This window comes from Cyanobium sp. HWJ4-Hawea (assembly GCF_024345815.1).
Lineage (GTDB): Bacteria > Cyanobacteriota > Cyanobacteriia > PCC-6307 > Cyanobiaceae > Cyanobium_A.
Map to the genome: position 1 here is coordinate 1 of NZ_JAGQBV010000005.1, position 55,726 is coordinate 55,726.

At 62.7% G+C, this 55,726-nt stretch carries 55 protein-coding genes and 1 tRNA gene (1 of these 56 cut by a window edge); 30 read left to right on the forward strand and 26 right to left on the reverse strand.

The features are described 5' to 3' along the window. Positions 1-543 (forward strand): C39 family peptidase (locus KBY58_RS01970; protein WP_255002605.1); only part of this gene is annotated, 543 nt, incomplete at its 5' end. A gap of 28 nt (positions 544-571) precedes the next feature. Here the strand turns inward: KBY58_RS01970 and KBY58_RS01975 are convergent. Further along, entirely contained in the window at positions 572-1,540 is a 969-nt protein-coding gene (locus KBY58_RS01975; RefSeq protein WP_254933035.1) for a magnesium and cobalt transport protein CorA, read from the reverse strand. Between the two features lie 285 nt (positions 1,541-1,825). Between KBY58_RS01975 and KBY58_RS01980 the strand changes: the two genes are divergently transcribed. Together KBY58_RS01980 and KBY58_RS01985 are read left to right on the forward strand one after the other, a co-directional pair. Continuing rightward, positions 1,826-2,359, forward strand: a complete 534-nt coding sequence (locus tag KBY58_RS01980) for a hypothetical protein (RefSeq protein ID WP_255002606.1) — start codon at positions 1,826-1,828, stop codon at positions 2,357-2,359. Between the two features lie 35 nt (positions 2,360-2,394). Next, positions 2,395-3,090: a phosphatase PAP2 family protein gene (locus tag KBY58_RS01985; RefSeq protein ID WP_255002607.1), complete on the forward strand. Its 696-nt coding sequence runs from the start codon at positions 2,395-2,397 to the stop codon at positions 3,088-3,090. A gap of 2 nt (positions 3,091-3,092) precedes the next feature. Here KBY58_RS01985 and KBY58_RS01990 read toward each other — a convergent pair whose 3' ends face one another. The 3 genes from KBY58_RS01990 to KBY58_RS02000 all read right to left on the reverse strand — a co-directional run bounded on the left by KBY58_RS01990 (position 3,093) and on the right by KBY58_RS02000 (position 5,481). After that, the gene (locus tag KBY58_RS01990; protein ID WP_255002608.1) at positions 3,093-4,517 is read right to left on the reverse strand and encodes an MFS transporter; all 1,425 of its coding nucleotides are present in this window, start codon (positions 4,515-4,517) and stop codon (positions 3,093-3,095) included. 100 nt (positions 4,518-4,617) lie between these two features. Beyond that, complete coding sequence (locus tag KBY58_RS01995; protein ID WP_255002609.1) at positions 4,618-5,346, reverse strand: RodZ domain-containing protein; 729 nt, start codon at positions 5,344-5,346, stop codon at positions 4,618-4,620. 63 nt (positions 5,347-5,409) lie between these two features. Then, positions 5,410-5,481 (reverse strand) — tRNA-Lys (locus KBY58_RS02000). A gap of 110 nt (positions 5,482-5,591) precedes the next feature. Between KBY58_RS02000 and KBY58_RS02005 the strand changes: the two genes are divergently transcribed. From KBY58_RS02005 to crtH, 4 genes are all read left to right on the forward strand, one after another. Next, positions 5,592-6,092 carry a gamma carbonic anhydrase family protein gene (locus KBY58_RS02005; protein WP_254933030.1) on the forward strand — a complete coding sequence of 167 codons (501 nt, stop codon included), beginning with the start codon at positions 5,592-5,594 and terminating at the stop codon, positions 6,090-6,092. Positions 6,093-6,177: 85 nt separating this feature from the next. Then, a complete protein-coding gene (locus KBY58_RS02010) occupies positions 6,178-6,300 on the forward strand; it encodes a photosystem II protein Y (protein ID WP_255002610.1) in 123 nt (40 codons plus the stop codon). A 53-nt stretch (positions 6,301-6,353) separates the two neighbouring features. Continuing rightward, complete coding sequence (trmFO, locus tag KBY58_RS02015; RefSeq protein WP_255002664.1) at positions 6,354-7,739, forward strand: FADH(2)-oxidizing methylenetetrahydrofolate--tRNA-(uracil(54)-C(5))-methyltransferase TrmFO; 1,386 nt, start codon at positions 6,354-6,356, stop codon at positions 7,737-7,739. 40 nt (positions 7,740-7,779) lie between these two features. Beyond that, positions 7,780-9,363, forward strand: coding sequence for a carotenoid isomerase (gene crtH, locus KBY58_RS02020; RefSeq protein WP_255002611.1), 1,584 nt, complete (start codon positions 7,780-7,782; stop codon positions 9,361-9,363). 48 nt (positions 9,364-9,411) lie between these two features. Here the strand turns inward: crtH and KBY58_RS02025 are convergent, their stop codons facing one another. Continuing rightward, positions 9,412-10,059: a MarC family protein gene (locus tag KBY58_RS02025; RefSeq protein ID WP_255002612.1), complete on the reverse strand. Its 648-nt coding sequence runs from the start codon at positions 10,057-10,059 to the stop codon at positions 9,412-9,414. A gap of 122 nt (positions 10,060-10,181) precedes the next feature. Further along, on the reverse strand, positions 10,182-11,579 hold the full coding sequence (locus tag KBY58_RS02030) for a glutamate decarboxylase (RefSeq protein ID WP_255002613.1): 1,398 nt from the start codon (positions 11,577-11,579) through the stop codon (positions 10,182-10,184). Between the two features lie 101 nt (positions 11,580-11,680). Between KBY58_RS02030 and KBY58_RS02035 the strand changes: the two genes are divergently transcribed. From KBY58_RS02035 to KBY58_RS02045, 3 genes are all read left to right on the forward strand, one after another. Beyond that, positions 11,681-12,640, forward strand: a complete 960-nt coding sequence (locus KBY58_RS02035) for a carbon-nitrogen hydrolase family protein (RefSeq protein ID WP_255002614.1) — start codon at positions 11,681-11,683, stop codon at positions 12,638-12,640. Between the two features lie 104 nt (positions 12,641-12,744). Continuing rightward, a complete protein-coding gene (locus KBY58_RS02040; RefSeq protein ID WP_255002615.1) occupies positions 12,745-13,029 on the forward strand; it encodes a hypothetical protein in 285 nt (94 codons plus the stop codon). After that, positions 13,026-13,562: a hypothetical protein gene (locus KBY58_RS02045; RefSeq protein WP_255002616.1), complete on the forward strand. Its 537-nt coding sequence runs from the start codon at positions 13,026-13,028 to the stop codon at positions 13,560-13,562. The genes KBY58_RS02040 and KBY58_RS02045 overlap by 4 nt, the downstream gene beginning before the upstream one ends. Here KBY58_RS02045 and KBY58_RS02050 read toward each other — a convergent pair. Then, positions 13,546-14,334 (reverse strand): response regulator transcription factor, encoded by a 789-nt coding sequence (locus tag KBY58_RS02050; protein ID WP_255002618.1) that lies wholly within the window; start codon positions 14,332-14,334, stop codon positions 13,546-13,548. The genes KBY58_RS02045 and KBY58_RS02050 overlap by 17 nt on opposite strands. Before the next feature lie 145 nt (positions 14,335-14,479). Here KBY58_RS02050 and KBY58_RS02055 point away from each other — a divergent pair, with 145 nt between their 5' ends. After that, a complete protein-coding gene (locus KBY58_RS02055; RefSeq protein ID WP_255002619.1) occupies positions 14,480-14,743 on the forward strand; it encodes a DUF6761 family protein in 264 nt (87 codons plus the stop codon). A 12-nt stretch (positions 14,744-14,755) separates the two neighbouring features. Here the strand turns inward: KBY58_RS02055 and grxD are convergent, their stop codons facing one another. From grxD to KBY58_RS02075, 4 genes are all read right to left on the reverse strand, one after another. Then, positions 14,756-15,079 (reverse strand): Grx4 family monothiol glutaredoxin, encoded by a 324-nt coding sequence (gene grxD, locus KBY58_RS02060; protein WP_254933020.1) that lies wholly within the window; start codon positions 15,077-15,079, stop codon positions 14,756-14,758. A 3-nt stretch (positions 15,080-15,082) separates the two neighbouring features. Beyond that, positions 15,083-15,316 (reverse strand): BolA/IbaG family iron-sulfur metabolism protein, encoded by a 234-nt coding sequence (locus KBY58_RS02065; protein ID WP_254933019.1) that lies wholly within the window; start codon positions 15,314-15,316, stop codon positions 15,083-15,085. 3 nt (positions 15,317-15,319) lie between these two features. Continuing rightward, a complete protein-coding gene (locus KBY58_RS02070) occupies positions 15,320-15,796 on the reverse strand; it encodes a hypothetical protein (RefSeq protein ID WP_255002665.1) in 477 nt (158 codons plus the stop codon). Between the two features lie 137 nt (positions 15,797-15,933). Further along, complete coding sequence (locus tag KBY58_RS02075) at positions 15,934-16,662, reverse strand: lysophospholipid acyltransferase family protein (protein ID WP_254933018.1); 729 nt, start codon at positions 16,660-16,662, stop codon at positions 15,934-15,936. A 106-nt stretch (positions 16,663-16,768) separates the two neighbouring features. Between KBY58_RS02075 and KBY58_RS02080 the strand changes: the two genes are divergently transcribed. Further along, positions 16,769-17,518 carry a pyridoxine 5'-phosphate synthase gene (locus KBY58_RS02080; RefSeq protein ID WP_255002620.1) on the forward strand — a complete coding sequence of 250 codons (750 nt, stop codon included), beginning with the start codon at positions 16,769-16,771 and terminating at the stop codon, positions 17,516-17,518. Further along, positions 17,515-17,844 (forward strand): MgPME-cyclase complex family protein, encoded by a 330-nt coding sequence (locus KBY58_RS02085; RefSeq protein ID WP_254933016.1) that lies wholly within the window; start codon positions 17,515-17,517, stop codon positions 17,842-17,844. Before KBY58_RS02080 ends, KBY58_RS02085 begins: the two co-directional genes overlap by 4 nt. Here the strand turns inward: KBY58_RS02085 and KBY58_RS02090 are convergent. Further along, entirely contained in the window at positions 17,830-18,114 is a 285-nt protein-coding gene (locus KBY58_RS02090; protein ID WP_254933015.1) for a hypothetical protein, read from the reverse strand. The two genes, KBY58_RS02085 and KBY58_RS02090, sit on opposite strands and share 15 nt — an antisense overlap. Positions 18,115-18,258: 144 nt before the next feature. Here KBY58_RS02090 and KBY58_RS02095 point away from each other — a divergent pair, with 144 nt between their 5' ends. The 6 genes from KBY58_RS02095 to KBY58_RS02120 all read left to right on the forward strand — a co-directional run bounded on the left by KBY58_RS02095 (position 18,259) and on the right by KBY58_RS02120 (position 30,096). Continuing rightward, positions 18,259-18,912 (forward strand): metallophosphoesterase, encoded by a 654-nt coding sequence (locus KBY58_RS02095; RefSeq protein ID WP_254933014.1) that lies wholly within the window; start codon positions 18,259-18,261, stop codon positions 18,910-18,912. Positions 18,913-18,924: 12 nt separating this feature from the next. Continuing rightward, positions 18,925-22,224, forward strand: a complete 3,300-nt coding sequence (locus tag KBY58_RS02100) for an exodeoxyribonuclease V subunit gamma (RefSeq protein ID WP_255002621.1) — start codon at positions 18,925-18,927, stop codon at positions 22,222-22,224. Continuing rightward, positions 22,221-26,126 (forward strand): UvrD-helicase domain-containing protein, encoded by a 3,906-nt coding sequence (locus tag KBY58_RS02105; protein WP_255002622.1) that lies wholly within the window; start codon positions 22,221-22,223, stop codon positions 26,124-26,126. The genes KBY58_RS02100 and KBY58_RS02105 overlap by 4 nt, the downstream gene beginning before the upstream one ends. Further along, positions 26,123-27,709, forward strand: coding sequence for an ATP-dependent RecD-like DNA helicase (locus KBY58_RS02110; RefSeq protein ID WP_255002623.1), 1,587 nt, complete (start codon positions 26,123-26,125; stop codon positions 27,707-27,709). Before KBY58_RS02105 ends, KBY58_RS02110 begins: the two co-directional genes overlap by 4 nt. A 6-nt stretch (positions 27,710-27,715) precedes the next feature. After that, complete coding sequence (locus KBY58_RS02115) at positions 27,716-28,099, forward strand: phosphomannose isomerase type II C-terminal cupin domain (protein WP_254933010.1); 384 nt, start codon at positions 27,716-27,718, stop codon at positions 28,097-28,099. Positions 28,100-28,251: 152 nt separating this feature from the next. Next, positions 28,252-30,096, forward strand: coding sequence for a DEAD/DEAH box helicase (locus KBY58_RS02120; RefSeq protein WP_255002624.1), 1,845 nt, complete (start codon positions 28,252-28,254; stop codon positions 30,094-30,096). 25 nt (positions 30,097-30,121) lie between these two features. Here KBY58_RS02120 and KBY58_RS02125 read toward each other — a convergent pair whose 3' ends face one another. Beyond that, on the reverse strand, positions 30,122-30,355 hold the full coding sequence (locus KBY58_RS02125; RefSeq protein ID WP_255002625.1) for a hypothetical protein: 234 nt from the start codon (positions 30,353-30,355) through the stop codon (positions 30,122-30,124). A gap of 148 nt (positions 30,356-30,503) precedes the next feature. Between KBY58_RS02125 and KBY58_RS02130 the strand changes: the two genes are divergently transcribed. Continuing rightward, positions 30,504-32,312 carry an ABC transporter ATP-binding protein gene (locus tag KBY58_RS02130; protein ID WP_255002626.1) on the forward strand — a complete coding sequence of 603 codons (1,809 nt, stop codon included), beginning with the start codon at positions 30,504-30,506 and terminating at the stop codon, positions 32,310-32,312. Between the two features lie 10 nt (positions 32,313-32,322). Then, positions 32,323-33,237 (forward strand): LCP family protein, encoded by a 915-nt coding sequence (locus KBY58_RS02135; protein WP_254933006.1) that lies wholly within the window; start codon positions 32,323-32,325, stop codon positions 33,235-33,237. Positions 33,238-33,246: 9 nt separating this feature from the next. Here the strand turns inward: KBY58_RS02135 and KBY58_RS02140 are convergent, their stop codons facing one another. Together KBY58_RS02140 and KBY58_RS02145 are read right to left on the reverse strand one after the other, a co-directional pair. Then, on the reverse strand, positions 33,247-34,314 hold the full coding sequence (locus KBY58_RS02140; RefSeq protein WP_255002627.1) for an FUSC family protein: 1,068 nt from the start codon (positions 34,312-34,314) through the stop codon (positions 33,247-33,249). A gap of 56 nt (positions 34,315-34,370) precedes the next feature. Continuing rightward, the gene (locus KBY58_RS02145) at positions 34,371-35,360 is read right to left on the reverse strand and encodes an FUSC family protein (RefSeq protein WP_255002629.1); all 990 of its coding nucleotides are present in this window, start codon (positions 35,358-35,360) and stop codon (positions 34,371-34,373) included. 58 nt (positions 35,361-35,418) lie between these two features. Between KBY58_RS02145 and KBY58_RS02150 the strand changes: the two genes are divergently transcribed. From KBY58_RS02150 to KBY58_RS02165, 4 genes are read left to right on the forward strand one after another with little or no spacing between them, the layout of a single operon-like run. Beyond that, a complete protein-coding gene (locus KBY58_RS02150; RefSeq protein ID WP_255002631.1) occupies positions 35,419-36,249 on the forward strand; it encodes a hypothetical protein in 831 nt (276 codons plus the stop codon). A gap of 11 nt (positions 36,250-36,260) precedes the next feature. Continuing rightward, positions 36,261-38,036: a TolC family protein gene (locus KBY58_RS02155; RefSeq protein WP_255002633.1), complete on the forward strand. Its 1,776-nt coding sequence runs from the start codon at positions 36,261-36,263 to the stop codon at positions 38,034-38,036. 13 nt (positions 38,037-38,049) lie between these two features. Beyond that, positions 38,050-39,075, forward strand: coding sequence for a hypothetical protein (locus tag KBY58_RS02160; protein ID WP_255002636.1), 1,026 nt, complete (start codon positions 38,050-38,052; stop codon positions 39,073-39,075). Further along, on the forward strand, positions 39,072-40,130 hold the full coding sequence (locus KBY58_RS02165; RefSeq protein ID WP_255002637.1) for an FUSC family protein: 1,059 nt from the start codon (positions 39,072-39,074) through the stop codon (positions 40,128-40,130). Before KBY58_RS02160 ends, KBY58_RS02165 begins: the two co-directional genes overlap by 4 nt. A gap of 4 nt (positions 40,131-40,134) precedes the next feature. On the opposite strand, the gene KBY58_RS02170 is transcribed toward KBY58_RS02165, so the two are convergent. The 4 genes from KBY58_RS02170 to psbP are packed head-to-tail and all read right to left on the reverse strand — an operon-like array spanning position 40,135 to position 43,262. Further along, positions 40,135-40,341, reverse strand: a complete 207-nt coding sequence (locus KBY58_RS02170) for a hypothetical protein (RefSeq protein WP_255002638.1) — start codon at positions 40,339-40,341, stop codon at positions 40,135-40,137. Further along, the gene (locus tag KBY58_RS02175) at positions 40,338-41,678 is read right to left on the reverse strand and encodes an NHLP bacteriocin system secretion protein (RefSeq protein WP_255002639.1); all 1,341 of its coding nucleotides are present in this window, start codon (positions 41,676-41,678) and stop codon (positions 40,338-40,340) included. Before KBY58_RS02175 ends, KBY58_RS02170 begins: the two co-directional genes overlap by 4 nt. Positions 41,679-41,680: 2 nt before the next feature. Then, positions 41,681-42,736 (reverse strand): FAD-dependent oxidoreductase, encoded by a 1,056-nt coding sequence (locus tag KBY58_RS02180; RefSeq protein ID WP_255002640.1) that lies wholly within the window; start codon positions 42,734-42,736, stop codon positions 41,681-41,683. Further along, positions 42,711-43,262, reverse strand: a complete 552-nt coding sequence (gene psbP / locus KBY58_RS02185) for a photosystem II reaction center PsbP (protein WP_254932996.1) — start codon at positions 43,260-43,262, stop codon at positions 42,711-42,713. The genes KBY58_RS02180 and psbP overlap by 26 nt, the downstream gene beginning before the upstream one ends. Positions 43,263-43,375: 113 nt before the next feature. On the opposite strand from psbP, the gene recR reads away from it, so the two are divergent. Genes recR through KBY58_RS02200 form a run of 3 tightly spaced genes read left to right on the forward strand, consistent with a single transcriptional unit; the run spans position 43,376 to position 46,165 of the window. After that, positions 43,376-43,945: a recombination mediator RecR gene (recR, locus tag KBY58_RS02190; RefSeq protein ID WP_255002666.1), complete on the forward strand. Its 570-nt coding sequence runs from the start codon at positions 43,376-43,378 to the stop codon at positions 43,943-43,945. 5 nt (positions 43,946-43,950) lie between these two features. Continuing rightward, entirely contained in the window at positions 43,951-44,853 is a 903-nt protein-coding gene (lipA, locus tag KBY58_RS02195) for a lipoyl synthase (protein ID WP_255002641.1), read from the forward strand. Positions 44,854-44,857: 4 nt separating this feature from the next. Continuing rightward, a complete protein-coding gene (locus KBY58_RS02200) occupies positions 44,858-46,165 on the forward strand; it encodes a carbohydrate porin (RefSeq protein WP_255002642.1) in 1,308 nt (435 codons plus the stop codon). Here the strand turns inward: KBY58_RS02200 and KBY58_RS02205 are convergent. From KBY58_RS02205 to lysA, 7 genes are read right to left on the reverse strand one after another with little or no spacing between them, the layout of a single operon-like run. Further along, positions 46,150-46,683 carry a hypothetical protein gene (locus tag KBY58_RS02205; protein ID WP_255002643.1) on the reverse strand — a complete coding sequence of 178 codons (534 nt, stop codon included), beginning with the start codon at positions 46,681-46,683 and terminating at the stop codon, positions 46,150-46,152. The two genes, KBY58_RS02200 and KBY58_RS02205, sit on opposite strands and share 16 nt — an antisense overlap. Continuing rightward, positions 46,680-47,432, reverse strand: coding sequence for a glutathione S-transferase (locus KBY58_RS02210; RefSeq protein WP_315858015.1), 753 nt, complete (start codon positions 47,430-47,432; stop codon positions 46,680-46,682). The genes KBY58_RS02205 and KBY58_RS02210 overlap by 4 nt, the downstream gene beginning before the upstream one ends. Before the next feature lie 13 nt (positions 47,433-47,445). After that, positions 47,446-48,402, reverse strand: coding sequence for a rhodanese-related sulfurtransferase (locus KBY58_RS02215; protein WP_255002644.1), 957 nt, complete (start codon positions 48,400-48,402; stop codon positions 47,446-47,448). A 14-nt stretch (positions 48,403-48,416) separates the two neighbouring features. Further along, complete coding sequence (gene bioB, locus KBY58_RS02220; protein WP_255002645.1) at positions 48,417-49,376, reverse strand: biotin synthase BioB; 960 nt, start codon at positions 49,374-49,376, stop codon at positions 48,417-48,419. After that, a complete protein-coding gene (locus KBY58_RS02225) occupies positions 49,369-50,145 on the reverse strand; it encodes an isoprenyl transferase (RefSeq protein WP_255002646.1) in 777 nt (258 codons plus the stop codon). The genes bioB and KBY58_RS02225 overlap by 8 nt, the downstream gene beginning before the upstream one ends. Then, positions 50,142-50,954 (reverse strand): diadenylate cyclase CdaA, encoded by an 813-nt coding sequence (gene cdaA / locus KBY58_RS02230; protein WP_409995704.1) that lies wholly within the window; start codon positions 50,952-50,954, stop codon positions 50,142-50,144. Before cdaA ends, KBY58_RS02225 begins: the two co-directional genes overlap by 4 nt. Positions 50,955-50,974: 20 nt before the next feature. After that, the gene (lysA, locus tag KBY58_RS02235) at positions 50,975-52,366 is read right to left on the reverse strand and encodes a diaminopimelate decarboxylase (RefSeq protein WP_255002649.1); all 1,392 of its coding nucleotides are present in this window, start codon (positions 52,364-52,366) and stop codon (positions 50,975-50,977) included. On the opposite strand from lysA, the gene KBY58_RS02240 reads away from it, so the two are divergent. Both KBY58_RS02240 and KBY58_RS02245 read left to right on the forward strand, forming a co-directional pair. After that, on the forward strand, positions 52,365-52,937 hold the full coding sequence (locus KBY58_RS02240) for a GNAT family N-acetyltransferase (RefSeq protein WP_255002650.1): 573 nt from the start codon (positions 52,365-52,367) through the stop codon (positions 52,935-52,937). The two genes, lysA and KBY58_RS02240, sit on opposite strands and share 2 nt — an antisense overlap. Positions 52,938-53,161: 224 nt before the next feature. Then, positions 53,162-55,726, forward strand: the 5' portion of a protein-coding gene (locus tag KBY58_RS02245; protein WP_255002652.1) for an ATP-dependent Clp protease ATP-binding subunit. 3 nt of this gene lie beyond the right edge of the window; the window shows 2,565 of its 2,568 coding nt (coding positions 1-2,565); its start codon is at positions 53,162-53,164; its stop codon lies off the right edge, out of view.

Here is a 55,726-nt window from a genome sequence, read left to right on the forward strand (position 1 = left end):
CAGTTGCCAGTTCCCTACTTGTCCCAACGCGATAGCGCCACCTCCCAGGGCGAGCGCATGTGCTTTTCATCCAGCTGCGCGATGGCCGCAGCCTTCCTCAAACCAACAACCCTGGCAGGTTCAGCACAACTAGACGACCAGTATCTCCAAATCGTGCAGCGCTATGGCGACAGCACTAGCGCCCCGGCCCAACTACAGGCCCTTAGAAGGCTGGGCATTGCGGCCCGCTTCCGCAGCGATGGCTCAATCCAACTGTTAATTAGCCGATTGATGCGGGGCATCCCCTGCCCGGTGGGGTGGTTGCACCATGGCCCAGTCAGCGCCCCCAGAGGTGCCGGCCACTGGAGCCTGGTGGTGGGTTTTGATCCGGCCAGCTCCCAATTGCTGATGCACGATCCCTACGGAGAAGCGGATCTGGTGGCCGGGGGCTTCTGCAAGCGCTCGGTCGGCAGCGGCCGGTCCGTGCGTTATTCGTCTAAAAACTGGGGGAGCCGCTGGATGGTGGAGGGCCCCAGCAGCGGATGGTGGCTAGATCTCAGCTGAATCACCTGCAAAAAATATATTCGCGCCGCTAACGCCGGCGGCTGGTCCAATCCTCAAACCAGCCCCGGCGCCAAAGCATGGTGGTCATGATAGTGGCTATGGCACCCATCAACACGAGGGCGATTTGATAGCCGTGGGGCCAGTGCAACTCAGGCATGTTGTCGAAGTTCATGCCATAAATACCGGCTATAAAGGTGAGCGGCGCAAAAATTGAAGAAACGATCGTGAGGGTTTTCATGATCTGGTTCATGCGGTTACCACTGCTGGCCATGTGGGCCTCGGTAACGGCATCACATTGGTGACGCAGAATTTCGCAGCTATCAAAAATCTGCTCCACGTTCTGGGCCATCTCCTGAAACCCCAGCAGTGCCTCGGGCCCCATGACCGGTTGGTTTTGGCGCAGGAATAGCAGGATCTGATGGCGCAGGGGCCAGAGCTGCTGGCGAATGCGCCGCAGATTGATACGCAATTGGTAGGCACGGTTCAAAACACCCGGCCGCGGATCCCTAAGGGCAGATTCCTCCAGGTCATCAAGGCGGCTAGCCATCTGCTCCAGCATCGGGAAGATGCCATCCAACAAATTGTCGACCAAATAATGGAGCAGATCATCTAGATCATCGGCCGTAGCTGCTGGAGATTTATGGAGCAGCCATTCGGTCAAGGCAGGGAAGGGCTCCTTACTCGGAGCCTCTTCTATGGAGATCAGCATCTTGTGGGTGAGCACCATCCCCACCTGATCACTCACCAAATTGAGGGGATCATGGCCAAAGCGCAGGCGATGCACCACCACCGTGATCACCTCGGCAAAGGAGTCAACCCGTGGAATCTGGGGCACCTCCAGCAGTAGGGGCCTAAATACCTCGGGAATTCCGCAGCAACTCAACACGCTGGAGATTAATTGGGGCTGCCCAAGGCCACCAATGCGAAGCCAAAAGGGATCACCACTTTCAACAAGCTCCTTCAGCTCTTCGATTCTTAAGTTGTTACGAAGGAACACCTGATTCGGCTTTAGCACCACTACAGATAAACTGCAATCAGCCCGACCATCAGCGAGAAATAGGCTATTGGGCATATCGCCCAGCCGATCCGAAAGCCTGCGGGAATCAAGGGAGCCTGGAGTCGGACGCAGCTGGGGCAGAATTGACATGCTGCTAAAATTGGTACTTGATCATAATCAAAGGCCCTAAAAATTATCAAGGCTGTGACGCGAATCCGAAGCTTGTATCCGGGAACACATTTAGGATTTTTATTTTTCTTGGGGCTGACAATCTGCGCGGCCCCAGTGCTCGCCCAGCCCGCACAAATTCTGTTGATGCGCCACGGCCACAAAGGCGAAGACCATGCCAATTACAATCTCTCCCCCACAGGCTTCCAAAGGGCCATGGATCTGGCGGCAGTGCTGCCAGCTTGTTTCGGAAAAGTTGACCATATTCTGACATATTTTCTAAATCAAGACACTGGTAAAAATGCCCGTAGCTATCAAACAGCTGTGCCACTGGCTATTAAAAGTGGGGTCAACATTCGCATTTTCAAGGAGGCGGAGGTCCTAATGAAGCAGGCTGGTGAAAAGATCCTGGCTGATCCCAATTATGGTGGTGCCAATTTAATTTTCATTTGGGAGCACCGCCACCTACCAGAACTAGCCGCCGGCCTGGGCTGGCCTACGATGCCCCCAATTGCCGACAACGACTTTAACCGCCTATATCAACTCCGCTACAGTAAAGGCTCAACCAAACCAACGGTGAGAGCATTCGATCAGAGCCTTCTTCTTGAGGGCTCAGAATCCTGTGCAGATCCTAAGATCCTTCAGCGCTAAACACTGTGGCTCGCCCTGCAATTGCCCTTCTACCGATGTTATCGCTGTTGGCCATGGCCAGCGGGGAACCGCCAGCGGCTTGGGCCCAAGCCGAAGGCCTCCAACTTGATCGCCAGCCCCTCGGCCAGGCCATCGGAAAGCCGCCAGCCCAAGGCAGCCCAGCCGCCAACAACGACCTGGCAATTCTGCTCTGGCTCCAGAAAACCCGCACGCCCGAAATGGAGGCCAATACCTGGCTCACCCTGGAGCGAAATCCATCTGTCTTTAGCCGCACCCTGGGGGTCGACATGGCGCGAAACACCCCCAGGCTCAATGCTGGCTTGATTTCCTTTCTTGTACCTATCGATGCCGTCAAGGACAGCTTTAAGAAGGAACTGGCGCGCCGTCGGCCCTTCGTGCAATTCCCCCAGATAAAACCCTGCCTACCCCTGGAAGGGACCAACTCATACCCCTCGGGCCATGCCACCTGGTTCCGCGCCACCGCAGAACTATTGGCCGATCTATTTCCAAAACGTCAAAGTGAAATCGTGGCCTTGGGGGCACTTGGCGGCTCGAATCGCGTTCTCTGTGGGGTGCATTTCCCGTCAGACGTGGAAGCAGGCCAAAGGTTTGGGGTGGCAGCAGCTCGCCAGATAATCAATTCAGCCCAGTGGCGCAGCTTCAAGGCTAATCCTGAAATCCAGGCCGAATTACAAAAAATCAGCCCGATAAGCGGCCAAACTAGACGCTAAAGCTAGATGGTTTCTAAATCCACTCCGGTGGTCTCGATCCGGTAGATCCAGGTAATTAAGGCACCCACCAAGGAGGTAACTGCCAACAGGGGTAATAGTCTTTCCGTGCCCCAATTGGCCAGCAGGGTGGGAAACAAAAATGCCGTAAGCACCGCCCCAACTTTGCCGATAGCTGCCGCCAGACCCGCCCCCTGGCCCCGCAGCCGAGTGGGGAAAACCTCCCCCGCCAGCAGGTAGGTCTGGGCGTTGGGGCCAAGGTTGGTCATGAACTGGAACAGCATGAAGCCAATCACGATCACCACCAGGTTGCTATGGCCTCCAATATTTCCTAGGGCGGCAATAATCAAGCCGGCTGCGCAGCCCACAAAACCAATTATCTGCAGTCGGATTCGGCCCCAACGGTCAGCCAAGACAATGGCGCAGGCGATGCCCACTAGAAAGCCCACATCCACAAGGGCCGTGCCCCGAGCTCCCAGAAGGTCGTTATGAATTATGGCGGCCACGTTGTTTTCATTTGCCTTAGCACCGAAGGCGGCGGCAATAATCACTGGCGTAAAGATTCCGATCCCATAGGTAGAGATGTCCTGGAGAAACCAGGGCACCGAGGCCAAAATCGTGGCTCGCTGCAGCTTGCCCTGAAATAGCTGGCCCCAATGGCTACTCCGTTTGATATTGCCTTCCTTAATTATCAGCACATCCAGCAACTCCACATCGTTGCGGCCCAGCAACTTACGCAGCTGCTTCTCGGCTTTTTTGACGTTGCCCTTGCTAACCAACCAGTGGCTGCTTTCGGGCAGAAATAGGCGGCCCCAGACCACCAACAGCACGGGCACCACCGGGAGCAGATAGAAGAGCCGCCAGGTGCTCAATTCAGGCTTATTGGCCAGGAGCACCGCGGCAATCGCCGTGCCGACAATTGCCCCAAGGGCCTGGAAACTAAAGGCACCGAGCACCAGCCGACCACGCACCGCGGCGGGGATGCTTTCGGAGATCACCAAGTGGGCTGTGGGGTAATCGGCCCCTAGGGCCAAACCCATCACAAACAAGGCAGCCACCAAACTATTGGTGTCGGGGCTACAGGCCGCAGCGATCAGGGCTACCGCCAGCAACACCATTTCGCCAATAAAAACGGGCTTTCTGCCAAAGCGGTCGGCGAGGCCCCCCAGGGCTAGGGCCCCCACCAGGATCCCGGCCAAGGTGGCCGCCGTAACAAATCCCTTATCGGTAGTAGTCATCCCAAATTGATCGGCGATCAACGGCAGGGCGATGCCGCCCATGAACACGATCAACCCCTCAAAAAACTTGCCCGCAGTGGCCAGCGACCACACAAGCCACTGCATACCGGAAAGTGGCGGTCCGGCCAGTTGGGCCCCTCCCTCCCAGCTGGGGATTTCCTCTATGTAGGCCTGAACGCTGCGCTTAGCCATCAACCGCGGCCCCCCGGCGAGTTAGCCCGGTTAGTTAGCCAGACAAGCCTGCTCGCTTGTTGATCCATTCTCACGATGCCGGCGATACCTACCTGGCCGATCACCTAGCGCTGCCTGCGTCACGGCCATCTCCAGGCTTGAAAGTCACCCAATCGATTTGGTCAATTCGCCCCAGGGCCCTGGCAGGTTGGTTCCCCACCGCCGCAGTTACCAGGTCGGGGCGACCCGCCAACACCTCAAGACCCTCGCCAAGGCGCCAGCTTTTTTTGCCCTGGAAAATGGCCCCATAGATCGGGCGCCCCTCCAGGCTCCTTACCTCGACCCAGCTTGGTTGGGCGGCATGCAACACAAGCGAAACCACTTGGGGCCTGCTGGCAATGGTTGCCTCGCTCGAGCTGGGCGTCCGGCCGCGACCAAGAAGCACGGTGCCTCCCCAACCCAGGCCAGCGCCAATGCCGATAAGCAGCACCCAGCTCGCCAGGGTTGAGGACGCCAGGGTTGAGCGGCGACGGCTGCCTGGTTGGCTAAGGCTGACTAGTCGGCGTGGCCGCGGTAAGGAGGGCCCACCAGCTTCCCGATCCCGTTCCCAACTGGCACCTATGCGCCCCTTACCGGACTGCCTGAGCAGATCATCCATCCACTCAGGCATCAGTACAAACAGCACGGCAAACAGGCCGTAGAGCCTCACAAAAGCCATCGGCACCGGATGGTGATGATCCCGAGGGCTAGTCGGCTCGGGCTTGCCTACTTCTGGCTCCATCGGGTGCAGGGCCTCGGCTTTGCCGAATTCTCCTGGCCTTTGGATGGGCCGCGGGCTTTCCGCGACCATCCTTCACCAACCTTTCCCCTGACTGACTGGCTACAGCCAGTCATCGCAAAACAAATAAGCCCATGGGTCGCCTGAGATTCGAACTCAGGACCAATCGGTTAAAAGCCGAGTGCTCTACCGCTGAGCTAGCGACCCGCGCCTTTTAGGCACCAAAGGAAGGTATCACCCAGGGGGGGTGTCCTCCAAGGGGCCAATGCGGGTTAGCTGAAATGGGGAAAGAATGGAGCCAGTAGGACTCTTTGTAGATGGCTGCTTTCCCCTGGCCAGATCCCCAGATAGATAGCGCTGCCTGGGTGGCCGCCACGGCGGTTGTGGTTGGTGATGTGCGCCTGGCGGCCGGGGCCAGCCTCTGGCCCACCGCAGTGGCCCGCGGCGATGTCTGCCCGATCACCGTGGGCGAAGGCTCAAACGTGCAAGACGGCGCAGTGCTGCATGGGGATCCAGACCAACCGGTGCTGATCGGCGCGGATGTGACCATCGGCCATCGGGCCGTAATCCATGGCGCAACCCTCGAGGACGGCTGCCTAATTGGCATCGGCGCCATAGTGCTGAACGGCGTCACCGTGGGGGCGGGCGCGCTGGTGGCTGCGGGGTCGGTGGTCACGAAAGATGTGCCGGCCGGCGCCCTGGTGATGGGTGCCCCCGCCCAGGTGAAGAGACAACTCAGCCCAGAAGCGATTGAGGAGCAGCGTCTGCACGCCCGCAAGTATCGCCAGCTGGCGATGGCCCACGCCAGGGCCAGCTGAATCACCAAACACTGCAGGAAATCGGCAGATAAAGCGAAAACAGCAGCCCAGTCATTAGGATCGCACAATCTTGTTTTTGCCTTCCATGGACGCACGGCTGGTGCTGGTTGCAGCTCCGATCCTTCTTGCCGCCAGCTGGGCCGTGTTCCACATCGGCCGGGCAGCCGTAGGCCAACTGCAGCTGTTGCTTAAGCGCGCCCGCGCCTGAGCCTGAAACCATTGGCCTGGAAAGGATCTAAGCGGGCCCTCCTGCGCCGTTGCCTGCCTACCTTCCTTCGCCCTGAGCCGCCGGAGCTCCTGGTGATAGGCGCCGGCCTGGCAGGCACTGAGGCCGCCTGGCAAATTGCCCAGGCCGGCCTGAGGGTGCGGCTGGTGGAGATGCGTCCGGTGCGGCGATCCCCGGCCCACCACAGCGAAAATTTTGCTGAACTTGTTTGTAGCAACAGCTTTGGGGCCCTCTCCAGTGACCGGGCAGCCGGTTTGCTGCAGGAGGAACTGCGCCGACTTGGCTCCCTGGTAATCGGCACCGCCGACGAACATTCCGTGCCGGCCGGTGGGGCCCTGGCGGTGGATAGGGGTCGCTACAGCGCAGCCCTCACCGCAGCCCTTGAACACCATCCCCTGGTGAGCATCGAACGCCGGGAACAGCTGGGCCTACCGCCTGCCCACCAGATCACCGTGCTCGCCACCGGCCCCCTCACCTCGGAGCCCCTGGCCGAGGATTTAAAGGCCTTCACCGGCCGCGGCGAGTGCCACTTTTTCGATGCCGCCAGCCCCATCGTGGAAGGCGAGAGCATCGACCTGGATCGGGCCTTTCGGGCCAGTCGCTACGACAAGGGAGATGCCGACTACATCAACTGCCCGATGGATAAGGAGCAGTTCCTGGCCTTTCGCGCGGAATTGCTGAATGCCGAGCAGGCCGAACTAAAGGATTTTGAGAAGGGCAACGCCTGCTTTTTTGAGGGCTGCCTTCCCATCGAAGAACTGGCCCGCCGGGGTGAGGACACGATGCGCTACGGGCCCCTCAAACCAATTGGTCTCTGGGATCCCCGCTGGGGGGATGTGAACGACCGGGATGTGCGGCGCGCCAAGCGGGCCTATGCGGTGGTGCAGCTGCGCCAGGAGGACAAGGACGGCCAGCTCTGGAACCTGGTGGGTTTCCAGACCAACCTCAAATGGGGTGAACAGAAACGGGTGCTGCGGCTGATCCCGGGCCTGGAAAAGGCCGAATTTGTGCGCTTCGGCGTGATGCACCGCAACACCTTTCTGGAATCCCCCCAACTGCTGGATGCCACCCTGCAATTTCGCCGTCGCAAAAGGCTGTTTGCCGCAGGCCAGATCACCGGCACCGAGGGCTATGCCGCCGCCGTAGCCGGGGGCTGGCTGGCGGGCACCAATGCCGCCCGCCTGGCCCTGGGCCAAAGCCCGATCGAGCTGCCCGCCACCACGATGATCGGCGCCCTTACCCACTTCATCTGCGAGGCCCCCGGCGCCGGCAAGGCCAAGCGGGGCGGCTTCCAGCCAATGCCGCCTAATTTCGGCCTGATGCCTGCTTTGGCGGAGCGGATTCGCGATAAACGGCGCCGCTATGGGGCCTACCGCGACCGGTCCCTGGCCGACCTAGAGCCCTTCCTCCAGAAGGCCTAAACGGGCACCTAGGGTCAGCCCAGCAGGTCCAGATGGTTCCTTGAGCACCGCCAAAAATCTCACCCCCAGCCAAGAATGGGATGTAATCGTGATTGGTGCGGGCGTCGGCGGCCTGGTGACCGCCTCCCAGCTGGCCGCCAAGGGGGCAAAGACATTGGTGCTGGAGCGCTACCTGATCCCCGGGGGCAGTGGCGGCAGTTTTAAGCGCGAGGGCTACACCTTTGATGTGGGCGCCTCGATGATTTTTGGCTTTGGCGAAAAGGGCCACACCAACCTGCTCACCCGGGCCCTGGCGGATGTGGGCCAACACTGCGAAACCATCCCCGATCCGGCCCAGCTCGAATACCACCTGCCCGGTGGCCTGAATGTGGCGGTCGACCGCGACTACCAGAGCTTTGTGGCCAGGCTGTCAGCCCTATTCCCCCACGAGGCCTCGGGCATTCGCGCCTTCTACGACACCTGCTGGCAGGTGTTCAACTGTCTCGATGCGATGCCCCTGCTATCGCTGGAGGATCCGGCCTATCTGGCCAAGGTGTTCTTCCAGGCACCCCTGGCCTGCCTGGGGTTAGCCCGCTGGTTACCGGTGAATGTGGGCGATGTGGCCCGCAGGCACATCAAGGATGAACAGCTCCTGAAGTTCATCGACATGGAGTGCTTCTGCTGGTCGGTGATGCCGGCCGATCTGACGCCAATGATCAATGCGGGGATGGTGTTCTCCGATCGCCATGCCGGTGGCATCAACTACCCCAAGGGGGGGGTCGGGGTAATTGCCGAGAAGCTGGTGGCGGGCCTGGAGAGCCATGGCGGCTCGATTCGCTACAGGGCAAGGGTCACCAAGGTGTTGATCGAAAACGGTGAAGCCGTGGGGGTGCAGTTGGCCGATGGCGAAGAGATTCGCGCCCGCCGCGTGGTGAGCAATGCCACCCGCTGGGACACGTTTGAAACCGAGCAGGAAAGCGCCGACGTGCAGCGCCCCAGAACCTCCGCCCTCGTGGATGCGGCGCACACCCCCAGAGCCGAAACCACCTGGCGCAGGCGCTACAGGCCCTCACCCTCCTTCCTATCGCTACACCTGGGCGTCGATGCGGCGCTGATTCCCGATGGTTGCCACTGCCACCACCTAATCCTCGAGGACTGGGGCCAGATGGAGGCGGAACAGGGGGTGATCTTCGTGTCGATCCCCACCCTGCTCGATCCCGCCCTGGCACCGGAGGGTCGCCACATCGTGCACACCTTCACCCCCAGCGACAACTGCCACTGGCGCAACCTCAGCCCCTCTGCCTACCGGGCCAAGAAAAATGCCGATGCCGCCCGCCTGGTGCAGCGCCTCGAGGCGATCCTGCCCGGACTGGCCGGCGCCATCCGCCACCAGGAGATCGGCACCCCCCGCACCCACCGCCGCTTCCTGGGCCGCATGGGCGGCACCTATGGCCCGATCCCCGCCCTGCGGTTGCCGGGGCTGCTGCCGATGCCCTTCAACAAAACCGGCCTGGCCAATCTCTACAACGTTGGCGACTCCTGCTTCCCGGGCCAGGGCCTCAATGCCGTGGCCTTTAGCGGTTTTGCCTGCGCCCACCGCATCGGCGCCGACCTGGGCCTAAATCCTTGGAAGCTGCCGCAGTGATCATCTATTCAGACCGTCTAAGACAGCCATAAAGTAGAGATTTTTTAATCAGGAGTGCATCAATCCCCTATAGATTGTCGATACTCCATTCACCACAAAATCGACACCAATTGACAAGGTGAAGAGCCCCATGACCTTGGTGAAGATCGTGAGAACTAAAGGGCCAAGTCGACGCATGATGGTGTTGGAAAAACGGAACACCACCGCGTTGATCAGAACCAAAGCCACAATCGCAGCCAACAAGCTCCAGCCACTGCCATTGCGTTGAGCTGTATCGGCGAACAGCACTACAGCGGAGGCCGTGCCAGCCCCCACTGTCAGGGGAATTCCTATGGGAACCACCGCATTAGACAGGGCGGCAGGGAACGTGTCTTGCTCGGTTATGTCTACCGATTTATGGGCAGCTGGACCGTGGGTGGAGGCACCCATCATTTCCATCCCCACACCGCCGAGCAGCAACCCACCCGCAATCTGAAAGTTGCTGATCGAGATGCCAAAAAAGCTCAGCATGGCCGTGCCAAAAAGCATGAAGGCGGCCAGGAAAAGAAAGCAAGCCAGGCTAGTGATCAGTATCACCTTCAAAATGCGTTGCCTGGGCATCGACTGGGTCTGGGCGAGATAGGCGCCCAGGGATGACACGTTGTTGCCAATGGCTAGCAGGCCAATGAGATAGTGCTGAAAGGTGGCATTATCCATGACTACGAAAAGCTAGGGAATTGAATAATGTTTTTGATCTTAGAAATAGCCCAAATTGGTAAGAACTTAGCCGCCAATCTGGTTCAATAACTACGGCGGGCTGGCATGGGATAGCGCTGCCCTCAGTGATGGAATGATGACTCCACCCCAATGGGCGAGGGCATTGGTCCATCGAGAAGCTGAAACCATTCCACGGCCCGCTCAATGTCTTCCAACAGCTCATCCGACATATCTCGGCTGAAACCGGCGCGGATCACAAAGCGCAGCACGGCGATCGATTCGCAGTCGGCTGGCAGGGTGTAGGCAGGAATCAGCCAGCCGCGCTCGCGAAGTTTGTCGGCCAATTGGAACACGGTCCAATTGTGAATCGCCGGATCGAGGCTGACGGCAAACACGGGCAACTGGCCCAGGGGATGGCTCACCAACTTCAGGGGTGCCAGGGCAGCCAGACCATCGGCCAGATGACAGGCGATCGCCTCGAGGCTGGCCATGCGCCTGGCATAACCCTCCCAGCCCAGGTTTAGAAAATTAAAGTATTGGCCCACAACCTGGGCACCAGGCCGCGAAAAATTCATGCCAATCGTGGGCATTTCACCGCCCAAATAATTGACGTTGAAGCGCAGCTCTTCGGGCAACGCCGAGCCATCACGCCACAGCACCCAACCCACTCCAGGCAAAACTCCGCCGTATTTATGGCCGCTGGAGTTAATCGATTGCACCCTCGGTAGCTGGAAATCCCATCGCAGTTCGGGGGAATTAAAGGGCGCCACAAACCCCCCAGAGGCGGCATCAATGTGCATGGGAATGTCGAGCCACCGACTGGCCTGGAGATCGTCGAGGGCCCGGTGGATCGCCTCGATCGGTTCATAGCTGCCATCAAAGGTGCTGCCGAGAATGCCCACCACGCCAATGGTGTTCTCGTCGCAGGCAGCCACCGCCTCAGCGGCCCCCAGCTGCAGTCGCTGGGGCGTAATTGGCACCTCCCGCGCTTCCACATCGAAATAGGTGCAGAACTTGTGCCAACAGACCTGGGTATTGCTACCCATCACTAAGTTCGGTCGCTCGGTGCTGAGGCCGGCGGCCTGGCGGCGCTGACGCCAGCGCCACTTGAGCACCAGGCCACCAAGCATGCAGCCCTCACTCGAGCCGGTGGTGGAGGTACCTACTGAGTCCGCCGGATTGGGGGCATGCCAAAGATCCGCAAGGATGCGCAGACAACGCTCCTCCAGCTCGGCGGTTTCCGGATATTCGTCCTTGTCGATGATGTTTTTATCGGCGCACTCTTCCATCAGCTGCCGCGCCTGGGGTTCCATCCAGGTACCCACAAAGGTCGCCAGATTCAGCCGGGCATTGCCATCAAGCATCAGGTAGTCGTGGATCACCTCGTAGGCCATGTCGGGGCCCAGACCCTTGCTCCCCAGCCGGTCACGGGGGATTTCAGCAGGGAGCTGGTCGGCCGTCAGGCGGGTGCTGAGGCCGGCGTTTAGCCCCAGAACATCAGAGCGGCGACGCGGGGGCATGGACTGAAGACGAATCCACCATTCAAGGCCAGATCCCTCAACCTGTCTGTGTTGGCATTAACCCAGGTCTTAAACGACACTGGGACCCCGTGGCTCCAGCCGTGACGATCTCTTCAGATGGGCGGCCCCTAGGGCCCTACCGACTGCACACCCTTATCCATCAGGAGCCCCCGGGCCCAGGCGAGGGCCTGCGCCTGGGTATCTGGCAGGGGGAGGGCACGGCGGGCACCGCCCAGGCGGTGGAAGAAAACTTGGTGCGGCTTGAGCAGGTGGCAGCCATTGCGGCCAAACACGGGGTACAGCTGCTGGCCTTTCCGGAGTTGTATCTCAGTGGCTACATAGTTACGCCGGAAATTGCCCGGGCCCTGGCCGAACCAAGCGATGGCCCAAGCCTGCAGCGGGTGGCGGCGGCGGCCCGGCGCCATGGCCTGGCGATGGCAGTTCCCTATCCGGAGCGGGCCCAGGTGGCAGGCGAGGAGCGCTTCTACGACGCCATAGCCCTGTTTGATTCAGCGGGCAACCTGCTGCGCAGTTACCGCAAGACCCATCTCTGGGGGCCCGATGAAAAGCTCTGCTGGAGCTCCGGTTACCTCCATGCCGAGGAGGGCCCAGCCTTCACGGTGCAGCGGGTGAATGACTTCCCCCTGGGCCTACTCAATTGCTACGAGGCCGAATTCCCCGAGCTGAGCCGCAGCCTGGCGATGGAGGGGGCCAAGTTGGTGCTAATTCCCACCGCCGCCGACAGCTTTGCAACCCTCTGCAATGGCGAACACACAGACCGCTCCTACCCGGATGTGTCCAGGAATCTGATCCCGGCCAACGCCTTCCACAACAACTGCTTCGTGGCCTACGCCAACCGCTGCGGCGAGGAGAGCGTTAACGGGAAAGTGATGGCGGGCTACCTCGGCAACAGCGTGGTAGCTGGCCCCCACGGCGATGCGCTGGTGGCGGCCAGGCCTGAAGCCACCCTGCTGATCGCCGATTGTTGTCCCGGCGATTACGGCCCCACTCACCCGACGGGCACTAGCTACCTGGCCGACCGCCGCCCCGATCTCTACTGAGCCTTGCGATGGGGGGGGCGCGCCGTTCGGCTTTCCGAGCCTGGACCAGCCACGCCCTTAGTGCAGCTTCCATAGGGTTAATTCAGATTTCTCTGGGCCAGCGGATGGGAGATTCCCAAACCCCAAATTCAGCCGATCTGGCCCGCTACCTGGAGCAGCGGGGCGAATTGGGCAAGCCCTGGATGCTGCAGCTGCTGCGGCTCACCAAAATCAAGGAGGCCAAGGACACGATGGAACCTGGTCAATACATGGCCCTGCTCCAGGAGGCCCACGCCGACCTAATGCGTCTGGGGGAGTTCTGGAGGGGGCGGGAGGCGGAGCTGTTCGGGGGTAAATACCAGCCGACCGCCCTGATTGAACCGCTGCCCGGCTCCCCCGAAGACCGATGACCCAGGCCATCGGCCCAAGCCGCTATTCGATGGCGGCGGTGATTCGCTTCACCCTCCTGGGCCTCTACCTGGCCCTGGTGGCTCCCCTGCCCCTATTGGCCCCAGCCCCCTGGCGCCTGGCCTTGGTTGGCGCCCTGGTGCTGGGCCTGGCCCTGGTTGTGGCCGCCACCAGCGAGGAGGTGGCGATAGACGCAGAGGGGATTGCCGTGGGCTACCCAAGCTGGTGCAACTGGCTGATTCGGCGCAGCTGGAGCCAAAGCTGGAGCGCCATTACCGGGCTTACGGCCGTGGCCACCAGCCAGGGGGGGCGCGTCTTTTATCTGCGCTGCCTGGATGGATCGGCCTACCTGCTGCCCCAACGCATTGCCAGGTTTGACGAATTCCTAGAGCTGTTCAGCCAGGCCTCGGGCCTGGACAGCAGCGGCATTGGCCGCATCAGCCCACCTTGGACATACCAGCTCCTGGCCTTGCTCAGTGGCTCGATGTTGGTGGGGGAGGCGACCCTGGCCCTAGCCTTTAAAACAGGGAATTGAGCGGCTGCCGCTGGTTACCGCTGGGCCCATCCTCCACACCTGCCGGATCCGCACCGCCCTCGGGCAGGGTTTCGAGGCTAAAGCGATAACCCTGCTGGCGCATCGTTTCGATGCCACCGCCCTCGCCCAGACCAGCCTGCTCCAGCTTGCGGCGCAGGGTAAGCACCTGGGTGTCCACCGAGCGGGGCCCCCCACTAAATGGGGGCCAGGCCATTGTCAGCAGCTCCTGGCGGCTACGCACCACCCCGGGCGGCATCAACAGGGCACAGAGCAGGGCAAATTCCCGGGGGCTGAGCTCGACCGGTTGGTCCCTGAGGGTTACCTGGCGCAGCAACAGGTGCACCTCCAAGGGGCCCACGCATACCCGTTCCTGCAGGCCAGAGCCTTTACGGCGCAGCAGGCTCCTGGAGCGGGCTGCCAATTCCTCAAGGCCGAAGGGCTTGCGCAATACCTCATCCGCCCCCGCATCCAGCAGGCTGACAATCGGTTCAGATCCCGTGCGGGCCGTCAGCACCATCACCTGACAGCGCAGCTGGGCAGCCAGCCGCAGGGCGCCGCTTTCCTCCAGCAATTCGGCGCTGATCAAGAGATCAGGCGATTGGTCACGGCACACATCGAGCGCTTCTTGGGCCGTGGCAACGGCTGCCGCTAAGTGGCCGTCCTGCCGCAATCTTTGGGCGAGCACGGTGCGCAAGGTGCCATGGGGATCTACTACCAAAACCCGCAGGGGCTGGCTGGCCGTAGGAGGTTGTTGCGGCGCTGGTGAGAGCATCAGTCGAACTTAGCTGTTCTGGTAGGTAGAAACGCGTAGTCGGCGATTCCTTTACAGCTGGCCCAAGGCCCCAAAAGCCAAATCCCTTAGCAAGCTCGCAGGGGCTGGCGCCAAGGTTCAGAATGGGGGCAGGGGTACTTAGCCCATGAACGCGCTCCTAGAACCAGAAGCCATCCGCCATTTTCAGTCGCTTTGCGATGCCTGCCAGGAAATGGCGCTTCGCTACCAAAGCCCTGCCGAAATGAGGCTCTATGCCGACGGCTACCTGCACGCCCTCCGGCGCACCTCAATCCTCGATCCCCTCCAGCAGCGCAGGCTTGAGGAAATCATGGACCGTTGGATCCGTGACCCTTCCAGCTTTGTGGGGCCCAATGGTGACCCCAGCACCCTCTACGAACTGGGGCGCTAACTGCTCTACTAGCTAACTTGCTAGGGCCACTTCCATTTTTTCGCGCAGCTCGCCGGAGTTGTACATCTCGATCAGGATGTCTGATCCGCCGATGAATTCCCCTTTGACATAAACCTGGGGGATGGTGGGCCACTCGGAATACTCCTTGATGCCCTGGCGAATTTCGCCATCAGAAAGCACGTCGAAAGTTTCAAAGGCCACCCCAAGGGAGTGCAGGATCTGCACCACATTGTTGGAGAAGCCGCACTGGGGCATCAATTTATTGCCCTTCATGAATACGAAAACCGGGCTACTTGCCACGAGTTCGTCGATGCGTTGCTTGGTGGTTGCGTCCATGACTCAAGAAGGAACGGAAGTTTGCAGGGCTAGGGCATGGATCGCCTCACTGGCCAACTCCTGGCGCAGGGCGCCATAGACGAGTTGGTGTTGCTTGATCCGGTTCAAACCAGTGAAGGCAACAGAGGTCACCTTTACCTGGAGATGGTCACCACCGCCGGTGAGGTCTTCTACCTCCACCTGGGCGTCGGGTAGGGAGAGGGCGATCGCCGCCTTGATCGCGTCGGGTTGAACCATGGACTATTTACCTGCGGCTGGCACCGCATCTAGCACCTGGCCAGCGGTGTAAGGGGTGGAGGCAAAACCAAGCTCCACCAGGCTCTGATAGGCCTTGCGGCCCTCTGGGCTGGCCGGGGTCATCACCTTGACCACCTCAACCAACAGGGGCACGGCCACTTCGGACTGGTTCTGGCGGCGGAAAACCGCCGCCAGGCGCAGGTTTGCCTGGGCGAGGGTTTCGAGGGCTTCGCGACCCTTTTGGTCCATTTCCCGGGGAATTCGGGCATCCAGGCCCCGGAAGGAACCGCTCAAATCGCGGTAAAAACCCAGCAGCTTGCGGGTGTAATCCCGGGCCAGGTCGTATTGCCTGCGGGCTTCTGTCAGGTTGCCGCTGGCCGCAGCCTGGTCGCCCTTGTTCAATACCCCTTGCACCCCCGCAATGGTGAGGGCGTTGTCCACCGGTTGGGGCTGTTGGGCCCGGGCCGCCTGCAGCCCCATCGCGGGGATTACGGCTGGAGTCAAGAGGGCCGCCAGGCTCAAGGCAGCACCGCAAAAGACTCGGGTGGTCCTAAGCACGAAAAATCAAACAAGTTTGCCCAACTCTACGGGCCCCGGCCAAATCGCCAAACCAGGGATCAGGCAGCGAAATCAATGGCCCCGCGGGCCTGGTGCTCCTGCTCCCCCATCGCCGCGGCCAATTGGCCAGTTAGGGCCTGGGCAGCCTCCCGCCCTTGGCCCCTGATCCAAAGGGGTTGACCCAGGGCCACGGCGGTGCGATCGCGGAAGCGGGGGCGGTGGTGGGAATAGGCGATGCCTACGGGCAGCACCGGCACATCCACGCCCTGGCTGGCGGCAAGCATCGCCAGGCGGGCCAGGCCCTGGTGGAGACGAATCGGGCCGTCGTCGCTGCGGATCCCCCCTTCCGGAAAAACCACCAACTGGTTGCCGCTCTTCAACAGATCAACGGCGTAGCGCAGGCTGGCCAACGAAGGCCGGCCCTGGTTCACCGGAAAGCAGCCCAGGCGCTGCAGGAACCATCCCTGCAGGCCCCGCATCTCATTAACGGTGACCATGAAATGGCTATCGCGCCCGCTGAAACGGCGACCCACCGCCTGGGGCATCAACAGGGCATCCCAGCGGGAGCGGTGGGTGGGTGCCAGCAGCACGGGGCCCCGGGTCGGCAGGTGTTGCCTACCGAGAATTTGGATGTCCTGGAAATAAAAGGGCAGGGCCAGGTCCTGGGTAAACACCGTGGCCAATGGAGCCAACCATGGGTTGATGCCATTGCAGAGCTGGCTTTCGCGTTTGAGTGCCGATTGGGCTCCCGTCGCCACCACCAGATTGCTTGCAAGTATTGGGGCCAACGCTAGGGGTGCTGCCGGTAGTTCCCCCAAGACTGCGGGCAGTTGGGCTTGCGGCCCCTGCCCTGCCCTGCCGGGGCTTTTGAATGGGAGCAACCTTTAGTTGCCCATGGCCAGCCTCGGCGTAAACATTGACCACATCGCCAACGTGCGTCAGGCCCGCCGCGGCATGGAGCCCGATCCGGTCAGCTACGCCCTGCTGGCGGAGTTGGGCGGAGCCGATGGCATCACCGTGCATCTACGGGAAGACCGGCGCCACATCCAGGACCGCGATGTGAAGCTGCTGCGCTCGCTGGTCAGGACCAGGCTCAATCTTGAAATGGCAGCGACTGAGGAGATGGCGGCGATCGCCCTCGAGATCAGGCCAGACATGGTCACCCTGGTGCCGGAGAAGCGGCAGGAGGTGACCACCGAAGGCGGCCTCGATGTGGCCGGCCAAAGGGATGCCCTCCAATCGCTGGTGGAACGACTCCAGGCCGCCCAGATTGGGGTGAGCATGTTTGTGGATGCAGATCCCCTCCAGCTGGAGGCCTGCCGGGCCATGGGAGCCCGCTGGGTTGAACTGCACACTGGCTCCTACGCCGAGGCCAGCTGGGCCCAGCAGCCGCGGGAGCTAGCCAGGCTCTGCGAGGCCAGCTTCATGGCCCGCAGCCTGGGCCTGAGGGTCAACGCCGGCCATGGCCTCACCTACCAAAACGTGGAGCCGATTGCCGCCATCGAGGGAATCGAAGAGCTAAATATCGGCCACACGATCGTGGCCCGCGCCCTGGCCGTTGGCCTGGAGCAGGCGGTGCGCCAAATGAAGGCCTTGGTCCAGAATCCGCGCACCGAACCCCTGTTTGGCAGCGCTACGCCATGAGCACTTACTACTTCGTTGCCGCCAGCGAGATTTTCCTCACCGAGGAAGAACCGCTCGAAGAGGTGTTGCGCGAACGGGTTCGCAACTATTCAGAACAGAACAAGCAAATTGATTTCTGGCTGGTTAGGCGGCCCGCCTTCCTCGACGCCCCAGAGCTTGAGCCGATCGCCAGCGCCGTGCCCAGACCCTCTGCGGCCGTGATCTCCAGCGACCAGAAATTCATCACTTTTTTAAAGCTGCGGCTGGAATTCGTGGCCTATGGCCAGTTCGAAGCCCCCAGCGCCAGCATCCCCAACGCCCTGGCCGGGGCCTCAGAACAGCCCTAAAAATTTCTTGCCGGTTTTGGGCCTGTCCTGCTGGTAAAGCGGTTTGTCATCACCGATGGTGAACACTGCCTCCTTGTTTTTCCACCAGACCCAATCGCGAATCGGGGGTGTGGCGGCCAACTGCTCCCGGGTCAGACCCAGGCCCAATTTTGCCGAAGCCTGCAGCAACACGTCGAGCATTTGCTCGCCGTTGGAGCAGTTGGCCAGGGCCTCATTGGTGCGCTTCGCCCCATTGAGGGCACCCACCAGGGCCCGGACCCTCTGGCCCACGGAGAGGGATTTCGGATCTACTGACGGGGCAGGGGAATCGATGGCTCGCAGGCAACTTGGGGGCGACCGTACCAGCGATTCCTGACCCGGGGGGCTGACAAGGCATCGGTTGGGGGGCCAGACTGCTTGCAACGCGAAGGACTGATGACGTCCCCAAACCGTTCCTGCCGCCATTGGGTGATCGGGGACGTCCACGGCTGCGCAGAACCCCTGGCGGAGTTGGTCCGCCTACTGCCAAGCCAAGACCGGCTGGTGCTCTGCGGTGATGTGATCAACCGTGGCCCGGAAATCCAGCGCACCATGGAACTGGCCTGGTCGCTGGTGGAGAGCGGTAGGGCCATCTGGTTGAAGGGCAACCATGAGGCCGACCTGGTCAGGGCCCTGGGCAGCAACGCCCCATGGCAGGCCCACCAGGCCCTGGCCGGCTCCGACACCTACCGCCAGCTGGGGGATACCTACAGCCGATTGTGGGGAGAGCGGCTGGCAAATCTGCCCGTGACCTACGGCCAGGAGGGCTGGGTGGCAACCCACGCCGGCTTCGACCCCCAAACCTGGTTGCCTGACCTAAACGTGCGCATGCCGTTTTGGCAGGCCTATGACGGCCGCTTTGGCGAAGTAATCATTGGCCACACCCCCGGGCCCCATGTGCGGCGGCTGGGCGATGAGGGGCCAACCCAGATCGTGATGGTGGACACGGGTGCCTGCTACGGCGGCGAACTGACGGCCTATTGCCCCGAGACCAGGGCGATTCGCCAGGTGTCAGCGCGGCCAGCCACCAGCCTCCGCTGCCTGGTCTAGCGACCCAAAACCTTGCTCACTGTTTTTCGGGGAAACAGGGCTGAGTGGCTTGCTGAGGTCCTCGCCGCCCAGCTGAAACTCAATCCACCTGATCCCTTTGAGCAGGTGCAGGTGATGGTAAATACCTGGCCCACCAGCCGCTGGCTGGGGGAGCAACTGGCCGTGGGCCTGGGCGGCATTGCCGCCAACATTCGCTTCCCATTTCCCGGCAGCCAACTGCGCCAACTGGTGGATGGGGTGCTGGCGGCGGCGGCTCCGGAAATCGCAGCGGAAGGAGCGGGCGCGGTGGATCCCTGGCGGGCCAACCGGCTGGTGTGGCCCGTGCTCGAAATTTTGCCGGAGTTGCTGGCTGATCCCAGGGGCAGGCCCCTGCAACTCTGGTGGCAGCAGCATGAGGGGCCCAGCCTGGGCCTGGCCCGCTGGCAGCTGGGGCGCGCCATCGCCGACGCCATCGACGATTACACCCTCTACAGACCCGCCATGGTGGCGGCCTGGGGGCAGGGCAAGTGGGTCGATGGCCGGGGCGAAGCCCTGGCCGAGAACCAGCAATGGCAGCCCCTGCTGCTCGAACGACTAAGGGAACGGCTGGGGGAGCTCCCCTTTGGCCTCAAGGTGCACAAAGCCATTGAGCTGCTGGGCAAAGCCACACCACCGGCCGGGCTACTCCCCAAGCAGCTGCGCCTGTTTGGCCTCAGCAGCCTGGCGCCGATCCAGGTGGAGTTGCTCCAGGCCCTGGGCGGCCACATCCCGGTGGACCTCTACCTACTAACCCCCTGCCCGGACCTCTGGCAGCGCTGCGGCCAACGCCGCGAGCGACTCAGTTCTGCGGTGGCCCTGCGCGACCCCTTCGACAGCAGTTGGTTGCTGGAGGCCCCGGGGCTCGAGGCCCGCTTTGGCCGGCTGGGGGGGGAATTTCAACAACTGCTGGAGGGCACCGGTGAAAGCCAACTGGGCCAATGGCAGGAAAAGGACCTGTTCTGTGACCCTGCGGCGGGACATGGCGGAGTTGGGCCCGCCCCCCTACTGGCCCAACTCCAAAAACACCTGGCCAGGCCGGCCGAATCGCCATCCCTGGAGCGGGCAACCGGCGACAGTTCCCTGGAATTCCATCCCTGCCCAGGGCGGCTGCGCCAGGTGCAAATCGTGCGGGATCGAATCCTGCAACTTCTGGCCAATGACACCAGCCTCCAGCCCCGGGACATCCTGGTGATGACCCCCCAGGTGGACCTATTTGCCCCCCTGGTGGCGTCGGTATTTGGCGACTCGGAAGCCACGGGAGTCCATCTGCCCTGGCGCCTGACCGACCGCAGTCAGCAGAGCGAAGCGGGCATCAGCCGCACCCTGCTGCTCCTGCTCCAACTGGCCAGCGAAAGGTTCACCGCCTCGGCCCTGGAAAAGCTGCTGGAGAGCAGCGCCCTGCGCAGCCACTTCCAGCTCAGCAGCGAGGAGATTGCCAGCCTGCATTTACTGCTCCAGCGCTCTGGCTTCCGCTGGGGACTCGATGGCCAGGAACGCGGTGGAGACGCCACCGGCAGCCTTAGCTGGGCCATCGACCGGCTGCTGCTGGGCTTGGTTTTGCCCCAAACCCCAGGCCTTGCCCCAGCCGAGACGGCCCCCCTGGCCAGCGGCCACAGCCTGGAGCTGGTGGGCCGCTGGTTGCACCTGTTGACCCGGCTACGCCATTGGCTGGTCGAGCTGCGCCGAATCCGCCCAAGCCAGGCCTGGGCCGGCACCCTCCAGGCCCTGTTGGCGGACCTGTTTGGCGATGGCGGCGAACTGGCCTGGGAGCTGCCCCTGGTGCTGGCTGCCATCGACGACTGGCAGCAGGCCGCCGGCGACTTCTGTCTACCCCTGGATGCGGCGGTGGTGGCGGCGGTTTTGGATGAACGACTGGCGGCCGATTCGGGGCGCTTTGGTCACCGCAGTGGGGCCCTCACGATCAGCGCCCTGGAGCCGATGCGGGCCATCCCCCACCGGGTAATCGTGCTGATGGGCCTCGATGCCGGGGTGTTCCCCAGGCAGCGGCCCCGCTCCGGCTTCCACCTAATGGAGAAGCAACGGCTCCTGGGCGACCCCCAGCCGGCCGACCAGGACCGCTATGTGCTGATGGAGGCCCTGCTTTCCGCCCGCAGCCACCTGCTGATCACCTGGAGCAGCCGCGATGAACGCCGCGGTGAGGCCCTGCCCCCCGCCACCCCGATACGCCAATGGCTGGAGTGGCTCCAGGACCATCTCCCCTGCGGCGGCGCCGAGCTCCTGGTGAACCACGCCGTCAACCCCCTCGATCGGAGCAACTTTCTTGCCCATGGCGAACGGCCCCCCAGCAGTTGTGATCGCCGGCTGCTGGAGGCCCGTCGCTGGCTGGAGGGGGCCGGCCTGCAGAAACCGGAGCCCCTGGCCCAGGGCAGCCATGGCGCCACTGGCCCCAGCAGCCCTTCCAGCTATGGCGATCTACGCGAATGGCTGGTGGCCCCCCAGGCCCAATGGTTGGCCCAACTGGGCCTGAAGCCAAGGGAATGGGGAGATGGCCCCAGTGATCTCGACACACTGCAGCTCGATGAACGGCAACGGGCCCAACTGCTGCGCCTGCACCTGGAGGCCAGCCCCGGCCAGCCAATGGCAGCAGCCACTGACCTCGACCAGGCCTACCTGCTGGCCTATCACCGCGGCGAGGGACTGCTGCCCCCCCGCAGCGGTGGATGCCTGGAGGCCAGCACCCTGGCGAACCGTTGGCATGGGCTGGTCGAAAGCCTGGAAGAACTTGGAGAAGCCCAGCAACAGAGCGTTAGCTGGCAAGGCTGGGAAAGCCCGCTGGCATGGCGCGGCAGCTCCCTGGTGTTGGTCCACACCGCCAAGCTGCGGGCCCGCCATGGCCTCGAGCTCTGGCTCCAACTGCAACTGGCAGTGCTGGCTGGCCTGCCCGTTGACCAGGGCGTGGTGATCGCCAGCGGCGACAGGGGTTTTGGAGTGATGCTGCGCCTGCAGGCACCGGTGCTGGCCGGGGCCGAAGTCGAGCTCGAGCGGTTGGATCAGCTGCGCGGCCAGTGGCGCCAAAGCTGCTGGCCGGTGCCACCCCAAAGCGGCTGGACCTATGTCCAGGCCGAGGCCAGTAAACCCGGCAGTGGGGCGGCCAAGGCCATCGGCTGCTGGGAGGGGGGCATCGGCCAACGGGGCGAACGGCAGGAGGCTGAGCAGGCCCTCTGCTTTGGGGTGAGTACCAGCGGCGCGGCGCTGCTGGAGGGGCCCATGCCAGGGCTGGCCCTGGAGTTGCTTACGCCCCTGATGGCACAGCAAGCAAAACCGCAGCAATGAAGAGTGCCATGGTGAAAAGTGCCGTCAGCCCCTTTGATGCCAATGGCTTTCCGCTCGCTCCCGGGCTGCGGCTGCTGGAGGCCAGTGCTGGCACCGGCAAAACCTTTGCCCTGGCCCACCTGGTGCTGCGCCTGGTCAGCGAGGAGCAATTAGGCCTCGGCGAGCTGCTGGTGGTGACCTTCACCGAGGCGGCCGCGGCTGAACTAAGGGACCGCATTGGCCAGCGGTTGAGCCAGGCCCAGGCCTGCCTGGCCGATCCCAGCAGGGAAATTCCCGATCCCGTGCTGGCCAGCTGGCTGGATCACTGGGGCGAATCCGGGGACAGATCCGGGGGCTTGGCCAGTGGTGACTCAACCGCCCTGCAGGCGAGGTTGCTAATGGCCCTTGAGGAGCTCGATAGCGCCGACATCACCACCATCCACGGCTTCTGCCGGCGCACCCTGCAGCGCCAGGCCTTGGAGGCAGGCCAACCCCCCGACCTCCAACTGGAGGCTGAAAGCGGTCCCCTGGTGCGCCAGGTCGCCCACGACTACTGGCAGCAGCAGGTGCTGGCCCTGCCGGAGCACTTACTGGCGGGGCTGATGACCAGCATCAAGGGGCCCCAGGCCCTGGAACCGCTGCTGGCCCAATTGGATGGCGATCCCGCCCTACAGCTAGATCCCCTCCCCCCCGGCCTGGGCCTGGAGGAGCCCCTCGCCCCCCAGCTAGAGGGCCTCTGGCAAGGCTGGTGGCACGACCTCAACCAGCTTTGGCCCCAACGGGGCGCAGAGCTGGAGGCCAGCCTGCGGGCGGCGGCGGCCCATTGGCGCGAGCTGGGCTGCAAGAGCACGGGCAAGTACAGCCCCAAGCCCACCAAGGACCGGCGGGCCCTGCTGGATAGCTGGCTGCAGGGCAGCGACCTAGACAGCCAACAGCGGGGCGACTACGGGGCGATTCGGGGCCAGGAACTGCTTTCGGAATACTTCCACCCGGGCGCCTTTCTGAAGGTGGCCCGGCCGATCGAGGCCCCAGCAAGCGGAGATCTCTCCCTGCCCCAGCCAGAACTGATGGGGGCCATTGCTGCGGCGATGGAAGGCCCTGCCGAAGCCCTGTTGCTGCACGCCTGCCACTGGGGGCGGGCCGAATTAAAGGCCCGCCGCGAACGCCGAGGCCGGCTGGGCTTTGCCCAATTACTGGAGGGTCTTGACCCCGGCGAGCAGGCGAGCACCCCCCTTTTAAGGGCCGTGGGGGAGCGCTACCGGGCCGCCTTGATCGATGAATTCCAGGACACCGATCCAATCCAATGGCGGATCCTGGCCGGGGCTTTTCAGCCAAGCGAGCACAGCATTGTGCTGGTGGGGGACCCCAAGCAGGCGATCTACCGGTTCAGGGGCGGCGAATTGGCCACCTACCTGCTCGCCCGCGAATGCGCCCGCAAAGAAGGCGGCATCAGCAGCCTGCAAAACAACTTTCGCTCCTCCCAGCCCCTGCTCGAAGGTCTCAACCGCCTAATGGCCCCAGGCCTAAGGCGCTCCGAGCTGGAGGTGCTGGAGGTAAGGGCGATGGCCAACAAGGGCACGATCGAGCTTGCGGCAGGGGAGCAACCGCTGCAACTGCTCTGGCTCGGCGCCGATCGCCCCGCCGGCAGCCCGGCCCCCAGCCGTAGCCAGCTGGACCAGATGCTGCCAAAGCGCATTGCCGCCTTCACCGCCCAGCTGTTGGCGCGGCGGCTCGTAATCAGCAAGGCTCACCAAGGAGACCAGGCCGGGCAGGGCGAAATCCTGGGGGCCAATGGCATTTGCCTGCTGGTAGGCACCCACTCCCAGGCCGAGGCCCTGCGCCAGGCCCTGGAGCTCCAGGGCATTGCCAGCCGCCTGGTGAGCAAGGGGGATGTGCTGGAGAGCGAAGGGGCTGGGGCCCTACAGCGCTTCCTCGATGCCCTGGCCGATCCGGCCAATCCCAACCGGCTGCGGCTGCTCGCCGCCTCAGCGCTGCTGGGTTGGAGTGCGGAGCAATTGGCCCGCACCACGGCCGAGCAATGGGGTGAATTGGCCGCGCGCCTGGGTGCCATGGCCGAGCAACTGCCCCGCCGGGGCCTGCTGGGGGTGCTGGGCAGCTTGCTGGAGGAGCAGGGGCTGGCCAGGCTTTCCCTGGGGGGCCGGTTGCTGGCCGACCTGCAGCAAAGCGCCGAGCTGGTGCAGGAATGTCTGCACACCGAAAGACTTGGCCCCGCTGCCGCTGCCGACTGGCTGCGCCGGCGCCGGCTCGATCCCGACCGGGATGTGCCTGAGGCCCACCAGCCCCATAGCGATGCGGTGGATGCGGCCGTTTCCGTGGTGACCGTCCACCGCAGCAAGGGGTTGGAGTATCCAGTTGTGATCTGCCCCTACCTCTGGCAGGCCCCATCAAGCCAGGCGCGGGCTGGCCAAAGGCTGGGGGTCCGCTGGCATCCCCCCGATGCGGCCCTAGGGGCGCCGGTGCTGGATCTCCATCTCAATGGCCACTGGGGCAGGGGCTACCAGGCCCGCAGCCAGCAGCTGGAAGCCGAACTAGCTGAACGGGAACGCCTCGCCTATGTGGCCGCCACCCGCGCCCAACAGCTGCTGGTTTTGGCCTGGGGGCCAGCCCATGGCCAAGGGGGCAATCCCCTTTCCCCCTGGCTATTTAGCCAGGAGCAGGGCGATTGCGACTACACCAGCCGCAGCGATGCCGACTGGCTTGAGCTCTTGAAATTGGAAATGGAGTCGCGGCGAGTTCCAATCGAGTTGCTTACTGGCCCAGCTGCTGGTGCTGCCGCCAGTGCAGCCAGATCCGCAGAACCAGCCGCCGCCCCTACAGAACTGGGCCGGGGCCCGGTGCCGGAGCGCAATTTTGATAGTCGTTGGGGCCGCAGCAGTTACACAAGCTGGACAAAAGGCAGCCATGGCGCCGCACCCCAGGCCCTGGAGGAGGGCCGTGAAACCGACGACCCCAGCCAGGAAGTTGCCCCCCTAGGCGATCAACTAGGTGCCCAAGTAGGTGCCCAAGTAGGTGCCCAAGTAGGTGCCCAAGATTCAACTACCCCCAACTGGAGCGACCAGGGGCCCCTGGCCCAATTCCCCAGAGGTGCCCAGGCCGGCGACTGCCTGCACCGGATCCTCGAGCAAATCGACTACCAGCAGGAGGCGGACCACCCATGCCGTCGTGGGATCTGCGAGCGGGAATTGCAGCGCTCGGGCATCGACATCAACCAGGGCGATGCCGTGTTGCTTGGCCTGCAGCAACTGCTCGACACCCCCCTCGGCGGCCCCCTGGGCCCTTTCAAACTCAACCAGTTGGGGCAGGGCCAGCGGCTCAACGAGCTGAATTTCGATCTGCCGATCGCCCTGGTGGAGGCCCAGGCCCTGGCCGCCTGCTTCGCTGGGCATCCAGGTGGCCAATTTGGGGCCAGCTACGCCAGCAGCCTCGCCCAGCTCTCGGTTGCCAGCGAAGGATTTCTGACCGGCTCGATGGATTTGATCTTCCGTGCGGCCGATCGCCAGGGCCAGCCGCGCTGGTGGGTGGCCGACTGGAAAAGCAACTGGCTAGGCGAAAGGGATGCCAACGGCAAACCGCTGGCCTGCGGCCCTCTCCACTACACAACAGCTGCCATGGCAGGGCTGATGGAGGCAAACCACTACCCCCTCCAGGCCCACCTCTACCTGGTGGCCCTCCATCGCTACCTGCGCTGGCGATTGAGCGATTACGAGCCGGAACGGGATTTGGGAGGTTCGCTCTACCTCTTTTTGCGGGGAGTACCCGGAGCCAGCCCGCAGGCCCTAGCAATCGCCAACAGCGAGCACTTAACGGTGCCCGGGGTATTCGTAGACATTCCGCCCCTGGAGCGGTTGCTGGCCCTGGACCGCCTGCTCGGTAATTCCAGCGCCCGGGGATTGGCGCCATGAACCGGTTCGAACAGGGCAGCAGCGAACAGGCCAGCTGGGTGGCCCCGCTCGCCAACGCCCTCAGCGAAGCCCTACCCCGACTCCATGGCGGCGGGCCAGACCCCCTGGTGGCTGAGCTGATTGAAGCCCTCACCACCGCCTTGGCAGCTGGGGAGTTGGCGATCCCCCTGCCATCGGCTGCCCACCTTCAGGCCTTGCTGGCCTCGCCCCTGGCCCGGGAGCCCGATGGGCCGCTCGTGGTGGAGGCAGACCAGCTGCTCTGGCGCCGCTGGCAGCAACAGCGTCGATCCGTGCTGGACCAACTGGTTAAACGGGCCCAGACAGCCTTAAGCGTCCAGGGCAAACCCGCAGAGCAAGCTTCCAAACCAGCCAGGGCAAGCACCCCCCAGCAGCCAGATCCCCAGCAGCTAAGGGCGGTGAGGGCAGTGCTCGAACACCAGTTGGTGCTGCTTGAGGGGGGGCCGGGCACGGGCAAAACCAGCACGGTGGTGGCGATGTTGGCTGCCGTCAGGGCCCAACAACCCGAATGCCGGATCCACCTGGCGGCCCCCACCGGCAAGGCCGCCGGTCGGCTCAAGGCGGCTGCAGCTGGGTTTCCCTGCAGCACCCTGCATCGCCTGCTGGAAAGCCATGGTGAGGGCTTCCGGCGCAATCGCCGCAATCCCCTAGCCCTGGATTTGGTGGTGGTGGATGAGGTCTCGATGGTGGACCTGGACCTAATGGCAGCCCTGCTGGAGGCCCTGCCCAGTCCGGCTCGGTTGGTGCTGGTGGGCGACGGGGCCCAACTGGCGCCGGTGGGGGCGGGCTCCGTGCTGCTGGAGCTCGATTCAGGCGCCCATCGCCAGGACCTCGGAGCCGCGGCGATCCGCCTAACCACCACCTACCGCAACAACGGAGCCATCGCCGAGGTGGCCGCCAGCCTGCGGCAGGAGAGCACACCCCCAGCCATTGGCCTGAAAGAAGCCACTGGCCTACCTGATCAAACGGCAGCCCTGCTGGCCTCATTGGATGGCACCGCCAACCTGCGCTGGCAGCGGGCATCAACCAGATCCCTGCCTGCCGAGCTGCTGTTGCGTTTGCGCAGCCACCAAAGGCAGCTGGAAAAGCTGGCCAGTGATCAAAAAACCTCCAACCCTGAAGAGCTGCTGGCCCTGCTGGCCAGCCTGCTGGTGCTCAGTCCGGTGCGGCGTGGCCGCTGGGGTGTGGACGAAATCCACCGCGCCCTATTGGGGGAAGCCCTCTTAGCTGGTGCCCAGCGCTGGCCCCTGGGCACTCCGGTGCTCTGCCAGCAGAACCGCGAGGAGCTCGGCCTGGCCAACGGCGATCTGGGCCTGGTGGCGGAGCACGGGGGCAGGCGCCAATTGCTCTTTGCAAGCCATGGGGATGGCCTGCCAATTTGGGTTCACCCGGCCCAACTGCCTGGCGTCCAGCCCGCCTTCGCCCTAACCGTGCACAAGGCCCAGGGCAGCGAAGCCAGCGAGGTATGGGTTCTACTAAGTGACACGGTGCGTCCTAACCAGCGCCTGCTTTACACAGCCCTTACCAGGGCCAAAGATCACGCAGTGCTGATCACCCCGAGCTAGGGCTATATGGATTCAATTGGCAACCGAATTGAACGGCCCTGGGGCTGGTTTGAAAGCCTGGGGAGTGGCCAAGGGCCAGGCAATGAAGAGGGCTATTTGGTCAAGCGCCTGTTGATACGCAGTGGCGCCCGCATCAGCCTGCAACGCCACCGCCATCGCTGCGAGCACTGGGTGGTGGTAGCTGGCAATGGCAGCTTGCAGGTGGCCGACACCAACCTGGAGGCCAGGGCCGGCACCACGGTTTTCATTCCCGTTGGCGCCATCCATCGGGCCAGTGCCGGCAGCCAGGACCTACTGATCGTGGAAGTGCAGCGCGGCATCGAGCTGCGGGAGGACGACATCGAACGGCTGGCCGATGACTTTGGCCGGATGCCGAGTGATAAGATTTGAATCCACCCTTTTCAAGGGCAGGGCAGTTTTCATAAGACCAGGGTGCAATCCGCAGATTGCAAAACAAGCCCTGATTCTTCTCTTCCATTGGGTATCTGCCGGCCTGCGTTTAAGGAACAACTCGGCCAATTAAGCAGGCCCAATTGAACCCCGTGACCGAAATTTCTAATGGCGGCAGCCTTGGCTGTGCCGTCGACGTTGATGCGCGACTTGATAGCGAGTCGACCTCATCTTTGCCAGCCCCAGCCGTAGGGGCTGCGGCCGGTTTTAGCCGTTTTGGCTTTGGCCCTGAATTGATGAAGGCCCTGGTCGATGTTGGCTATCAGGAGCCTTCACCGATCCAAAAGGCTGCCATTCCCGAGCTGATGCTAGGCCGCGATCTGGTGGGTCAAGCCCAGACAGGCACCGGCAAAACGGCAGCCTTTGCCCTGCCAATGCTGGCGGCCCTCGATCCCGAACAACGCAAACCCCAGGTGCTGGTGCTGGCCCCCACCCGGGAACTGGCCCTACAGGTGGCAGAAGCCTTCAACAGTTATGCCGCCCACCTGCCCCATGTGAGGGTTCTAGCGATCTACGGAGGTGCCGATTTTCGCGACCAAATCCATCAATTGCGCCGCGGCGTACAGGTTGTGGTCGGTACCCCAGGCCGGGTGATGGACCACATGCGGCAGGGCACCCTCGATCTCTCTTCCCTGCGGGCCCTTGTCCTCGACGAGGCAGATGAAATGCTGCGGATGGGCTTCATCGACGACGTCGAGTGGGTGTTGACCCAGCTGCCCGAGAAACGTCAGGTGGTGCTGTTTTCAGCCACCATGCCCAACGAAATTCGGCGCATTTCCCAGAAATACCTCAATTCCCCCGCCGAGGTAACGATCAAGCAGAAGGCGTCAGACGCCAGCCTCATCCGTCAGCGCTATCTGATGGTCCATGCACCGCACAAGCTGGCGGCCCTGGAGCGGGTGCTGGAGTCAGAACGCAGTGAGGGGGTAATTATTTTTGCCCGCACCAAGGCGATCACCATGTCGGTGGCCGAATCCCTGGAGCAACACGGCTACGACGTTGCCGTTCTCAACGGCGACGTGCCCCAGGCCCAACGGGAGCGCACGATCGAGCGGCTTCGCCAGGGCCAACTGGAGGTGCTGGTGGCCACCGATGTGGCAGCTCGGGGCCTGGATGTGGAACGCATCAGCCTGGTGATCAACTACGACATCCCCTTCGATTCGGAGGCCTATGTGCACCGCATCGGCCGCACCGGTCGGGCTGGCCGCACCGGTGACGCGATCCTCTTCCTCACCCCCCGGGAGCGCCGCTTCCTAGGGGGCATGGAGCGGGCCGTAGGCAAGGCCATCGAACCGATGGATGTGCCCAATAACGCCACCATCAACCAAAACAGGCTCGATCGCCTGCGCAGCAAGCTCACGGAAAACCTGCAAACCCCGAGCAGCAGCACCGAAGAGTTGGCCCTCCTCAGCGAGATCCTGCAACGGGTTGGCCAGGAGCAGTCCTGCAGCCCTGAGCAGCTCGCCCTGGCGGCCCTGGAGCTCAGCCTGGCTGGCAAACCCCTGCTGATCCAGGGCGAAGACAACTTCGACCAGGTGCGTCAAAACGGTCCTAGCCGCTCCCGCGATGGCGGCAGGGAATTCGGCCGTGATGGCGGCCGCGAAATGGGCAGGGATGGGGGCCGGGACGGAGGTCGTGATGGGGGCCGGGATGGGGGCAGGAGTCCCCGCGGCGAGCGCCCGATGGGCCCGCCGGAAGATCACATGGAGCGCTTCCGCGTCGAAGTGGGCTGGAGAGACCGCATCAAGCCCGGCAACATTGTTGGCGCGATCGCCAATGAAGCTGGCATAACCGGCCGCTCGATTGGCCGCATTCAGATCTTCGACACCCACAGCACCGTGGACCTGCCCAAGGGCATGCCCGACGATGTCTTCCAGGGCCTGCGTCAACTGAGGGTGATGAACAAAGCCCTGCAGATCACCCGCCTAGCTGAATAGGGCCTGCCTAGGAAATGGGGCAGACCTAGGCGCAGAGCGCAGTCGATGCCGCCGTGATCGCCACGGTGGCATTTAGGCCTACCCCAAGGGTTTCGAGGGCCACGATCAAGCCCACCTGGACCTCGTGGGACTCGGTGGCCACAAGGGTTTGCAAAAGATCAAAGCGATCCTGCTGGGCCAGCTCCCCGTCTTCACACCAGGCCAAGCTCCAGGCCGCCGGCAGGGAAGGGGCGAAAGCCGAGTTTATAGCGACCCCCATGGCTCAAGACTCCAAAAATCAGGATTTGCTGACATTGGGCCCATCCTCGGGCCTGGGGTCCCAACCAAATACTCTCTTCGGATTGGCTTCAAGCTTCTCCACAAAAACCGCCTAGGCCCAGACTGCCAAGCAACGATCCAGCGCCAGCGTGTCAGCGTCCAACCACCAGCAACTGGAGAGGCCAGCCCTACAGCGCCTGCTTACAAGCCTGCGTCCGCACCGACGGCTGGTCTGGCTGGCGACCAGCTGCTCGGTGGTCAACAAGCTGTTGGACCTGGCTCCACCGGTGCTGATTGGCCTGGCCGTGGATGTGGTGGTCAAGCAAAACAACTCCTGGCTGGCGGCCTTTGGAGTCCAGTCGGTGCCAGGTCAGCTGGCGGTGCTGGCCGGGCTCTCGTTTGTGATCTGGAGCGGGGAATCCCTATTCGAATACCTCTACGCCCTGCTCTGGCGCAACCTTGCCCAAACCGTGCAACACGAGCTGCGGCTTGAGGCCTACGACCATTTGCAGCAGCTGGAGATGGCCTTCTTCGAGCGGGGCAGCACGGGCCAACTGCTGGCGATCCTCAACGACGACATCAACCAGCTGGAGCGCTTCTTGGATCAAGGGGCCAATGAAATCCTGCAGCTGGTCACCACCGTGCTGGCCGTGGGTGGGGCCATGGTGGTGCTCTCCCCCACCGTGGCAGGGGTTTCCTTCCTGCCGATTCCCGTAATTCTCTGGGGATCGCTGCGTTTTCAAAACAAGCTCGCACCCCGCTACCGGGAAGTGCGGGAGCGCTCCGGCGACCTGGCCAGCCTTTTGAGCAACAACCTGGGCGGCATGCTCACGATCAAGAGCTATGCGGCAGAGGCCTGGGAACTAAACCGCCTCGGCCAGCAGAGCCAGGCCTATCGACTCAGCAACGGCCGGGCGATTCGCCTCTCTGCGGCATTTGTGCCCCTGATTCGTTTCGCAATCCTGTTTGCCTTTATCGCCATCCTGGTGATCGGTGGCCTCCAGGCCTGGCGAGGGGACATCGCCATCGGCACTTACAGCTTTTTGATTTTCATCACCCAAAGGCTGCTCTGGCCGCTCACCACCCTGGGGCGAACCCTGGATGATTACCAGCGGGCGATGGCCTCGACCACCCGGGTGTTGGACCTGCTCGACAGCCCCATCCGCATACCCAGTGGCCAGGCCACCCTGGCGCCCCATCAGGTGCGGGGCAGCCTGCGCTTTGAGGCGGTCAATTTCGCCTACGACGGCCGCGAAACCCTGCTGCAGAACTTCAATTTAGAAATTCCTGCCGGCAGCACCGTGGGGATTGTGGGCGCCACCGGCTCGGGCAAGAGCACGATCGTGAAGCTGCTGCTCAGGCTTTATGAAATCCAGGCTGGGGCCATCTATCTAGATGAACAACCGATCGAAAATCTGCGCCTCGCCGACCTGCGCCGTTCGATTGGCCTGGTGAGCCAGGAGGTGTTCTTATTTCATGGCAGCGTGGCCGAAAACATTGCCTACGGCAGTTTCGAAGCCCCCAGGGCTGCCATCGAAGCAGCTGCTGAGGCCGCCGAAGCCGCCAGCTTCATTGAAGACCTGCCCGAGGGTTACGACACGGTGGTGGGAGAAAGGGGCCAACGGCTCTCCGGTGGCCAACGCCAACGCATTGCCCTGGCCCGGGCCATCCTCAAGGACCCGCCAGTGCTGGTACTGGATGAAGCCACCGCAGCGGTAGATAACGAAACCGAAGCCGCAATCCAGCGTTCCCTGGAGCGAATTACGGCCACCCGCACCACCCTGGTGATCGCCCACCGCCTCAGCACCGTGCGCCACGCAGATCGAATTGTGGTGATGGAGAACGGCCAAATTGTGGAAAGCGGCAGCCACGAGTCCCTGATTCGCCAGCAGGGGGCCTATGCCAATCTCTGGCGGGTACAGGCGGGCCTACGCCCTGACGAAATGCTGGTGGACTAGGTTTTCAGCAATGAAGAGTAGCCAGGCCAAGCGCCGCCGAAAGCGTGCGAAGCGCGGGCCCGTTTTGTTGGCCATAGCCATAGGCCTGGGCGGTGGCCTGGTGTTGGCGGAACCCCTCTCCAACCTGCTAAACGGCAAGGGGCTCAACAATCCTGGCCTGGTCAATCCCTTTACCGCCTGGACAGGCATTGGCAGCCAGGACATCCTGCTAGTTGGCACAGATGTGGGCGGCGGCAATACGGATGTAATTGCAGCATTGAGGGTGGATGGCGACACCACCAGAATCATCCAAGTACCCCGTGATTCCTATATCGAAGCAGAGGGATATGGGCCCAATAAGATCAATTCTCTCTATAGCCTCGGCGGTGTAGATCTCCTAAAGCGCGAACTTTCCCGCAAGCTCGGCCGGCCAATTAGCCACCACATTTTGGTCAATCTGGCATCGATCAGAAGGATGGCCGATGCCATTGGCGGCATCGATGTGGATGTGCCAAAGCGAATGTATTACGTAGACAACAGCCAGGGTCTATATATCGATCTTCAACCCGGAGTCCAGCGGCTAAAAGGTCGCGAACTGGAGGGTTTCCTGCGCTTCCGCCACGATGAAATGGGCGACATTGGCCGCATCGAACGCCAGCAAATTGCCCTGCGCGCCCTTTTCCAAAAACTGACCCGACCAGAGCAGATTGTGCGGCTGCCAATCCTATTGAGTGCGGCAGGCAAGGACCTTAAAACCGACCTGGGGCCCATGGAACTGGGCGGCCTGATCACCGCCATGGGGACCACCCACCTCGAAACCAAGCGCTTAGGTGGGAGGCCCTTTTACCGAGATGGCCTGAGCTATTGGGATGCGGAATGGCCCAAGCCCAGCAGCTCAGCCGCCGAAACCGATCCCAACGCGGATCGCTACAAATTTCTCTTCTAGGTCCAGCTTTTAGGACTGGGCCCCAACCCAAGCATCTTCAAACGACGCGACCACATTGAGAAGTTGGTGACAGGCCATGGCGCGCCGGCCCCCAGTACTGGATAGCAGCACTGCCATGGCAGCGGGATCATCAAAGACATCTGCTTCCGCCGCCTCTAACCTTTCCTGACTTAAGTGAAGACTGGATTGATCGGCCAAGATCCGCCCCAAGCCCGAGCCGCCAGGCCAATGCTTAGACCAGAGCTCCAACCGCGCAGACACCGCATCAAACAGCTCCGCCTCAGCACCCACCAATTTTTGCAAGGCAGGGCTGGAATGCGGAACGGGCGGGAGCCGCAATAGGGTGCGATAGATCGAGATCATTTCACTGAAAAGTTGCTCCTCCAAATCCCATAGGCGATTAAGTAGTTGGCCAGTGCGATCTTCACCAAGCTCGACCAATGCCTCTGGCCGTTTTGCCTGTAATTGAACAATTTTATTCAGCAGCTGGTTGCGGGTGGCGATTCGTGTATCGGCATTCAGTTCATCGCCCCGCCTAAGCAATTGGGCTCGCTCCCTAAAGGCCGCAGCAAAATCATTGAGGAGCTGCTTGGAAATGGCCCCGTGCTGATCCAAGGCCCTGCTAGGCCAAAATGCCCCCACCACCAAAAGGGCAACCAACACCCCCACCAAGGTGTCGACCAGGCGGTATGGGATCCAGCTGTCAAGGTTGCCGGCATGAATGGTCCATCCCATCGCCACCACCAATCCGGCCACCTTGTAGCCAGATAGCAAGCCCAACGCACCTCCAAAGAGCCGGGTGGAGGCAAGCGCCACGGCCACCCCAACGGGTAATGGCACGGCCTGCGCCAAGGTGGAGTAGCTGATAAATACAATCACCCCTCCCAACAGGGTGCCCTGCATCCGTTGAATCGAGGCGATGCGACTTGCCCCCAGCGTGCCGCCCAGGGCGGCACCCACCGCCATCGGCCCGTAATACGGATAGGGCAGTCCGAATGTTATTAGTAGACCGGCAGATAGGCCCACGGTGAGGGCCAGGCGCAGGTCACTTTTAATTATTAGGGGTTTATGGCCCACGGATTGGGGTTTATGCCCGACAGATTGGGGTTTATGCCCGACAGATTTGCGCAAAGTCACGGGCGGGCCAAGGAGGTTGAGCCCGCCAGCCCCAAGCTATGGATGCTTTTCACCAAGCGCTGTAATTCATCGTCTAGGGAAAGCAACAGCAGGGGAGAAATCCGTAGCTGGTCAGCTAAGCGCACCAAGCTCTGGCGCTGGGGCAAGGGGGAGCACTCCGAACCAGCAGAGGGATGCAAGAGACTGGGAAGATTTTCGATCCAGGGGGTACTTACGTGGGCCATCACTCCCTCGGGCAGCAGCTCCGCCAAGCGCTGCACCTGAATGCTGTGGTGATTTATCCGCTCCCAGAGAATGCTTCTCTGGCGCCAGCGCTGCTTTAGACCCAATCCCAACGGATTGGCGCTTAATTCATCACTTACCAACTTGCCAAGCTGCAGGATCAAGCGGCGGGACTTAACGGGTACTAGTTCAACAATAGCTCCTCCTCCCGAGCCCTTAAGGAGCTGCTGAATAGCTTCAAGACGTCTACCAATCTCGCTACGTAGTTGGGAATCTAGAGCCCTAATTTCAGCCAGTCGGTTAACAGGCCAGATCAAGGCACTAACCAAAATAGACACCACCACCCCAAGCAAGGTGTCAACCGTGCGATTCAATACATAGAACCAATCCAGGCTGTTGTAATCAGCCACTAGAAATAGGAGTGAAACCACAACGATTGCCGTTGCCATCCCCGCACCCCAACCCAGCAATCTCAACAGTGGAACCACGATCAGCATCGTCACGGTGATGCCAATCCAGCCCCCCATCAGGAGGTGAACAAGGAATGCCACCAGGCCCCCGGCGATGGTGCCGCAAACCCGGGCGCGGGATGCCGCCAGCACTCTGGTTTCGGTTTCATCCATGCACATAACCACCGCCAGGAGCGGATACCAGATGAACTCCACCTGGTTGGTGGCCACGGAAATTGCCGCCGCCGCCATGGCCGCAATGCCGTATTTGATCGCAGCCTTTAGGGCCAGGGCCGACAGCACGAAATCGAGCAACGCGATTTGCCAAGGCTATGGCTTTTAGCTGGGATGATCGGGTGGAGCTGGATCCACCATGGCCGTCATCAGCCAACTGCTGCGAGAGCGCCACGCCTACTACCGCACCCTTCTGGCCGTGGAGGTGCTTGCCCTGGTGAGCCTGCGGGCCCTACAGCATGCGCCCCGCCTAGTGGGCCTGGTGTATCTGGTTATTGCCGGGACAAATGTGCTGATGGCCTCACCTCTGTTGCCCCAACACCGCCTCAAGAGAACGGAGAGCGAAAAATCCTCGGCCCCCCTTAGTCGCTATCTGCGTCGAGTTTTCCTCAGGCGCAAGTTGATCTTGGTTGGTTGGCTGGCGGCGCTCGTAATCGAGGTGGTGTGGCAGGCAGCCCTGGTCTGGGACCCTGCCCTGGCCGTCCAGCTCAGTGCCCCCCATCTGGTGATCTGGCTGGTCTTAATGCTCGAGATGCTTTGGGGTCTGGTCAACTCCCTTGCGGCGGAACCACTCTTCAATGGCGACCTATTGATGGGCGCAGCCGCCGGTTATCTGTTGGTGGGCTTCATCGGCGGGGTGGTGCTGAATTCCCTGCTGGTGCTGGAGCCTGCCGCCTTCAACCTGGCGGCCCGCCCGTCCAACCTGCCCGATGGCATTCGCCATGCACCCGCCATTCTTGGGGCCTCCTTCGCCAGCCTCACCACCCTCGGCAGCCCACTGCTCAAAGCAGGCAGCCTCACAAGCCTGACCGGCAGCGTGGCCATCACAATCGTGGGCCAGCTCTACCTGGCCATCATCATTGCCGGGGTACTGGGCAAACCCCGCCAAAAAAAAGCCGCAGCCCGATCTGAACACCCACTGGGCCAAAGGGCATCTGCCCTGCGCAGAATTGGTCCAAACAGGCGTTGAGCTGCATCCCATTGGCGATCCGCTCCCGCGCCCTGGCCATTTTTATGCTTGGGGCACTGCCGGTTCAGGCGTCTATCCCTGCAGGCAATCAACCGGGTTTGCCCAGTCAGGGCTCGGGTTTGCCCAGTCAGGGAAAAGGTACAGAGCTACTCGAGCGCAATTGGCAGAAGCTGGATGCCCAATTACGCAGCCTGGATCAACTGCTGCCCAGTGAGCCAAATCAGCCGGTGGCTGATGTGCTCAGCACCCCGCCGTTGCCCGCCAACCTGATCAAGGCCAACCAACCGGCCACGGGGCCCATCCAGCCAGCCAACTCGGTGGCTAGCCCCCCTTTAGCCCTACCCACAGCCCAACAGCTCAAGCCCGGCAGCATCGCTGGGCTAAGCCTGGAGCATGCCCTGGCCATCGCCTTTGCCAATAGCGCCAGCCTCCAGGCCCAGCGAGAGCAGGTGGCCGCCTCTATGGCCAGCTTCCAGGCCTCGATGGGCAGCTATTGGCCGACGATCAGCGCCTTTGCCAATGGCGGCTATGAGCGCAGCCGCAGCACCACCACCGCCAACCAGCCAAACGACAACCTGGGCTTTGGGCCCAATTTTGATCCCCCAAATGGCCCCTTTTATGTGCCCAATGGCGGCTCCGTGGCAGGCACGTCCGGTGAATGGGGCTTTGAGGGGGGGTTGCAGCTCAACTACGCCCTGCTCGACTTTGCCCGCACCCCCACCGTTAAGGCCGCTAGGGCCAGCCTGGATCAGCAGCGCAACACCTTCGCCAACCAGCTGCGCTCCCTACAGCTGCAGGTGAGTGAGGCCTATTACCAGCTCCAGCAGGACGAGCAACTGGTGCGCGTCTACGACGCCAACCTGCGCAACGACATGCTGATCCTGCGGGACACCTTCGACCTCAAGCAGGCCGGCCTGGTGCCCAGGCTCGATGTGCTGCGCCGCCGCGCCATTCAGGCCTCAGACGAAGAAACCCTGATCCAGGCGCTGGCCGACCGGGCCGTGGCACGGCGCCAGTTGGCCGTGCTGCTCAACCTGCCCCCCTCAATCACCCCTAGCGCCAGCGATCCAATCGTGGTGCAACCCCGCTGGCCGCTGGATCTCGAAGCCAGCCTGTTGGCGGCCTACCGGGGCAATCCCGAATTGGAAGCAATCCTGGCTACCCGCACGGCCCTGGCCCAACAGAGCCAGGCCACAGCTGCTGGCCTACTGCCAAAACTTTCGCTGTTCGCCAGTGGCGGTGGCAACAGCTCCCAGACCAGCCTGGGCGACTTCACCATTGGTGGCGGTGGCTGTTGCGGCTCCACCGCCCTGCCCCTCTCCACCACCACTGGCTGGGATTGGTCCGTGGGGCTCAGCCTCACCTGGCTGCTGTTTGACGCGGGCAACACCGCGGGGCAGGCCAGGGCCTTTGCGCGAAGGGAGGCGGCCACGGCGCAGCAATATGCGGCCAGCCGCAACGACATCCGCCTGCGCATTGAGCAGGCATTTTTCAACCATGAAGCCAGCCTGGCCAAGTTGAGCTCCGCCCGCCGCGGGGTGGCCGCAGCCCTCGAGGCCTTCCGGGATGTGCGCCTGCGCTACCTGACCGGCCTCGACAGTGAGCTCAATCTCTCCAATACCCAGGATCGTCTGATCAACAGCCTGGTGCAGCGGCTCAATGCGACGGTGAACGTCAACATCACCTACGCCAAATTGCTGAGGGAACTCCTGCCCATGCCCACGGACCCCAACCTGCCAATCAAGCCGCAGTTGCTGTTGGGTAGCAAGCAGCCCGGCCAACCCTGATCAGGGCAAATCAATGGCCCTTGAGCTACCTCAGATCAGCCCCCTCTGGCGCAGCAGCCTCCGCATCTGGCTGGCCGCCACCCTGGCCATCGGGATCATGCTCTGGTCCGGTCGCGGCAGCTACATGACGCTCGCCCTGGTGATGGCGGTGATGTTCGTCAATGAAGACGACCCCAGCCCCGCTGGCAGCGTTGGCCAGATCATGGCCGGAGCCCTAGTGGGCATTCTCACCGCGATGGTGCTGCACGAAATCTCCACCGATTGGGTGGTGCTCGGCATCTCCCTACTGGTCAGCGGGGTACTGCTGCGAAGCCTGGGGCTAACCAAGGGCCTCAGCGTCGGCTACCTGTGCGCCTGGGCCGTTGAGGTGCTGCACCATGGCAAGCAGTTTTCTTGGCAGACGATCTTCGACCTTGCCCTGGCAGTGGCAGTGGGGATCTTGATGGCGCAGCTGGCCACCTGGGCGCTCTGGCCGCGCCAACCGCTCCAGAAGCTGCCCGGCCTGGAGGCCGGGATCGCCAGCCAGCTCAGCCAACAAATCACAGCCATGCAGCAATGGCTGGACGGCGGCGGCAAAGCACCGCCACCGCTGCGCTCCCAGGAGCTTCTGCCCAGGATTCTGCTGCTACAGCAACTGCGCAACCAACGCCAGACTGGCGCCAACTCCTCCCAAAAAATACGCCTGTTATCCCGTTGGTACCAGGCGGGCAGCATCTTGAGGCAACTGCTGCGCCAGTGGCTACTGCTGGAGCAGTTGCTGCTCCAACTGCCGGCCCCCCTTCAGCAACGGGGTGACAACGCCCTAATTGAGATCACCCTGGCCGATCTGGCTAAGTGCTTGCAGGCTCCGGCAAGCCCTACTCCGGGCAAGCCCCTAGCCAGCGAAGCCCAGATTTGGCTGGATCACGCCACCAGCCTGGGCGCATCGAAACCGCTGGTACTCGCCATTGGCCAGCAGTGCCGGGTCCTGCAGCAGCTTGCCAATGGTCGTGCGCTTCTAAAAACCGCAGTTGGGCAGCTCTCGGCCACGGTCCGATGAGTAGCCAAGCCCTAAGGGACAACCTGCGCCTAGCCGCCACGGTGACGGTGGTCAACGGTTTTGTAGCCATCACTGGCCTTTCCTTTGGCTACTACGCCGCCCTAGCGGTGCTGAGCGTGACCGTGGGCAACTACGGCAACACCCTCGAACTGGGGCGCCAACGACTGATTGGCACGACCATTGGCGCCGTTGTCGTGTTCTTCGGCTATCGGGCCTGGGGCCATTTGCCAGTGATGGTGGCCCTGCCCCTGGCCCTGCTGCTGGCAAGGCTGATCGCAGGCTCAATGCGTCTCACCGTTGGCTACGGCGTCTGCCTTTTTGTGGTGGTGATGGGCTGGCTCAGCCATGACCAGCAGCTCGACAGCTGGTTGACCTTGCGCCTCTTCTGGACGGCCTTCGGCATCCTGATCGCCCTGTTGAGCCTGCGCCTTTTTTGGCCATCGCGGGCCCGCATCCAGCAGCGGCAGGGGCTCCTGCAGCTGCTGGCGGATTTGGGCCAAACCTTTGAGTCGATGGCCGATGACCATGCCGCAGCCCTGCTGCCCGTAGGGGTGAGGCGTCAAAAATTGGGCCAGCAGGTTCGCGGCCTACGAACCACCCTTTTGGGCCTGCGTGACCAACGCAAGGGGGCCTTAATGGAGCTAGGGCCCTTGGCCGCCCAACACCCCCATGCCCGGATGTGGGATCTGCTCGACCAGGCCTGTGAGGCCCTGATCCTGGATCTCGATGAGCTGCGCCGCCTGCAGGCACCCAAGTGGCAGCAGTGGGGACTCCAGGAGCTCGAGGCCGCCGGAGTGGAATTTGCCGAGCAGGTGGCCACAAGGTTGCTGCAGTGGCAGGTACAGCTGAGCCATTCCCACCAGCTGCCCCTGCCGCCCGCCCAGCCAAGCCCCATCCTGCGGCTGGATTTGCTCAAGACACCTACGGCCCTGGCGGCGGCTCAGCAGCTCAACGCCGAGCAGCTGACTGCCCTGGCTTCGAGATTGATGGTGTTCAACCGCATTGACCACACCATGGAGAGCACCGAACAGCAGTGGCGCTCCATGGCCAGTTGAGGGCTCAGCTTACCGGCCGCGCAGACCACCAGCGCTCAATTCGATACAGCAACACCACCACCAACACCACCAACCAGAACCACAATTCCGGCGGGTTGGCATTGAACAGGATCAACAGCAAAACCACCTCACTCACCAGCCAGGGAAATTCCTGCCGCAGCAGCGGGTTATGGATCTGGGGTAGACGCCGGGGGAGCCTGAAACGGTTCATGGGAGGGTGCCTGGTTGACGCAGGAATGGCCGGTTCCAGCGCAGATCAATCCCCGGGGTGCGGTAGCCGCCCGTAAGCGAGCGCAGACCAGGAATCACGTAAGTAATCGGTGAACGCCACTCCACATAGGCATGGCTGGAGATGGTGAGACCATCGCGAATCGGGAAAACTCCACTCCCGCCTGAGATGGTCCAGCGGTAGCCATCCACGCTGGCGGGATCCCGGTCCAACTCAATCTCAGTGCGCATCACCGGGCCGTTTTTGGTCAGCTCCTGGGCGAGCTGGCTGTTGCCGGTGGTTGTGGAGATGTCGTCTGCCGTGGCGGGCAGGGTGAGCACCTGCTTGACCTTGCCCACGATGCCGCCAAAGCGGCCCCGCTGGTTCCACATCGGCACCACCTCCACGGGCAATCCCAGGGGGAGCCGGCGGGCATCGGCTGGGGAGAAGTAGGCCACCGCCCGGAGGGGTCGATCGCTAGCCCTGGGTTGGTCGGGGCGGCCGATGGTGCCCAACCTTTGGCTCGTACCCACGGTCTGGCCGGCGATCACCTGCAGGTCGAGCACCGTGCCATCGCGCTCGGCCTGCACCTTGCCGTCGTAGGCGATTTTCGCCTCTGTCACCCTGATTTGGCGCTTGAGGTCGTCGATTTGATAACGGCGCTGCAGGGCCTGGCTTTCGATGTTGAGCTTGACCTGCTGGTAGTTGGTCAGGGCGGTCTTCTCGTTGATCTTGACGTCGTCGAGGCTGACGCCGGTGTTTGTCAGCCCCTGCTCAGCGGAGACCACCTCGCTGGATAGGGGGGCTACCACCTCGCGGCTGGACAACCAATTCAGATTGCGCAGTTTGCTGGCATAGGTCGATTGCAGCACCCCGTAGCGGCGGCGATCCCCGGCATATTTGGCCAGGGTGGTGTCAAGACTGCGCTTCTCGGTGAGTAGGCGCAGGGAGTCTCGGGCATCGAGCCTTTCGTTGATTCTTTCAAGCTGGCGCAGGTTGCCGCGCTGTTGGTCGAGCTGGCGCTCCAGCACGGGTAGATAGAGCTGCATCAGCACCTGGCCGCGCTGAACCCGCTGGCCAGTCTTGACGAAAACGTCTCGCACCTGGCCGCCTGAACGGGCGTTGAGGATGCCTGCATTATCTGGAAAAACCAGCACGCCCATGCCCTCCACCTCGGTGGGCACTGGCCAAAACAGGGCCCAAAGCACCAAAGTTCCGCCAACCGCCGCCAGGCTCACCCCCACCTGGCCGTGGTCACTGAGCCCCTGCCAACGCGCCGCCACCCGGCGGGATTGCTGGCGCCACCAGGGATCCGGACTGTTTGCAGATGGGGCCACCATGCCTACCAGCTTGCAACAGCCATCGCCATCTGGCCAACCAATAGGGGCACCTGGCTAAAGGCCCCACTAAATCCGCTAAACGCCCAGAGCCCGGGGGCATCGGCCACGGGGCCCACCAGGGGCTCGGATCCGATGCAAAAGGCCACCGGCAACTGCTGAAAATTGCCCGGCAGCTGGGCCAAGGCCGGATCCAGAGCAGCCACACCGGCCCGTAGGTGGTTCTCCATCACCGCCGGATCGGGGGAATCTGCCAACTCCACTCCTGCAGCCAATCCCGGGGGCACCCAGCTGATTTGGCCCAGCAAGGATCGGGAGCCCCAGGGCGCCAGGCCCGGATCAACCACCCATTCGGCCTCCGTGAGCTCGGCGGCACGGGCCTCAAGATCCAGGCGGGCAAAGCGCTGGGGGATCAGCAAATCGCCCCGCCCCAGCTGGGCCGTTTTCCCCAGGGAGTTAGCGCTGGCGAGGCTGGGTTCCTGCTCCAGTTGGAGCACTCCCGCCCAACTGCTCCGCAGCCGATCAGGCAGAGCGGGCCACAGCGTGCGGCAATGGGCCCCCGCCGCCAACACCACCTTTCGGGCAGCTAGCGGGGGTGCATCCACCCCCAGGCAAAGCCGCCAGGGGGCCCCTGGCCCCGGGGCCGATAGGGGTCCGCGCACCTCCCCCCGCAAAAGTCCAACCCCTGCGGCAGCAAGGGCTTGGGGCAGGCGGCTCCTAAACACAGGGCCATCTACCCGGCCCCCCCCCGTGGCGGGCTCCGGGGGAGGGTTTCCGTGGCGGTGGATCCCGTGGCAGTGGATCCTGTGGCGATAAATCCGACAGCTGCTCAGGCCCAGGTCACCGTGGCTTTGTTGCAGCCGCTGCCAGCCAGCCACGGCGTCGCCCACCACGCCGCCGTAGCTCAGGCCCGTGGCAGCAGCTTTATCGGCGTCTACAACGACCACCCGCTGGCCAGCTTCCGCCAAGGCCAAGGCCAATAGGCCACCGGCCAGGCCGCCACCAACTACCACCACATCGGGGAGCTCCAGGGCCCTAAACCAGCAGGGTGAACGACTCAATCACCTGGTGGAACAGCCCCTGCACCTTCTGCCAACGGATTTCGTTGGTGCTGGCGGCCAAGGTGTAAAGCCTGCCCCGATCCACCACCACCGTGGCCAATTCATGGCGGTCACGGTCGTCCAGATGCACCGCATATTCCATGTCGTAGAAGGTGCGGCCGCCGCTGCTGCGCTCGCTGGCCTCCACCAGGTCGGCGACGCGGCCACTGCCCTCTGGGGCAATCACCGTGCGGCGTAGCTGCTCGCCAACCGCCACCGCACTGCCCAGGGATTGGAGGTCGCTGCCGGGGGTCACCTGGGAGATGACCAGGCTCAGGGTTTCGTCACTGTTGATCAGATCGTGGAAGACCACCTGGGGGCCGCCGCTCACCTGCACCCGATTCCAGCCCGTGGGGTAGAGGAAGGCATAGCGACCATCGGCACTTTGGAAGCTATTAAGCCCGGCCGCTGATGCACTGCAGCCGACCAGCACCAGCACCGTCAACAGGGCAAGGGCTCGGGGCAGCAGGTTGCGAAAGGGAAGCATGGACCCAAAGGAAGAGAACGGGTAAGAGCATTCTGCTGAGTGACGGCAGATCCCCCTAGATTCGCGCCAATTGCAGCGGATCGCTGAGCGGCTTCACCCGCCCCCTGGCCAGGCTGATTGAGCAGTTCGAGCGACTGCCAGGCATTGGTCCGCGCACGGCCCAACGGTTGGCCCTGCATCTGTTGCGTCAGCCAGAGGAGCAGATCCGCTCCTTTGCCGATGCCCTATTGGCGGCCCGCAGCCAGGTGGGCCAATGCCAACGCTGTTTCCATCTCTCTTCAGAAGAGCTCTGCGATATCTGCCGTAATCCGGAGCGCCACACAGACCAGATCTGTGTGGTTGCCGACTCCCGCGACCTACTGGCGATGGAGCGCACCAGGGAATTCAAGGGCAGCTATCACGTGCTCTGCGGCCTGATCTCGCCCATGGATGGGATCGGGCCTGAATTACTGCAGGTCCAACCGCTGGTCCACCGGGTCGATAGGGAGGGGATAGGTGAGGTGATCCTGGCCCTCACTCCCAGCGTGGAGGGAGACACCACCAGCCTTTATCTCGCCCGCCTACTAAAGCCATTTACGACCGTCAGTCGGATTGCCTATGGCCTGCCCGTGGGCAGCGAATTGGAATATGCCGACGAGGTGACCCTGGCCCGGGCCTTTGATGGGCGCCGGCCCGTGGAGTGAGGCCCATGTCTCGCTACAGCTCAATTCCACCCCAGGAACGGCTACCGGCCTGGTTGCGTCGCCCGATTGGTGCGGCATCCAGCCTGGAGGCCGTGCAGGAAGTGGTGAAACAGCAAAGGCTGCACACCATCTGTGAGGAGGGCCGCTGCCCCAACCGCGGTGAGTGCTACGCGGCCGGCACCGCCACCTTCCTGCTCGGTGGACCGATCTGCACCCGCAGCTGCGCCTTTTGCCAAGTTGATAAAGGGGAAGCGCCCAACCCCTATGACAGCCAGGAAGCGGAGCGGGTGGCTGAGGCCGTGGTCGCCCTGGGGCTTCGCTATGTGGTGCTCACGGCCGTCGCCCGCGACGACCTGCCCGACCACGGGGTCTGCCTATTCACCGGGGCCATGGCCGCCATCCGCCGCCGCAATCCCCTAGTCGCCATTGAGGTGCTCACCCCAGATTTCTGGGGTGGCTTTCCATTGCAAAGCGAGGCAATTGCAGCCCAACGTCAACGCTTGGCGGCCGTTCTGGCGGCAGGGCCCGTCTGCTTCAACCACAACCTGGAAACCGTGAAACGGCTGCAGGGCGAAGTGCGGCGGGGAGCCACCTACCAGCGTTCCCTGGAGTTACTCGCCGCGGCCCAAGAACTTGCACCCCAGATCCCGAGCAAGTCGGGGTTAATGCTCGGCCTCGGCGAAACCCTTGAAGAGGTGGTGGAGGCCCTAGGGGATCTGCGCAAAGCGAATTGTCAGCGCCTCACCCTCGGGCAATACTTACGGCCTTCGTTGGCCCACATTCCTGTTGAGCGCTACTGGAGACCGGAGGAATTCGATGGGCTCGCAGCCATCGCCAAGGACCTTGGTTTCCAGCAAGTCCGCAGTGGTCCCCTGGTCCGCAGCAGCTACCACGCTGAAGCCAGCTAGGGCGATGCAGCACCCCGGCCCTGCGGCATCGGTGGCATGGGTGGCCTCGGTGGCATTTGCCACATTCGCGCTTGCCTTGATCGAGCTGCCGAGTGCTGCCCAAACAGCCACGCCCCTGACCCCGGACTGGTTGCAGTTGGGGCTCAACATCCAAAGCGACCTGCTGGGCAATCCAGCGGGGGGCACAACCAAGGCCAGCAACTGGATTCAGCAAACCACCTTTAATGCCAGTGCCAGCAGTGGTTTTGGCAAGGATCCTGCCATTTGGCAAGAGGCAGACCACTGGAGTGCAAACGTCGAACTGACCTTGGTCAACGGCACGCCCGGCTACGGCCAACGCCTCGGTTCAGCCTTTCCCCTCACCGCCACCGACGAACCCACGGGCCTCTGGCTAACTGGCGCCCAAATCGAGCGCAGTGCGGGCACCGGTTCGGTGGATATCAAGGCGGGAATTTTTTCGCTTAACCCAGGCTTTGCGGAGGCACCCGTACTGAATTTCTACGTGAATTCGGTGTTCAACAACACCTTAAATCTCAATATCACCAACCTGCCGACAAGCCCATTCGCCACGCCGGGAATTGAGCTGAACTGGCGGCCAGGATCAAACGGCAAGGGCCCCATTAAGGATTACGGTCCCAACGGCGAATTGCGTTATGGGGCCTTCTGGCTAGATCCCCAAGTTGCCATTGCCTCCCTATTTGGAGTCAATGCCCAAAAAGTTAAAAGCACTGGCCATGTGCAGGCCCTGCAGTGGAGCTTTGACCGCCTGCCTGGCTACCAAAAGTTTGCCCTGCCAATTCAACTGAAAACAAATGCTGGAGATGGCAAGCAGGGATCTACAAATGAGCCCCAACTAATCAGCCGCCAATTGCCCAAACCCCTGCTCCAAATTGGCGGCGCCTACGAAGCAAATACCACCAGCCACCTATTAACTCCAGGATTTTTTAGCAGTATCACCCTGGCCGCTCCCCTGCCCCTAGGCATAGACAACCGGTTTTGGTTTGGCATTAGTGGTGCCGGAGACAATGCCGATTCCCCCCTGGGACTATTCCTAAGTGGTGGCTGGTTGAGTCAGGGGGTTATTCCTGGTCGCCCCCTAGATGTACTGGCCCTGGCGATCGGCCAAAACAACTTCAACGCAACGGCTGGAACCAACCTGAACCCAGAAGCCAGCCTGGAGCTCAACTACACCGCCACGGTCAACAGCAACCTTTCGCTGCAACCATTTCTACAGTGGATCATCAATCCAGGAGGCACATCCAGCACCGGCAACATCCTGGCCCTAGGCCTGCAGGTTCAGCTGCAGTTCTGAACCAATCCCAGGCGGCGGACACTGCGGGACAGCACCTCCGTGCATTCCGCCCGCATCAGCAGGCCTGAGCCCCCCCACAGCAGCCGGGGGGCCAGGTCGGCTGGGCCCGCCGCCAGCTCACGGAGGGGCAAAAAACCGAGGCTGCGGAAGTAGCGCACCAGGCGGCGGTGCTGGCCGTCACTGTCGCGGATCGCCAGGATCGTGGCCTGGCGACAGGGTGTTTGCTCGAGGGCCCAGGCGAAGCTCGCGGCACAGATCAGGGGTGCCACTGCTGCCACCTGCTCCCCCTGCACCCGCAGCGTGTCGAGGCGCAGGCCGCCGGTGGTGGGCAGGGCCCAGCCCTTGAGTTCGCCGAGTAACTGCAAAGCACCAGCCTTCCCGGATTGCCCAGTCCCCTGCCGCGCCACCCCCACCCGCAGGCTCCACCCCACCCCCAAGGGGCGGCCCACCTGCAGGCGCAGCAACAGACCCCGGCGCTGACCCTCCTGCTCCAACTGCTCGAGGGTGGGCATCGTCATGGCGCCAGGGCTCCCACGGGGCCAGCTTTAGCCGCTGAAAGCCATGGGGTGCGCTCCGCCCAGGGGCTCTCGAGAACCGTCGTCAGCTCGGCGCCGGGCAAAAAACTGGCCAGCCACACCTGGAGAGCCTCCAGCTGCGGCTCCAGATCGAAGCCCGTTGTATCCGCCAAGCGGAACTGGCGCACAAAGGGCAGCAGGGCCATGTCGGCCAACGAGGGGCGATCCCCCAGCAACCAGCCCCCGGGCCTAGGGGTTAGTTCCAGCCGCCTGTTCCAGCGCCGCAAAATCCGCAGACCAGCAGCCCGATGTTCCTGGGCTGCTGCGCCCGGCTCCCCTGCAGATATTTCCTGGGGATAGCGATCGGGGTATTTGAAGCGATCGAGATGGTGCTTAAAGGGGCCGTCGTTTTCGGCGATCAGCTCGGCCATCGTGGCCCGATCGGCGGCGCTCCAGCCCACCAGCCAGCGCTGGGGATCGCCCCGTTCAAGGGCCCAGTGCATGATCGCCAGGCTTTGATCGAGAACCTGCCCACCGGTCGGCTTCCCCATCGGCGACCCCGTCGGCTCCCAAAGCTGCAGCACCGGCACGGTGGCCTTGGGCGAGAGGGCCAGCAGTTCGGGCGGTTTGGCCTTCAGGCTCACCTCCCGGATCTCAAGGTTGTGGCCGGGTACGTAGCCAGCCACCAGCAGGGCCAACCGGGCGCGGATGGCATAGGGACACCGCCTGAAGCTGTACAGGATTGGCTTCACTGGCAGCCTTGGCTCACTGGTGCAGCTTGCCGATGTGGGCCTCGCCCCGGGCCTTGGCCAGGCCAATTTGGCGCTGCCGCTCCGCAAAACGGCCTCGATCTTCAGCATCGTGCTCGGCCAAGCAATGGCCGCAGCTGACCCCTGGCACGTAGCTAGGCAGCAGCCGATCGGCGGCGGTGAGGGGGCGGCGGCAGGCATGGCAAAGGCTTGCCTCACCGGGCTCGAGTTGGTGGTTGACCGTGACCCGTTGGTCAAACACAAAACACTCGCCCTGCCACTGGCTTGTCGGCTCAGGCACGGTTTCGAGGTACTTCAAAATGCCGCCCTGCAGGTGGTGGACCCCTTCAAAACCCTGCTGCAGCAAGTAGGCCGTGGCCTTCTCACAGCGGATCCCACCGGTGCAGAACATGGCGATCTGCCTGGGCTTTTGCTCCGCCACCAAGGGCTTGAGCTTGTTTTCAACCCAGGCCGGAAACTCCCGAAAACTGCGGGTGCCCGGATCGATGGCCCCAGCGAAACTGCCCAGGGCCACCTCGTAGTCGTTGCGGGTATCGATCACCAGGGTGTCCGGATCGGCAATCAATTGGTTCCATTGCTGGGCTGAAACATGGGTGCCCACGGCTGAGGCCTCCCGGGGAGCCTCGCCCAGATAGGGCTTCACGGCCCCACAACCCATCGTGACGATCTCCCGCTTGATGCGCACCTTGAGGCGGTAGAAGGTCTGCTGGTGGGCCTCGGCTGTTTTGACCTCCAGGTCCACAAGCCGAGGATCCAGGCGCAGTTGGTCAACAAGGCTCTCTACGCCAGCCTCAGGCCCGCAGATCGTGCCATTCACCCCCTCCGGTGCCAGCAGCACGGTGCCCTTCAGCTCTGCGGCTTCCCCCAAGCTGCGCAAGCGCTGCTGCCAAAGCGGCAGTTCTTCCTGGCTAAACAGCGCAAAACGGTAGAAAGCGGCAACCTGAAAACCCATCGCCCCAAAACTCCTCAGCCCACCCGCACGCCGGCTGCAGCCAGGAGCTCCCGATCTGCTGCCACGTCCGGATTGCCGGTGGTGAGCAAGGTGTCGCCATAGAAGATCGAATCCGCTCCCGCCAACAGGCAAAGGATCTGGGCTTCCCGGTTCAGTTCCTGCCGGCCGGCGCTGAGGCGCACCCGGCTGTGGGGCATCACTATCCGGGCGGTGGCCACCATCCGCACCAGCTCCAGGGGGTCCACCGCCGGCAGGTCCTCGAGGGGGGTGCCTTCCACCGCCACCAGGGCATTGATCGGCACGCTTTCGGGGTGGGGGTTGAGGTTGGCGAGCACCTCCAACAGGCCGGCGCGATCAGTGTGGCTCTCTCCCATGCCAATGATGCCGCCGCAGCAAATGGTGATGCCCGAACTACGGACCCTGGCCAGGGTTTCCAGGCGCTCCTGGTAGGTGCGGGTGGAAATGATCTGGTCGTAGTGCTCTGGGCTGGTGTCGAGGTTGTGGTTGTATGCAGTCAGGCCCGCTTGCGCCAGCTTTGCGGCCTGCTGGTCGGTGAGCATGCCGGCCGTTACGCAGGCCTCCATGCCCAACTGGCGCACGCCGCGCACCATCTCGAGCATGGCGTCGAAGGGGGCGCCATCCCGGATTTCACGCCAGGCCCAACCCATGCAAAAGCGGTCAGCCCCAGCCGCTTTAGCCGCCCGGGCCCGCTCCAGCACGGGCGCCACATCCAGCTCCGGCTGGGCAGCCACATCGCTGCTGTTGTACATCGATTGGGGGCAGTAGGCGCAGTCCTCCTCGCAGCCGCCGGTCTTGACACTCAGCAGCGAAGCCAGCTGGACCTGGTAACCGGGATTGGCGGCCCGATGCACCCCTTGGGCCTGCCAGAGCAGGTCCATCAGGGGCAGTTCCAGCAGGGTCTGGATCTCGGCGCGGCTCCAGTTGTGGCGGGTGATCACTAGGTGGTCAGGCAAGGGGGTCAACACCACCAAAGCGGCGCTCCCGCCGCTGGTAATCGAGCAGGGCAGTCAACATGGCCTGCTCGTCAAAATCGGGCCAAAGCACGTCGGTGATGTGCAGCTCGGCATAGGCGAGCTGCCAGAGCAGGAAATTACTGATGCGCCGCTCACCGCTGGTGCGAATTAGGAGGTCGGGATCGGGCTCACCGGCAGTGTGCAACTCAGCGGCAAACAGTTCCTCAGTGATCTCGGCCGGCGCCAGCTGGCCGGCGGCGGCTCGCTCGGCCAACCGCTGGGCGGCCAGCACCAATTCGGCCCGGCTGCCATAGTTGGTGCAAACGTTGAAATGGATGCCGGTGTTGGCCGCAGTGCGGGCCGTGGCGTCGGCTATCAGCTGCTGCAATCCATTTGGCAGGGGGGAGAGGTCGCCAAGGAAACGGATGCGCACCTGCTCCTGCTCAAGGGCCTGGAGCTCGCGAGCCAGCACCCGCTCAAACAGGGTCATCAGGAAACTGACCTCCTCGCCGGGCCGATTCCAGTTTTCCGTGGAGAAGGCATAGGCCGTCAAAGAGCCAATTCCCCAGTCGCTGCAGAGCCTCAAGGTGCGCTTTAAGGCCTCCACCCCCTCCCGGTGCCCCATCACCCGGGGCAGGTTGCGGCGGCTGGCCCAGCGGCCATTGCCATCCATGATCACGGCCACATGGCGCGGCAAACGGGCCGGATCAAGGCCCGTCGGCAAAGGTGTGCGGCCAAGGGCCGGGGTGGTCGCCAGCACGCGACTCATCCGCGAAGTTCCAGCGGGTCTTTGACCACGCTACGACCTGCTGGCAAGGCCAGGGCCTGGCTTAGCAGGTCGTGCAAACGGCTACTGGTGATCGGCCGCTCCAGCCGGCCTTGGGAGGCGAGCGATAGGGTCCCGGTTTCCTCTGAAACCACAATCGCCAGGCATTGATCAAAGCGCTCAGTTAGGCCCAGGGCCGCCAAATGGCGGGTGCCATAGCGGTTGAGGCCCTGGCGGGAGAGGGGCAGGATCACCCCCGCCGCCACGATCCGGTTCGCCTTCACCAGCACTGCCCCATCGTGGAGTGGGGTGTCGGCCGCAAAAAGGTTGAGCAGCAGGTCAACCGACAATTGGGCATCGAGGTTGATGCCTGGATTAAGAAAATCCTCGGGGCGCAGGTCGCTGCCCATATCCACCACAATCAAACCGCCACGGCGGGCCTGGGAAAGGCGACCGGCCGCCTCGCTGAGGATCGCCACCGAGCCAGAGGCCAGTTGATCCCGCTTACGACTGCCAAAGAGCAAGCCAATGCGGGCCGTGCCAAGCAATTCCATCAGCCGCCGCAATTCCCCCTGCCAGAGGATGGCCAGGGCAAGGCTGCAGGCCAGCACTAGGGCATCCACCAACTTGGAGGTGAGGGGCAGGTTTGCGTAGCGCTGCACAAACCAGGCCAGGGCCACCAGCAGCAGATAGCCCCGCAACAGCCAAAGGGTGCGGGCCTCCGTGACCCGACCCAGCACCAAGACCCCCAAGCCAGTGGCAAAGATCAGGTCGAGGAGCAGTCGAAAGTCGATCAACTGCAGCGCGGCCAACGTTGCCCCCATACCTGTAATCAAGTTACCGGCATAAGTCGGGAAGGCAAAACGTCGTAGCGCAGTAGATCTTCCGGTTGCTCCCGGCGTTGAACTAATTCCGCCACGCCCCCATGGACCAAAACGGCGGCGGGCCGGGGGATGCGGTTGTAATTGGAGCCCATCGAAGCGTTGTAGGCGCCGGTGGAAAACACCACCAGCAAATCGCCACTGGTGGCAGGGGGCAGGGCCAGGTCCTTGAGCAGCACATCGCCCGATTCGCAGTGCTTTCCAGCCACCGTGACCGTTTCGGTGGCAGCGGCCAGGGGACGATTCGCCAGCATGGCGGTGTATTGGGATTCGTAAGTAATTGGCCGGGGGTTGTCGCTCATCCCCCCATCCACCGATAGATAGGTGCGAATGCCTGGAATCTCCTTACGGCTGCCTATTTCGTAAACCGTGACACCGGCCGTGGCCACCAGCGATCGGCCTGGCTCACAGAGCAGCCGCGGCAACTCCAAATCGCGGGCTCGGCAGGCAGCCAGCACCGCCTCCGCCACGGTTTTGACCCACTCCTGGATCGAAGGGGGATCGTCGGAGGCCACATAGCGAATGCCCAGGCCACCACCCACATTCAAATCCCGGATCGGATGGCCCAGGGAGCGGGCCAGCTGGAGCGCATCGGCCATCACCCCAGCCAGGTCGCGATGGGGCTGGAGTTCAAAAATTTGGGAGCCGATGTGGGCGTGCAGGCCAGTGAGCCGGGCCCAGGGGCAGCCCGCCAAATGTTTCAGCACGATCTCCAGCTGGTCGGGATCAAAGCCAAATTTGCTGTCTAGGTGACCCGTGCGGATGTACTCGTGGGTATGGCATTCGATCCCAGGGGTAAAGCGCAGCATCAACTGGACCGGCTGGCTGAAGACCTCTGCCAACTCGCCAAGCAATTCCAAATCCCGCCAGTTGTCTGCCACCACCGTCACCCCCCGCCCTGCGGCCAGGGCCAGTTCCTCCCGGGATTTGTTGTTGCCATGGAAGACGATCCGCTCGGCGGGCATGCCGCCCTCGAGGGCAGTCAGCAGCTCCCCCGCAGACACCGCATCGAGACCAAGGCCCTCGGAGGCCACCAGGGCGGAAATTGCCAGGGAGCTATTGGCCTTCGAGGCATAGATCGCCAACGACGGGCCCGGGTAGTGCTGCTCGAGGGCCTGGCGGTAGGCCCGACAGGTACCCCGCAGGCTGGCCTCATCGAGCACGTAAAGCGGCGTGCCATAGCTACTGGCCAGATCCGCCAAACGGCAACCACCCACGGCCAAGTGGCCCGTGGTTTCGATCCGGGCGGTCAGGGGCGCCAGGTTGCGGTTGGGGCTGGCCAGGTCAAGATTTGGCTCGAGGGCAGCCCCAAAAGCTTTTGCGAATTCAGTGGAAGCCACCATGGCGCCGGCCTATTGCAGCAGTTCAGATTTCAGCAATGGTATTGATGCCCCCTCAAATGGCGATGGGTGTGTTGAAACGGCCAGGGGTACAAAGACGATGACGATTGGAACCATGGGGCATCCGGGCCGGGCCAAACCCCTGGAAAGTGGCGATCTGGAGCACTGCCTCCAGCTTGACCAAAGCTGCCTGGGCGGCATCTGGAGCCGCAGTCATTGGCAAACGGAGCTGGCCGACCCGCACCGGCCGGGCATGGGCATCTGGCTTGGGGCCAGCCCAAATCCCCAGGTGCTGGGGGCGATGGCCAGCGGCTGGCTGGTGGTGGACGAACTACACATCACCCTGGTGGCGGTGGCCCCGCAGCAGCGACGGCGCGGCCTGGGCTGCCAGGTGCTGGGGGCCCTACTGGAGTTGGGCAAGGGGCAGGGGGCCCTCCAGGCCACCCTGGAGGTGGCCTGCGGCAACCTTGCGGCCGTGGCCCTTTACCGCCGCCTCGGCTTTCGCGATGCAGGTATTCGTCGCGGTTACTACCGCAATGGCGACGATGCCCTGATCCAATGGGTGAGTTTGTAGAAATGATTAATTAGGCCTTGATCAAAAGAGCTGCCGGGTTGGGCAGTGGAGTGCGGATAACCGGCTTTTTTTATCGCCTAATCACCATATCTACAGCGAATTAATTATTGCTGGAATGGTTGTGATCGCTTGCCACAACTACTGATCACCCGATTCAGTAGGCCGAACCACACCAAACCCTCCAACCCTGATAGGTTAGTTGCACTTGTAACCGGTCCCGCACCATGTTCGAGAGGTTTACCGAAAAGGCCATCAAGGTGATCATGCTGGCCCAAGAGGAGGCCCGCCGTCTTGGTCACAACTTTGTTGGCACCGAGCAAATTCTGCTGGGCCTTATTGGTGAAGGCACCGGCGTGGCAGCCAAAGTTCTGAAATCAATGGGGGTGAACCTCAAGGACGCCCGGGTCGAGGTGGAGAAGATCATCGGCCGGGGTTCCGGCTTTGTGGCTGTTGAGATTCCCTTCACCCCCAGGGCCAAAAGGGTGCTTGAGCTATCCCTAGAGGAAGCTCGCCAACTCGGCCACAACTACATAGGTACGGAACACCTGCTGCTCGGTCTGATCCGTGAAGGTGAAGGTGTGGCAGCCCGGGTTCTGGAGAACCTCGGCGTCGACCTAGCCAAGGTGCGCACCCAGGTGATTCGGATGCTGGGTGAAACGGCCGAGGTGGCCGCGGGCGGCGGCGGCGGCAAGGGCTCCACCAAAACCCCCACCCTCGACGAATTCGGCAGCAACCTCACCCAACAGGCCGCCGATGGCAAACTCGATCCTGTGGTGGGCCGGCAGAACGAAATTGAAAGGGTGATCCAGATCCTGGGTCGCCGCACCAAAAATAACCCGGTGCTTATTGGTGAACCAGGGGTGGGTAAGACCGCCATCGCCGAAGGCCTGGCCCAGCGCATTAACTCCGGGGATATCCCCGACATCCTCGAAGAGAAGAGGGTGCTCACCTTGGATATCGGCTCACTGGTGGCTGGCACCAAGTACCGGGGCGAGTTTGAGGAGCGCCTCAAAAAGATCATGGAGGAAATCCGCAGCGCCGGAAACGTGATCCTGGTGATCGACGAGGTTCACACCCTGATCGGCGCTGGGGCAGCTGAGGGCGCGATCGATGCCGCCAACATCCTCAAGCCGGCCCTGGCCAGGGGCGAGCTGCAATGCATCGGGGCCACCACCCTCGATGAATACCGCAAGCACATTGAGCGGGATGCGGCCCTGGAGCGCCGTTTCCAGCCAGTGATGGTGGGCGAACCATCCGTGCTCGACACAATCGAAATCCTGCGGGGCCTCAAGGAGCGCTACGAGGATCACCATCGCCTCAAGATCGCCGATGAGGCCCTAGTTGCGGCAGCGACCCTGGGGGATCGCTACATTTCAGATCGCTTCCTGCCCGACAAGGCGATCGACCTGGTCGATGAGGCGGGTAGCCGGGTGCGCCTGCTGAATTCGAAGCTGCCTCCCGCCGCCAAGGAGGTTGACAAGCAGTTGCGCGCCGTGCAGAAGCAAAAGGAACAGGCCGTGCGCGAACAGGACTTCGGCAAGGCCGGAGAACTGCGGGATAAGGAAGTGGAGTTGCGCGATCAAATCCGCTCGATCCTCCAGGCCCGCAAGGACGAAAGCCCAGCTGCTGAAAACTCCTCTGCTGAAAGCTCCTCTGCTGAAAGCTCAGTGGCTGACACCCAGGTAGCCGAAGTTCAGGTGGGCGATGCCGATCGCATGCCGATGGTGACAGAGGAGGACATCGCCCAAATCGTGGCCTCCTGGACTGGCGTACCCGTACAAAAGCTCACCGAAACCGAAACGGCAAAGCTGCTCAACATGGAGGAAACCCTCCACCAGCGCCTGATTGGTCAAGACGAAGCCGTGAAGGCCGTTTCCCGCGCCATCCGCCGGGCCCGGGTGGGGCTCAAGAACCCCAACCGACCAATCGCCAGCTTCATCTTCTCCGGCCCCACCGGTGTCGGCAAAACCGAGCTCACCAAGTCCCTAGCTGCCTACTTCTTTGGCAGCGAAGAGGCGATGATCCGGCTCGACATGTCCGAGTTCATGGAGCGCCACACGGTCAGCAAACTGATCGGCTCCCCCCCCGGCTACGTGGGCTTCAACGAGGGCGGCCAGCTCACCGAAGCGGTGCGCCGCAGGCCCTACACCGTGGTGCTCTTCGATGAAATTGAGAAGGCCCACCCCGATGTGTTCAACCTGCTGCTGCAGCTCCTTGAAGATGGTCGCCTGACCGATTCCAAGGGCCGCACGGTCGACTTCAAAAACACCCTGATCATCATGACCTCGAACATTGGTTCGAAGGTTATTGAGAAGGGCGGCGGCGGCCTGGGCTTCGAATTTGGCGGTGGCGATGCAGATGAAACCAACTACAACCGCATTCGCTCCCTGGTGAATGAGGAGCTGAAGCAGTACTTCCGTCCGGAATTCCTCAACCGCCTCGACGAAATCATCGTTTTCCGCCAACTCAGCCGCGACGAGGTCAAGGAAATCGCCGAGATCATGCTCAAGGAGGTGTTTGCTCGGATGCTGGAGAAGGGCATTGCCCTATCCGTAACCGACAGCTTCAAGGAGCGGTTGGTGGAAGAGGGCTACAACCCCAGCTACGGGGCCAGACCCCTGCGCCGGGCCGTGATGCGCCTGCTCGAAGACTCCCTGGCCGAGGAATTCCTCACCGGTCGAATTGGCGAAGGGGATTCGGCCCTGGTGGATGTGAACGAAGAGAAGCAGGTGGTGATTCGCAAACAGCTCTCTGCCCCTGCCCTACCTGAACTGGCGGCTGCAGGGGTC

What these genes read in the sequence shown, in the direction of transcription:
- KBY58_RS01985 (WP_255002607.1), top strand. Translation starts at nt 2,395, where the DNA reads ATGTTATCGCTGTTGGCCATGGCCAGCGGGGAACCGCCAGCGGCTTGG.
- KBY58_RS01990 (WP_255002608.1), bottom strand. Translation starts at nt 4,517, where the DNA reads ATGGCTAAGCGCAGCGTTCAGGCCTACATAGAGGAAATCCCCAGCTGG.
- KBY58_RS01995 (WP_255002609.1), bottom strand. Translation starts at nt 5,346, where the DNA reads ATGGTCGCGGAAAGCCCGCGGCCCATCCAAAGGCCAGGAGAATTCGGC.
- KBY58_RS02005 (WP_254933030.1), top strand. Translation starts at nt 5,592, where the DNA reads ATGGCTGCTTTCCCCTGGCCAGATCCCCAGATAGATAGCGCTGCCTGG.
- KBY58_RS02010 (WP_255002610.1), top strand. Translation starts at nt 6,178, where the DNA reads ATGGACGCACGGCTGGTGCTGGTTGCAGCTCCGATCCTTCTTGCCGCC.
- KBY58_RS02025 (WP_255002612.1), bottom strand. Translation starts at nt 10,059, where the DNA reads ATGGATAATGCCACCTTTCAGCACTATCTCATTGGCCTGCTAGCCATT.
- KBY58_RS02030 (WP_255002613.1), bottom strand. Translation starts at nt 11,579, where the DNA reads ATGCCCCCGCGTCGCCGCTCTGATGTTCTGGGGCTAAACGCCGGCCTC.
- KBY58_RS02040 (WP_255002615.1), top strand. Translation starts at nt 12,745, where the DNA reads ATGGGAGATTCCCAAACCCCAAATTCAGCCGATCTGGCCCGCTACCTG.
- KBY58_RS02045 (WP_255002616.1), top strand. Translation starts at nt 13,026, where the DNA reads ATGACCCAGGCCATCGGCCCAAGCCGCTATTCGATGGCGGCGGTGATT.
- KBY58_RS02050 (WP_255002618.1), bottom strand. Translation starts at nt 14,334, where the DNA reads ATGCTCTCACCAGCGCCGCAACAACCTCCTACGGCCAGCCAGCCCCTG.
- KBY58_RS02055 (WP_255002619.1), top strand. Translation starts at nt 14,480, where the DNA reads ATGAACGCGCTCCTAGAACCAGAAGCCATCCGCCATTTTCAGTCGCTT.
- grxD (WP_254933020.1), bottom strand. Translation starts at nt 15,079, where the DNA reads ATGGACGCAACCACCAAGCAACGCATCGACGAACTCGTGGCAAGTAGC.
- KBY58_RS02065 (WP_254933019.1), bottom strand. Translation starts at nt 15,316, where the DNA reads ATGGTTCAACCCGACGCGATCAAGGCGGCGATCGCCCTCTCCCTACCC.
- KBY58_RS02070 (WP_255002665.1), bottom strand. Translation starts at nt 15,796, where the DNA reads ATGGGGCTGCAGGCGGCCCGGGCCCAACAGCCCCAACCGGTGGACAAC.
- KBY58_RS02080 (WP_255002620.1), top strand. Translation starts at nt 16,769, where the DNA reads ATGGCCAGCCTCGGCGTAAACATTGACCACATCGCCAACGTGCGTCAG.
- KBY58_RS02085 (WP_254933016.1), top strand. Translation starts at nt 17,515, where the DNA reads ATGAGCACTTACTACTTCGTTGCCGCCAGCGAGATTTTCCTCACCGAG.
- KBY58_RS02095 (WP_254933014.1), top strand. Translation starts at nt 18,259, where the DNA reads ATGACGTCCCCAAACCGTTCCTGCCGCCATTGGGTGATCGGGGACGTC.
- KBY58_RS02105 (WP_255002622.1), top strand. Translation starts at nt 22,221, where the DNA reads ATGAAGAGTGCCATGGTGAAAAGTGCCGTCAGCCCCTTTGATGCCAAT.
- KBY58_RS02110 (WP_255002623.1), top strand. Translation starts at nt 26,123, where the DNA reads ATGAACCGGTTCGAACAGGGCAGCAGCGAACAGGCCAGCTGGGTGGCC.
- KBY58_RS02115 (WP_254933010.1), top strand. Translation starts at nt 27,716, where the DNA reads ATGGATTCAATTGGCAACCGAATTGAACGGCCCTGGGGCTGGTTTGAA.
- KBY58_RS02125 (WP_255002625.1), bottom strand. Translation starts at nt 30,355, where the DNA reads ATGGGGGTCGCTATAAACTCGGCTTTCGCCCCTTCCCTGCCGGCGGCC.
- KBY58_RS02135 (WP_254933006.1), top strand. Translation starts at nt 32,323, where the DNA reads ATGAAGAGTAGCCAGGCCAAGCGCCGCCGAAAGCGTGCGAAGCGCGGG.
- KBY58_RS02150 (WP_255002631.1), top strand. Translation starts at nt 35,419, where the DNA reads ATGGCCGTCATCAGCCAACTGCTGCGAGAGCGCCACGCCTACTACCGC.
- KBY58_RS02160 (WP_255002636.1), top strand. Translation starts at nt 38,050, where the DNA reads ATGGCCCTTGAGCTACCTCAGATCAGCCCCCTCTGGCGCAGCAGCCTC.
- KBY58_RS02165 (WP_255002637.1), top strand. Translation starts at nt 39,072, where the DNA reads ATGAGTAGCCAAGCCCTAAGGGACAACCTGCGCCTAGCCGCCACGGTG.
- KBY58_RS02170 (WP_255002638.1), bottom strand. Translation starts at nt 40,341, where the DNA reads ATGAACCGTTTCAGGCTCCCCCGGCGTCTACCCCAGATCCATAACCCG.
- KBY58_RS02175 (WP_255002639.1), bottom strand. Translation starts at nt 41,678, where the DNA reads ATGGTGGCCCCATCTGCAAACAGTCCGGATCCCTGGTGGCGCCAGCAA.
- psbP (WP_254932996.1), bottom strand. Translation starts at nt 43,262, where the DNA reads ATGCTTCCCTTTCGCAACCTGCTGCCCCGAGCCCTTGCCCTGTTGACG.
- lipA (WP_255002641.1), top strand. Translation starts at nt 43,951, where the DNA reads ATGTCTCGCTACAGCTCAATTCCACCCCAGGAACGGCTACCGGCCTGG.
- KBY58_RS02200 (WP_255002642.1), top strand. Translation starts at nt 44,858, where the DNA reads ATGCAGCACCCCGGCCCTGCGGCATCGGTGGCATGGGTGGCCTCGGTG.
- KBY58_RS02205 (WP_255002643.1), bottom strand. Translation starts at nt 46,683, where the DNA reads ATGACGATGCCCACCCTCGAGCAGTTGGAGCAGGAGGGTCAGCGCCGG.
- KBY58_RS02215 (WP_255002644.1), bottom strand. Translation starts at nt 48,402, where the DNA reads ATGGGTTTTCAGGTTGCCGCTTTCTACCGTTTTGCGCTGTTTAGCCAG.
- KBY58_RS02225 (WP_255002646.1), bottom strand. Translation starts at nt 50,145, where the DNA reads ATGAGTCGCGTGCTGGCGACCACCCCGGCCCTTGGCCGCACACCTTTG.
- KBY58_RS02240 (WP_255002650.1), top strand. Translation starts at nt 52,365, where the DNA reads ATGGCGCCGGCCTATTGCAGCAGTTCAGATTTCAGCAATGGTATTGAT.
- lysA (WP_255002649.1), bottom strand. Translation starts at nt 52,366, where the DNA reads ATGGTGGCTTCCACTGAATTCGCAAAAGCTTTTGGGGCTGCCCTCGAG.